Annotated in this window: 51 protein-coding genes (1 of these 51 running past the window's edge); 29 read left to right on the top strand and 22 right to left on the bottom strand. The window is 43.3% G+C overall.

The window, feature by feature from the left end; genetic code table 11:
* The 8 genes from B4Q04_RS19465 to B4Q04_RS19430 form a co-directional block, all read left to right on the top strand.
* On the top strand, positions 1-1001 hold the 3' portion of the coding sequence (locus B4Q04_RS19465) for an arylsulfatase (RefSeq protein ID WP_201723419.1). 841 nt of this gene lie to the left of the window's left edge; only the last 1001 of its 1842 coding nucleotides appear in the window; its start codon lies off the left edge, out of view; it ends in the stop codon at positions 999-1001.
* A gap of 204 nt (positions 1002-1205) precedes the next feature.
* Positions 1206-2624 carry an alpha-L-fucosidase gene (locus B4Q04_RS19460; protein WP_161496088.1) on the top strand — a complete coding sequence of 473 codons (1419 nt, stop codon included), beginning with the start codon at positions 1206-1208 and terminating at the stop codon, positions 2622-2624.
* A 287-nt stretch (positions 2625-2911) separates the two neighbouring features.
* Positions 2912-4237, top strand: coding sequence for an L-fuconate dehydratase (locus B4Q04_RS19455; protein WP_088697776.1), 1326 nt, complete (start codon positions 2912-2914; stop codon positions 4235-4237).
* Between the two features lie 7 nt (positions 4238-4244).
* The gene (locus B4Q04_RS19450; RefSeq protein WP_088697775.1) at positions 4245-5021 is read left to right on the top strand and encodes an SDR family NAD(P)-dependent oxidoreductase; all 777 of its coding nucleotides are present in this window, start codon (positions 4245-4247) and stop codon (positions 5019-5021) included.
* Between the two features lie 54 nt (positions 5022-5075).
* Complete coding sequence (locus tag B4Q04_RS19445) at positions 5076-5930, top strand: fumarylacetoacetate hydrolase family protein (protein WP_088697774.1); 855 nt, start codon at positions 5076-5078, stop codon at positions 5928-5930.
* A 7-nt stretch (positions 5931-5937) separates the two neighbouring features.
* Positions 5938-6723 carry an SDR family oxidoreductase gene (locus B4Q04_RS19440; protein WP_013994802.1) on the top strand — a complete coding sequence of 262 codons (786 nt, stop codon included), beginning with the start codon at positions 5938-5940 and terminating at the stop codon, positions 6721-6723.
* Positions 6724-6731: 8 nt separating this feature from the next.
* A complete protein-coding gene (gene fucP, locus B4Q04_RS19435) occupies positions 6732-8051 on the top strand; it encodes an L-fucose:H+ symporter permease (protein ID WP_013994803.1) in 1320 nt (439 codons plus the stop codon).
* 69 nt (positions 8052-8120) lie between these two features.
* The gene (locus B4Q04_RS19430; RefSeq protein WP_013994804.1) at positions 8121-9290 is read left to right on the top strand and encodes an alpha-hydroxy acid oxidase; all 1170 of its coding nucleotides are present in this window, start codon (positions 8121-8123) and stop codon (positions 9288-9290) included.
* Positions 9291-9307: 17 nt separating this feature from the next.
* Here the strand turns inward: B4Q04_RS19430 and B4Q04_RS19425 are convergent, their stop codons facing one another.
* The 7 genes from B4Q04_RS19425 to B4Q04_RS19395 form a co-directional block, all read right to left on the bottom strand.
* Positions 9308-9943: a hypothetical protein gene (locus B4Q04_RS19425; protein WP_013994805.1), complete on the bottom strand. Its 636-nt coding sequence runs from the start codon at positions 9941-9943 to the stop codon at positions 9308-9310.
* 149 nt (positions 9944-10092) lie between these two features.
* The gene (locus B4Q04_RS19420) at positions 10093-10524 is read right to left on the bottom strand and encodes a hypothetical protein (RefSeq protein WP_046288010.1); all 432 of its coding nucleotides are present in this window, start codon (positions 10522-10524) and stop codon (positions 10093-10095) included.
* A 68-nt stretch (positions 10525-10592) separates the two neighbouring features.
* Positions 10593-11963 carry an MBL fold metallo-hydrolase RNA specificity domain-containing protein gene (locus B4Q04_RS19415; RefSeq protein ID WP_013994807.1) on the bottom strand — a complete coding sequence of 457 codons (1371 nt, stop codon included), beginning with the start codon at positions 11961-11963 and terminating at the stop codon, positions 10593-10595.
* Between the two features lie 3 nt (positions 11964-11966).
* Positions 11967-12812 (bottom strand): ATP cone domain-containing protein, encoded by an 846-nt coding sequence (locus B4Q04_RS19410; protein WP_088697773.1) that lies wholly within the window; start codon positions 12810-12812, stop codon positions 11967-11969.
* 26 nt (positions 12813-12838) lie between these two features.
* Entirely contained in the window at positions 12839-13744 is a 906-nt protein-coding gene (locus B4Q04_RS19405) for a mechanosensitive ion channel family protein (RefSeq protein WP_088697772.1), read from the bottom strand.
* A gap of 111 nt (positions 13745-13855) precedes the next feature.
* Entirely contained in the window at positions 13856-14695 is an 840-nt protein-coding gene (locus B4Q04_RS19400) for a universal stress protein (RefSeq protein ID WP_013994811.1), read from the bottom strand.
* 64 nt (positions 14696-14759) lie between these two features.
* Positions 14760-15611 (bottom strand): universal stress protein, encoded by an 852-nt coding sequence (locus B4Q04_RS19395; RefSeq protein WP_013994812.1) that lies wholly within the window; start codon positions 15609-15611, stop codon positions 14760-14762.
* A 140-nt stretch (positions 15612-15751) separates the two neighbouring features.
* Here B4Q04_RS19395 and trxA point away from each other — a divergent pair, with 140 nt between their 5' ends.
* From trxA to upp, 3 genes are all read left to right on the top strand, one after another.
* Positions 15752-16051, top strand: coding sequence for a thioredoxin (gene trxA, locus B4Q04_RS19390; protein ID WP_013994813.1), 300 nt, complete (start codon positions 15752-15754; stop codon positions 16049-16051).
* 108 nt (positions 16052-16159) lie between these two features.
* Positions 16160-17158 carry a DUF3365 domain-containing protein gene (locus B4Q04_RS19385; RefSeq protein WP_013994814.1) on the top strand — a complete coding sequence of 333 codons (999 nt, stop codon included), beginning with the start codon at positions 16160-16162 and terminating at the stop codon, positions 17156-17158.
* A gap of 305 nt (positions 17159-17463) precedes the next feature.
* Complete coding sequence (upp, locus tag B4Q04_RS19380) at positions 17464-18117, top strand: uracil phosphoribosyltransferase (protein ID WP_013994815.1); 654 nt, start codon at positions 17464-17466, stop codon at positions 18115-18117.
* Between the two features lie 37 nt (positions 18118-18154).
* Here the strand turns inward: upp and B4Q04_RS19375 are convergent, their stop codons facing one another.
* On the bottom strand, positions 18155-20662 hold the full coding sequence (locus B4Q04_RS19375; protein ID WP_088697771.1) for a cation-translocating P-type ATPase: 2508 nt from the start codon (positions 20660-20662) through the stop codon (positions 18155-18157).
* A gap of 207 nt (positions 20663-20869) precedes the next feature.
* Between B4Q04_RS19375 and B4Q04_RS19370 the strand changes: the two genes are divergently transcribed.
* From B4Q04_RS19370 to B4Q04_RS19350, 5 genes are all read left to right on the top strand, one after another.
* Entirely contained in the window at positions 20870-21952 is a 1083-nt protein-coding gene (locus B4Q04_RS19370; protein WP_088697770.1) for an efflux RND transporter periplasmic adaptor subunit, read from the top strand.
* Complete coding sequence (locus B4Q04_RS19365; RefSeq protein WP_088697769.1) at positions 21949-23211, top strand: ABC transporter permease; 1263 nt, start codon at positions 21949-21951, stop codon at positions 23209-23211. Before B4Q04_RS19370 ends, B4Q04_RS19365 begins: the two co-directional genes overlap by 4 nt.
* 10 nt (positions 23212-23221) lie before the next feature.
* Entirely contained in the window at positions 23222-23896 is a 675-nt protein-coding gene (locus tag B4Q04_RS19360; protein ID WP_013994819.1) for an ABC transporter ATP-binding protein, read from the top strand.
* Positions 23897-24002: 106 nt separating this feature from the next.
* Positions 24003-24389 carry an STAS/SEC14 domain-containing protein gene (locus B4Q04_RS19355; RefSeq protein ID WP_013994820.1) on the top strand — a complete coding sequence of 129 codons (387 nt, stop codon included), beginning with the start codon at positions 24003-24005 and terminating at the stop codon, positions 24387-24389.
* Positions 24390-24403: 14 nt separating this feature from the next.
* Positions 24404-25378, top strand: a complete 975-nt coding sequence (locus tag B4Q04_RS19350; RefSeq protein ID WP_236631053.1) for a L,D-transpeptidase — start codon at positions 24404-24406, stop codon at positions 25376-25378.
* A gap of 16 nt (positions 25379-25394) precedes the next feature.
* On the opposite strand, the gene B4Q04_RS19345 is transcribed toward B4Q04_RS19350, so the two are convergent.
* The 7 genes from B4Q04_RS19345 to B4Q04_RS19310 form a co-directional block, all read right to left on the bottom strand.
* Positions 25395-27548, bottom strand: a complete 2154-nt coding sequence (locus B4Q04_RS19345) for a xanthine dehydrogenase family protein molybdopterin-binding subunit (RefSeq protein WP_088697768.1) — start codon at positions 27546-27548, stop codon at positions 25395-25397.
* A complete protein-coding gene (locus tag B4Q04_RS19340) occupies positions 27541-28032 on the bottom strand; it encodes a (2Fe-2S)-binding protein (protein WP_088697767.1) in 492 nt (163 codons plus the stop codon). The genes B4Q04_RS19345 and B4Q04_RS19340 overlap by 8 nt, the downstream gene beginning before the upstream one ends.
* 237 nt (positions 28033-28269) lie before the next feature.
* On the bottom strand, positions 28270-28698 hold the full coding sequence (locus B4Q04_RS19330; protein ID WP_088697765.1) for a DUF1801 domain-containing protein: 429 nt from the start codon (positions 28696-28698) through the stop codon (positions 28270-28272).
* Positions 28699-28868: 170 nt separating this feature from the next.
* Positions 28869-29384, bottom strand: a complete 516-nt coding sequence (locus tag B4Q04_RS19325) for a DUF5004 domain-containing protein (protein WP_013994826.1) — start codon at positions 29382-29384, stop codon at positions 28869-28871.
* Positions 29385-29582: 198 nt separating this feature from the next.
* Positions 29583-30461: a DUF808 domain-containing protein gene (locus tag B4Q04_RS19320; protein WP_088697764.1), complete on the bottom strand. Its 879-nt coding sequence runs from the start codon at positions 30459-30461 to the stop codon at positions 29583-29585.
* 290 nt (positions 30462-30751) lie between these two features.
* Positions 30752-31300, bottom strand: coding sequence for a YSC84-related protein (locus B4Q04_RS19315; protein ID WP_013994879.1), 549 nt, complete (start codon positions 31298-31300; stop codon positions 30752-30754).
* Between the two features lie 184 nt (positions 31301-31484).
* Complete coding sequence (locus B4Q04_RS19310; protein ID WP_088697763.1) at positions 31485-31922, bottom strand: response regulator; 438 nt, start codon at positions 31920-31922, stop codon at positions 31485-31487.
* Positions 31923-32612: 690 nt separating this feature from the next.
* Here B4Q04_RS19310 and B4Q04_RS19305 point away from each other — a divergent pair.
* The gene (locus tag B4Q04_RS19305; RefSeq protein ID WP_088697805.1) at positions 32613-33956 is read left to right on the top strand and encodes a DUF1080 domain-containing protein; all 1344 of its coding nucleotides are present in this window, start codon (positions 32613-32615) and stop codon (positions 33954-33956) included.
* A gap of 2 nt (positions 33957-33958) precedes the next feature.
* Positions 33959-35287 carry a Gfo/Idh/MocA family protein gene (locus B4Q04_RS19300; RefSeq protein ID WP_013994882.1) on the top strand — a complete coding sequence of 443 codons (1329 nt, stop codon included), beginning with the start codon at positions 33959-33961 and terminating at the stop codon, positions 35285-35287.
* A gap of 233 nt (positions 35288-35520) precedes the next feature.
* On the opposite strand, the gene B4Q04_RS19295 is transcribed toward B4Q04_RS19300, so the two are convergent.
* The 5 genes from B4Q04_RS19295 to B4Q04_RS19275 all read right to left on the bottom strand — a co-directional run bounded on the left by B4Q04_RS19295 (position 35521) and on the right by B4Q04_RS19275 (position 40419).
* Positions 35521-36588, bottom strand: a complete 1068-nt coding sequence (locus tag B4Q04_RS19295; RefSeq protein ID WP_013994884.1) for a LacI family DNA-binding transcriptional regulator — start codon at positions 36586-36588, stop codon at positions 35521-35523.
* A gap of 230 nt (positions 36589-36818) precedes the next feature.
* Positions 36819-37142, bottom strand: a complete 324-nt coding sequence (locus B4Q04_RS19290; RefSeq protein WP_088697762.1) for a hypothetical protein — start codon at positions 37140-37142, stop codon at positions 36819-36821.
* Between the two features lie 290 nt (positions 37143-37432).
* A complete protein-coding gene (locus B4Q04_RS19285; protein WP_013994886.1) occupies positions 37433-37777 on the bottom strand; it encodes a hypothetical protein in 345 nt (114 codons plus the stop codon).
* Positions 37778-37802: 25 nt separating this feature from the next.
* A complete protein-coding gene (locus B4Q04_RS19280) occupies positions 37803-39944 on the bottom strand; it encodes a catalase (protein ID WP_088697761.1) in 2142 nt (713 codons plus the stop codon).
* Positions 39945-40005: 61 nt separating this feature from the next.
* A complete protein-coding gene (locus tag B4Q04_RS19275; protein WP_088697760.1) occupies positions 40006-40419 on the bottom strand; it encodes a hypothetical protein in 414 nt (137 codons plus the stop codon).
* 304 nt (positions 40420-40723) lie between these two features.
* On the opposite strand from B4Q04_RS19275, the gene B4Q04_RS19270 reads away from it, so the two are divergent.
* The 4 genes from B4Q04_RS19270 (at position 40724) to B4Q04_RS19255 (ending at position 42697) form a co-directional block, all read left to right on the top strand.
* On the top strand, positions 40724-41128 hold the full coding sequence (locus B4Q04_RS19270; RefSeq protein ID WP_088697759.1) for a VOC family protein: 405 nt from the start codon (positions 40724-40726) through the stop codon (positions 41126-41128).
* A 34-nt stretch (positions 41129-41162) separates the two neighbouring features.
* Entirely contained in the window at positions 41163-41684 is a 522-nt protein-coding gene (locus B4Q04_RS19265; RefSeq protein WP_013994891.1) for a DUF421 domain-containing protein, read from the top strand.
* A 221-nt stretch (positions 41685-41905) separates the two neighbouring features.
* Positions 41906-42127, top strand: coding sequence for a hypothetical protein (locus tag B4Q04_RS19260; protein WP_013994892.1), 222 nt, complete (start codon positions 41906-41908; stop codon positions 42125-42127).
* Between the two features lie 120 nt (positions 42128-42247).
* Positions 42248-42697 (top strand): ferritin-like domain-containing protein, encoded by a 450-nt coding sequence (locus B4Q04_RS19255; RefSeq protein ID WP_013994893.1) that lies wholly within the window; start codon positions 42248-42250, stop codon positions 42695-42697.
* 61 nt (positions 42698-42758) lie between these two features.
* On the opposite strand, the gene B4Q04_RS19250 is transcribed toward B4Q04_RS19255, so the two are convergent.
* Entirely contained in the window at positions 42759-43607 is an 849-nt protein-coding gene (locus tag B4Q04_RS19250) for a phospholipase A (protein ID WP_013994894.1), read from the bottom strand.
* Positions 43608-43752: 145 nt separating this feature from the next.
* Positions 43753-45381 carry a hypothetical protein gene (locus tag B4Q04_RS19245; RefSeq protein ID WP_088697758.1) on the bottom strand — a complete coding sequence of 543 codons (1629 nt, stop codon included), beginning with the start codon at positions 45379-45381 and terminating at the stop codon, positions 43753-43755.
* A 496-nt stretch (positions 45382-45877) separates the two neighbouring features.
* On the opposite strand from B4Q04_RS19245, the gene B4Q04_RS19235 reads away from it, so the two are divergent.
* The 7 genes from B4Q04_RS19235 to B4Q04_RS19205 all read left to right on the top strand — a co-directional run bounded on the left by B4Q04_RS19235 (position 45878) and on the right by B4Q04_RS19205 (position 57541).
* On the top strand, positions 45878-47401 hold the full coding sequence (locus B4Q04_RS19235) for an alpha-L-fucosidase (protein ID WP_088697756.1): 1524 nt from the start codon (positions 45878-45880) through the stop codon (positions 47399-47401).
* 1016 nt (positions 47402-48417) lie between these two features.
* Positions 48418-51417 (top strand): SusC/RagA family TonB-linked outer membrane protein, encoded by a 3000-nt coding sequence (locus B4Q04_RS19230; RefSeq protein WP_236631052.1) that lies wholly within the window; start codon positions 48418-48420, stop codon positions 51415-51417.
* Between the two features lie 56 nt (positions 51418-51473).
* A complete protein-coding gene (locus B4Q04_RS19225) occupies positions 51474-53240 on the top strand; it encodes a RagB/SusD family nutrient uptake outer membrane protein (protein ID WP_088697804.1) in 1767 nt (588 codons plus the stop codon).
* A 67-nt stretch (positions 53241-53307) separates the two neighbouring features.
* Positions 53308-54918 (top strand): hypothetical protein, encoded by a 1611-nt coding sequence (locus B4Q04_RS19220; protein WP_123772401.1) that lies wholly within the window; start codon positions 53308-53310, stop codon positions 54916-54918.
* 86 nt (positions 54919-55004) lie between these two features.
* Positions 55005-56072: a family 16 glycosylhydrolase gene (locus tag B4Q04_RS19215; protein ID WP_088697754.1), complete on the top strand. Its 1068-nt coding sequence runs from the start codon at positions 55005-55007 to the stop codon at positions 56070-56072.
* Positions 56073-56340: 268 nt separating this feature from the next.
* Complete coding sequence (locus tag B4Q04_RS19210; protein WP_013994902.1) at positions 56341-57246, top strand: DnaJ C-terminal domain-containing protein; 906 nt, start codon at positions 56341-56343, stop codon at positions 57244-57246.
* A 4-nt stretch (positions 57247-57250) separates the two neighbouring features.
* The gene (locus B4Q04_RS19205; protein WP_013994903.1) at positions 57251-57541 is read left to right on the top strand and encodes a chaperone modulator CbpM; all 291 of its coding nucleotides are present in this window, start codon (positions 57251-57253) and stop codon (positions 57539-57541) included.
* Positions 57542-57671 lie beyond the last annotated feature (130 nt).

Raw genomic sequence — 57671 nt, 5'->3', positions numbered from 1 at the left:
ATATTGCCGACAACACCATTCTAATTTTTACAACGGACAATGGTACCGCTGGAGGAAATAAGGTTTTTGACGCGGGTTTAAAAGGAGGGAAGGGTAGTGAGTACGAAGGTGGACACCGGGTTCCATTACTTATCCGATGGCCCAATGGAGAACTTACCGGAGGTAAGGATATAAATAAATTGGTCGCACATTACGACCTATTGCCTACGTTCGTAGACCTTTTAGGTTTTGATTTTAATCCGGTGAAGCCCTTGGATGGTACAAGTCTAAAGCCTTTGCTCTACGATCAAGCCGAGGAATGGCCGAATAGGATTTTATATATGGATACCCAACGCTTACAGAACCTCGTAAAATACAGAAAATACTCCGTTATGGACGATAACTGGCGCCTGGTAAACGGAACCGAGCTGTATGATATGAATAAAGACCGTAGCCAGACCACAAATGTATTCGATAGGCATCCCGAAGTGGCGGAAAGATTGGCCGTGGGTTATGAAAAATGGTGGCAGTCCATTATGGATGAAAACGTCAATGAACGTTATGCCTATATTAAAGTGGGCTCGCCCGAAGAAAACCCTAGCCGCATTTCCTCACATGATATGATGACGGGTAAATTCGGACATATGTGGCATCAATACGGTGCAACGAACGCCTCGCAGGCCACGGGAAACTGGAAAATTGAATTCGTAGAAGATGGCGATTACAAAATTAGCCTGTGCCGTTTCCCAAGGGAAAGTGGCTTGGCCATCAACGAAACTTTCCCAGTGGAAAAACAGAGGGTTGAACTAGAAAGGGCTATGCCGGCAAGTACAAAGTCCGATTTTGAAGAGGCCTATATCTACCTAGCCGATTTGGAAAAGACGGCTAAAATTGAAAAGGGCCAGAAAGAAGTGTCCTTTATCGCCAAGGTTTCTGCCGGTAAATACGATATGGAAGCCCAGTTGATCGATAAAGACAAAAGGGTGCACCCGGCCTATTACGTCTATATTGAAAAGCTGTAGCCGATTGAAATTTAAAAAGCATCAATAATAACTGCAAATTTAGGCCCTTGGAACTATGGTTCTAAGGGCTTTCAATGGCATATAGGGCCGAAATACAAGGCAACAAAAATGGTTAAAAAAAAGAACTTCAAAATCGACTTCCCTATGGTAACGCTGGTAAAAGGATGCTGTTTACTTTTTCTTCTTTCGGTAAATTTAACTTTGATGGCACAAGAGGCCCCGGATCCCTATGCGGAAACGGTAGATAAAATTACGAATGAAACACTTTCTCCTATTCCTATAGATTCAGAAACGATTAATGTGCTTTCGGCAGGGAGTGCATTAAAAAGTAAAAACATGCAGCCCAAGGTATTGAATTTTATGTTCCTATGGGTAGAATCAACTGCCGTAGGGGAGCACTCCTTGTCTTGGGAAGTGCAGGCAGCTACATCGGGAGTGTATTCGGTCACTGCGGAAATATTGGGCAAATATGCTACCATAGAGCTCCTGTGTAACGGAGAAAAAAGAAATGTAAAAGTACAGTCGGAAGACTGGAGTAGGCTAGATTTAGGGAGTGTTCAACTTAAAAAAGGAAGTAACACGATCGAGTTGGCGATCCAGTCAAAAGAAACGATCAAAATTTCAGCCTTGGAGCTGACAAGGCCAAGTGTTGCACAAGGAATAATGGATGAGGCTTTATCCGTAAGGCAAGACCCCGATTGGTTTAAGGATGCCGGATACGGACTTATGTTTCAATGGACCAATAGGGCAACACCTAAAGAAGGGGATAGCATCAAGGATTGGGAGAAAAAAATAAACGATTTTGATGTGCAAGAGTTTGTCGATATGGTAGAGGAAACCGGGGCGGCGTATGTGATTTGGTCGATTACCTGGGGACAGCAGTATATTTCTGCACCCATAGCCTCTTTGGATAAATTGATTGAAGGCCGTACTACAAAACGCGATTTGCTCGGGGAAATGGCCGACCAACTTTATGCCAAAAACATTAAACTGATTTTCTATTACCACTATGGTTATGACTGCTATCATTCCACAGACCCTGAATGGTTAAACCATGCCGGAGGTTATGAAGCGGATAAAAGTCGATTGTATAAAAACGTAAACGACATTATCGCGGAAGTAGGCAATAGGTATGGTGATAAATTGAACGGATGGTTTTTTGACGGGGGGCAACGCTATTACGATTCCCGTTTTGACGGTACCCAGGAAGGCGTGCTGAGCGCGTCGTTTAAAGAAATGAGCCAAGCGGCCAGAAAGGGCAACGAAGAAAGGGTATTGACCTATAATTCTTGGATTTTACCTAGGGTAACCGAGTATCAAGATTATTATTCGGGGGAAGGACTACAACAGTTTGAAAATTTAGATGAAGGTAGCTTTGTCGATGGTAAGCACAAAGGCCTTATGGCCCACACTTGTTTTCCGCTAGAGGAAAGATGGGGGCATATAGACTTTAATACGCCCATCAAAAAATCAAAATATTCGGTGGAAGAACTTCGTGGCTATGTTAAAAATGCACAACACAATAGATACCCGCTCTCCATTAATTTAGAAATGTATGAAGATGGTTCCGTATCAAGTGAATCGTTGAAGTTGTTAAAAGAACTTCGGAAAGTAGTTCGGTAGTTCAAGTGTAAGGAAATAAGGGGGTAGAGAAAAGCGTAAATGCTTGTAGTAGCTTTTCTTTTACTGCTTTTCCAAATAAAAGTTTCCTTTTTAGTTTGAATGCGGCTTGCTCAAAAGGGTGATTTTAAAGTTTTTAGGAACCTTTCTTTAATCTACTTTTATGGTTGTTTGATGTCTTAATTGCAAGTGAAATCCATTTTTGGGCAAAAAAAGTATCACTTTAGGTAGATTATAAGGTGGTTTTCAAAAACATGAGCGTTTAATTTTGCGCTGTTAATATAGAATTTATGTCAAAGAAGATAACAATTACGGGGGTCGAAATCAAAGATGTCCGTTTTCCAACGAGTAAGTCCCTAGATGGTTCCGATGCGATGAACCCCGACCCCGATTATTCGGCCGCCTATGTTATATTGAAGACCGATTCGGAAGACGGTTTGGAGGGGCACGGTCTTACCTTTACCATCGGTAGGGGCAATGAACTGTGTGCCGCGGCCATTCAATCCTTGTCGCCCTTGGTGATCGGTAAGACCCTCGAGAGCTTTACGGCCGATATGGGTGCCTTTTGGAAAATGATTACGGGCGATAGCCAATTGAGATGGCTCGGGCCGGAAAAAGGGGTCATACATTTGGCTACCGGAGCCGTGGTCAATGCCGTATGGGATCTATACGCCAAGGCGGAAGGGAAGCCCTTGTGGAAATTGTTGGCCGACATGACTCCCGAAGAGTTGGTTCGTTGCGTTGATTTTACCTATATAACCGATGCGGTCACGCCAGAAGAGGCCTTGGCCATGCTAAAGAAAAATGAAGGAACAAAGCAAGAACGTATAGCCCGTTTGAAAGCGTCGGGTTATCCCGCCTATACTACTTCTGCAGGATGGCTGGGCTATTCCGATGATAAGATGCGTAGGCTTTGTCGGGAAGCAAAGGCAGCAGGTTTCGACCATATGAAAATCAAGGTCGGTTCGGATTTGCAAGATGATATGCGCCGTGCGGCCATCATTCGTGAAGAAATTGGGAGCGAGCTACGGTTAATGATGGATGCCAACCAAAAATGGGATGTGGACGAAGCTATCGAAAATATGGCCGAACTGAAAAAATTCGACCCATATTGGATTGAAGAACCTACAAGTCCTGATGATATTTTAGGGCATGCCAAGATAGCCAAGGCGGTAGCGCCTATTAAAGTGGCTACGGGCGAGCACTGTCAGAACAGGGTGATGTTCAAGCAATTGATGCAGGCCAATGCCATAGGAATATGCCAGATAGATAGCTGTAGGGTAGGGGGCGTCAATGAAATATTGGCCATCCTTTTCATGGCGGCTAAATTCAATATTCCGGTTTGCCCGCATGCAGGGGGAGTCGGACTCTGTGAATATGTACAGCATTTGTCAATGATCGACTATATTGCCATAAGCGGTTCCTTGGAAAATCGTATTATTGAATTTGTAGACCATTTGCACGAACATTTTTTTGATCCTGTAGTTATCAAAAATGGGGCGTATATGCCACCTAGCATGGCTGGTTATAGTATTACTATGAAACCCGGATCCTTGGCGGAGTACAGCTTTCCGAACGGGAGTTATTGGGAAAAGGAATTAAGCACAACATTATAAAATACCTATGAAATTTAGTTTAAAGGATAAATCGGCAGTGGTTACCGGTGGCGGTAGCGGTATAGGCAGGGCCATTTGCTTGGCCCTTGCCGAACAAGGTGCTATTCTTCATATTTTGGAGATGAACCAAGAAAATGCAAAGGAAACCGCAACACTTATTGAAGATATGGGCGGTATGGCCTATACCTATAGCTGCAATGTGGCGGCCCAGAAAGAGGTAGTTGCCGCATTTGAGGCCATAACGGCAGAAAGCCCCATAGATATTCTGATCAATAATGCGGGTATTGCCCATATCGGAAACTTAGAAAACTGTAAGGAAGAAGATTTGGATCGCTTGTACGATGTAAATATCAAAGGGGTGTACAATTGTATGTATGCCGGTATTGATTCATTAAAGAAGACCAAAGGGGTAATCATCAATATGGCCTCTATAGCTTCATCGGTAGGGATCAACGATAGGTTTGCCTATTCCATGACCAAGGGCGCGGTATTGACCATGACGTATTCCGTGGCCAAAGACTATTTAAATGATGGCATTAGGTGTAACTGTATTTCCCCAGGTAGGGTACACACGCCTTTTGTGGATGGATTTATTAATAAGAATTACCCCGGTCGGGAAAAGGAAATTTTTGAAAAGCTCTCTAAAACCCAGCCTATTGGTAGAATGGGGAGACCTGAGGAGGTCGCCAATTTAGCCGTATACCTTTGCTCGGAAGAGGCTTCGTTTATTACGGGAACTAATTTCCCAATAGATGGGGGATTTGTTACCTTAAACGGTTCGTAGTAAAAACGGGATCAAAACAATAAATATACAGACGTATTAAAATATAAATTACCTATGAAATTAATAAGATTTGGAAGTATAGGGGCTGAAAAACCCGGAGTGCAATTGGATAACGGTACACGCTTGGATGTTTCCGAATTCGTACCGGATTACAACGAAGATTTTTTTGGTGGCGATGGCATAGAAAAACTGGCCGAATGGTTGGAAAGAAACGAAAGAAACTGTCCCGTAATTTCTAATGATGTGCGTTTGGGATCGCCTTTGGTACGCCCTTCAAAAATCGTATGTGTGGGCTTAAATTATGCCAAGCACGCAGCGGAAAGTGGAATGGCCATACCCAAAGAACCTGTTCTTTTCTTCAAATCGACGTCGGCCATTGTAGGTCCGAACGATGATGTGATCATTCCTAAGAATAGTGAAAAAACCGACTGGGAAGTAGAATTGGCGGTTGTTATCGGAAAGAAGGCTTCCTATGTAGAGGAAAAAAATGCTTTAGACCATGTGGCCGGCTATGTACTGCACAACGATTACAGTGAGCGCGCTTTTCAAATAGAGAAAGAAGGACAATGGTGTAAAGGAAAGGGATGTGATACGTTTGCCCCCATAGGTCCGTTTATCGCAACAGCGGATGAGATCAAAAACCCCAATGACCTTGACTTATGGTTGAAGTTAAATGGTGAAACCCTTCAAGACAGCAACACCTCCGATTTTATTTTCAACGTACAGGAAGTGGTCAGTTATATCAGTCAGTATATGACCTTGTTGCCCGGGGATATTATTTCCACAGGAACGCCTTCGGGTGTAGGCCTAGGGTTTAACCCTCCTAAATACCTCAAGGAAGGCGATGTGGTAGAACTTGGTATCGAAGGATTGGGAAGCTCTAAACAACACGTAAAGGCATACAAATAGCGGGAAGATGGACTTGAACTTGAAGGATAAGGTCATAATTGTAACCGGTGGTTCAAAGGGAATCGGTCTCGCCGTTAGTCAGGTGCTATCAAAAGAAGGGGCCATTCCCTTTATCATTGGGAGAAACAAACCGAGTATCATTGCGGTGGCCGAAGAAATTGAAAAAAGTGGTGGACAAGTAGGGTTTGCCTTTGCCGAGTTAACAGATCCGGAACAATGTAAAGCGGCCGTAGGGCAGGTAGTTTCTACCTTCGGAAGAATCGACGGTCTTGTGAATAATGCAGGCGTAAATGACGGGGTCGGCTTGGAAAACGGCAATTACAAAGACTTTATGGCTTCTTTGCACAAGAATTTGGTGCATTATTACCTCATGGCGCAATATGCGCTTCCCGAGCTTAAAAAGAGCAAGGGGGCCATTGTGAACATAGGGTCTAAAACATCTTTTACCGGACAGGGAGGAACATCGGGTTATGCGGCTTCCAATGGAGGTCGAAATGCCCTTACCAGGGAATGGGCCATAGAACTCCTGCCCTACGAAATAAGGGTAAATGCCGTAATTGTGGCAGAGTGCTATACGCCCTTGTACGAAAAATGGATCGGTACATTTTCCGAACCCGAAAAGAAATTAAAGGACATTACGGATAAGATTCCACTGGGCAATCGTATGACGACAACGACGGAAATAGCCAATACGGCCGTTTTTCTATTGTCGGAACTATCGAGCCATACTACAGGACAGTTAATTTTTGTGGATGGGGGATATACACACTTGGATAGGGCAATAACAGCATAACAAACCACATGAAAAGCGAACAAAAAATACCGGTAGTAGCCAAGGAAATTCTTTTTCCTTTTTTATTGATTACGTCTTTATTTGCCCTTTGGGGTTTTGCGAATGATATTACCAATCCTATGGTAGCCGCGTTTAAAAGAATATTGGAACTGAACAATACACAGGCTTCCTGGGTACAGGCCGCTTTTTATGGAGGCTATTTTACCATGGCATTGCCCGCAGCGTATGTGGTGAAGAAATTCAGTTATAAAGTCGGTATTTTGGTGGGTCTTGCCCTATATGCGGTAGGGGCCCTTATGTTCTATCCTGCAGCGGCCATGGAGAACTATCTGTTCTTTCTTTTGGCGTTATATGTGCTGACCTTTGGACTTGCCTTTCTCGAAACTACGGCCAACCCTTATATCTTGGCCATGGGAGCGGAGGAAACCGCAACCTTGCGCTTGAACCTCGCACAGGCCTTTAACCCCTTGGGGGCACTTTCCGGTCTGTTCGTGGCCCAGTTTTTTATTCTGGGGGCCCTACAGTCGGACGATATGGCCGAAGATGGGTCCTATATTTATGAAACACTATCGGAATCGGCAAAGGCCGCCGTCAAGACTTCGGATCTAATGGTCATCAGAAACCCCTATGTAGGCTTGGGGCTCTTCGTGATTTTTATGTTCGTCGTCATTGCCATGGTTAAAATGCCGGAAGGCAAAAAGGAAAATCAAGTAGGCTTAAGGGAGTCTATTAAAAGGATTTTTAGAAAGGAACGCTTTGTGGGGGGAATGCTCACCCAAATGTTTTATGTCGGTGCCCAGATCATGTGTTGGACCTATATTTACCAGTATGCCGAAAACATTGGTATAAACAATAGGGATGCCGTAAACTACGCCTACGCCGCCTTGGTGATTTTTCTGATCAGTCGCTTTTTGTGTACCTATCTCTTAAAATTCATCAACTCGGGAAGATTGCTGATGATGCTCTCCCTTTTGGCGATTCTCTTCTGTGCGGGAACTATCTTTATACAGGGTGAAATCGGACTATATTCCTTGGTCATGGTGTCTTTTTGCATGTCTTTGATGTTCCCGACGATTTACGGAATTGCCTTGACAGGACTGGGGGACGATGCCAAATCGGCCTCTGCGTTTTTGGTGATGGCCATTGTAGGTGGGGCATTTATGCCCATGTTACAGGGACTAATATTGGACATTGGCGGATCGGGATATAGCGATGTACGTATACTGGGGGTTCCAGAGGTGAATTTCTCCTTTGTACTTCCTATGCTCTGCTTTTTTGTGGTAGCCTTTTATGGTCACAGGGCGTATAAAAAATACGATTTAGAATAGTATTTATTTTGAAATAAAATTTGGGCGGCACCTATTAAAGAGGTGCCGTTTCACATAGCACTTACTACAATGGGAAAAAAAATAGCAAAAGGCTTTGATGCGCGTTATCCTTCCATAAGCGACCTGCGAAATAGGGCGATGGAGAAGATGCCGAAATTCGCTTTTGAATACTTGGATGGCGGATGCAACGAAGATGTCAATCTCATTAAGAATACCGCAGAAATCCGTGAGGTGGAACTCTTGCCGTATTATCTCAGCAAGCACACCGAATCTGTCATGAAAACCGAAATTTTCGGTCATACCTACGATGCCCCTTTTGGTATAGCACCGGTCGGTCTGCAAGGATTGATGTGGCCCAATGCCCCTGAAATTTTGGCGAAAGCGGCATTTGAACACAACGTTCCCTTTGTGTTGAGTACGGTAAGTACCAGTAGTATTGAACGCATTTCGGAGATTACGGAAGGCCAAGCCTGGTTTCAGTTGTACCACCCTACGGAGAATTCCTTGCGGGACGATATTATCAGAAGGGCTGCCGTGGCGGAATGCCCGGTTCTCGTTATTCTCTGCGACGTGCCTACCTTTGGTTTTAGACCAAGGGACATTAGAAACGGATTGGCCATGCCTCCTAAAATGTCATTGAAAAATATACTTCAAATTATGGGTAAACCGGAATGGGCAATGAAAACCCTTATTCACGGTCAACCAAATTTTGAGACCTTAAAACCCTATATGCCCAAAGGTTTGGATTTAAAGCAATTGGGAAAATTTATGGATCAGACCTTTTCGGGACGATTGAACGAAGAGAAGATCAAGCCCATTCGCGATATGTGGAAAGGCAAGTTGGTCTTAAAGGGTGTAGCCAATGAAGCCGATGTGGAAAAAGCCTTACGTTTAGGTATCGATGGGGTCATTGTGTCCAATCACGGGGGAAGACAATTGGATGCCGGCGAATCTACCATAAAACCATTGTCTAGAATAGCGGAAAAATACGGCGACCAGCTAACGGTAATGATGGATAGCGGCATACGTTCCGGTCCCGATGTGGCCCGGGCATTGGCCAGTGGGGCCAAGTTTACCTTTATGGGACGCTCGTTCATGTACGGTGTTGGTGCTTTGGGCAACAATGGGGGTAACCACACCATATCGTTGCTTAAAACCGAATTACAACAGGTTATGGAGCAGATCTGTTGTGAGCGTGTAGAAGATTTTCCCAAGCATTTGATCAAAGGAAAGGCTTAGAAAAGAGCCTAAGATGGTTATTTTTCTTTTCTAAAGATCAAATCTTGTTCTTCCATGGCGAGAACAATAAGTTTTATGTAGTCATCTACGGTTTTTTCAATATTCGTAGGGTCGGTGACATCGATGCTGCCACGCCAGATCATTGATCGATCTTTGCCTTCACAAATACAGTAGAGGGTAGTTTCTGCGTGATAGACGTCAAATTTTTCGTAGTAGTCGTCATCGTAATAGATGTCTTGGTTCCTAAGGTAATCATCATTGAACCGCCCTTTATAGTTATCCAATTTTGCGAGGGTACGCAAAAAGCTTTCCCGGTTTTCAGACCCCGTAACTTTGGTAAATAGAATAGCGTCAAAATCTTTGTCCAAGAGGCTTTGTTCAACGTCATCAAGTTCTTTTTCCGTTTTTTTCGAGTCGGTAAACGATACATCAAAAACATCAAGGCTTCGCATGGCCTCCACATTCCGCTTGTCAAATTCTTTTTGAAGCTTGGTCTCGAAACGCTCCCTTGCGTTTTCATTTTGGGTCATCCCCACAATGAGCACCTTTTGGGCGTCGAACAAAACAATGTCGGGGTTTTTCCAATTTTCGACCAAGCTGGTCGAAGAACAGCTGACAAAAAGGACTAAGAGTAGTATCGATAGTTTTTTCATAAACGTATTTTTCTTCAATTGTCCAGCGTATGATAAGACTTGATGCCCCATATCCCACTAAAAGAATCGCACACAAGGTATAAGTTCTAGGAGTGGATAAAAATGACAATTATCAGTTCTTGAACTAAACTAAGATACATTAAATCGTTTTAAGGTTTGCGTTTTTTCAGTATCGTACCCGCATAGCTGAAGATATCGGTCTTTAAACCACCAAAACTTGTCGTGCAGAAATCGACCTCGAATTGCAGGCGTTCATGCCGTCTATAGAAAGCTATGTCAAAAGGTGCGGTGTTACATTCCAAGATTCCGCCCAACATGTTTTCGTGTTTGTAGATTTGGTCCTGAATTTTCTTCACGGCGCCTTCTATATTTTGTAGGCCACTTTTGTGGTTTTGTAGGCGATCGAACAAGATAGGGGTATCGGGTTCAAAAACGTATGAATCCAATAGATGTTCCATAAAGGCAATTTCATCTTCTAAAAATCTAAGACTCGATTTCCATTGCTGAATTTCCCTAAAGAGTTCCCCTTCTTTTTTCTGCTGTGTCCAGCGCGATGTAGAGGTTTCGGTTATTGTTGTCATAGTTTCCATATATAAGCGAATATAGGTGCGGTGGTACGCAGACACAATGACCTAGGTCATTTAGGGGACTATAAGATAATTTCTTTGGTCTCGTTCAATTTAGGAATGTGTACGCGCCAGTTGTGAACATCGCCGATCTTGACCCGAAAAGCATCGAGTGCCGTAGGTTCGCCATGAATGAGAAAGACCGTTTCGGGTATATTTTTGATATCTTCCATCCAATGGAGCAGTTCTTTTTGGTCGGCATGAGCCGACAGGCTTTCCAAGTGGCGTATTTTCGATTTTACGGGATAGTACTTTCCGAACAGTTTCAATTCGTAGGCCCCTTCTAAAAGCTGCCTTCCCCTAGTGCCCTCTGCCTGATATCCTACAAGCAAGACCGTTGTTGAGGAATGGCGCATGAGTTGTTTCAGATAGGTGAGTACCCGGCCCCCGGTAACCATGCCGCTACCCGCTATTACGATTTTAGGTCTAGGGTCGTCAATGGTCTTCCAGGTATCTGCATACGAACTTATAATATTGAAATGCTTGCACATGGACTGGTACTCCTTGCTTGAGAGTTTATGCCATTCGGGAAACCGTTCAAAAACCGATAATACATTATTGCCCATAGGGCTATCGATAAAAATAGGAATGTTAGGTATTCTGTTTTTCTTGAACAATTGCCACAAAACATACATCAGCGATTGCAAGCGCTCTACGGCAAAGGACGGAATGATAAGGTTGCCCCTTTGGTTGATGGTTTCGGTGACCAGGTCGACCAAAATTTCCTCAACATCTTCCTGCGGGTGCAATTTGTTGCCATAGGTGCTTTCAATAAAGAGGTAGTCGGCCCATTTCGGATGTTCGGGAGGGGCCAATAAGATATCGTGTTCGCGTCCTATATCCCCAGAGAAGACAAACAGCTTTCCAAAAATTTCCAACTCTATAAAGGTTGCCCCTATAATGTGTCCGTTATACTTGAACCTCAACCGTAGGTGTTCGGAAAGGGAAATCCATTGGTCTTTTTCCCCATAAGAAAAAAGGCCTATGGCTCGTTCCGCTTCCCGGATCGAGTAGAAGGGCTTGGCAGGATGGTGTTTGCTATAGCCTTCCTTATTGGCGCGTTCGGCTTCTTCCTCGTGAATTTTAGCACTATCCAAAAGAATGATTTCGGTTATGGCCAAGGTAGGAGGGGTCGCAATTATCTTTCCCTTAAATCCTTCCATAACCAATCTAGGAAGGTAGCCCGTATGGTCTAGGTGTCCGTGTGTCAAGAGTACCACATCTATTTTTGAGGCATCTATGGGCAAGGGCGCCCAGTTCAATTGCCGTAATTCCTTCAGGCCTTGGTACATACCACAGTCCACCATAACGTTGAGTTCAGGGGTTTCCAGGTAAAATTTCGATCCGGTTACGGTGCCCGAGGCACCCAAAAAGTGAATTTTTACTTTATTCATAGCCTAAGGGTTGCAGAGTTGTTCAATTTCGTTCAGTATTTTACTCTTTCTGGTTATCGATATCCCTAAATAGTCTAATAAGAACTTGTTTTTCCATAGTTCGCGACAGAGCACTACATCCCTGCTCAGCAAAAACTGCTTTTCGCTACTGCTCAATATCGTAGAAACGGTAATCGGGTAAAGGCCCAATCTATCGATACGGTCTTTGAGGCCATTGTTAAAGGGGTAGTCCCAGCTCAATAAATATAAATCGGCACAGGTTCCGTATTTGACGGCATCTAAGGTGAAGCGTGTGTTGGTCACTACCCAACCTGGGCCCAATGTCTTTGTCTCGTTGGTCTTGGTATTCCAATGGGCCTTGACATCATTGTAGCGCGAGTGTATATACAGCGGTATCTTTACATTGCAATTGCGGCCTTCTTCACCGTGAAACTTGCATTCAATAACGGTTACGGTATTATTTTTCTCGGCCACCACGTCAATTTCGTGGGTAACGCATAGGCCATCCATAACAATGCCTACCTTGGTCCGGTAGCCGGAATAGGTCAAAAGGGCACTTATAAGCCGTTCAAAGGGAAAACCGGTAGGGCCTAATTCGTAAATGGCCTTTTTTAGCTTGTACTTTGAGGCGAAAACCGATTTCCTTTTTTTTAGTAGGGCAAAGGCCCTATTGTATATCTCATTGGTAGATATGCCTTCATAAAGTTCGTCGCGTACTTGATCTACGATTTTCTCTACCAATTCATGATTGGCCCCCGTATGTTTGAGGGAGTTTCTGAGCTTGTCTATGGAAAACTTGGCCTTTGCGCCGGAGGACTTTATAATATCGAATTCCGTTTTGTTCTTCATTGCTTTTTAAAATGGATACGGTTGGTTTATGCTTGGGGTTTGACCTGGACGTTTATATCGGGAATCTTCAATAGTTGAAGGGTAGTGGAGGCCAGTACGACCTTGCCTTCGGTGGCGAATAACGACTGTTGTATACGTTCGAACAGCTGGTGTTTGGTGGCACGCCGAAGCTTATAGTCGGTAATGTACCTAAGGTTGACCTCTATCCAGTTGTCGGTAATCTTAAAGGCTAGGGTCGGTTCTAGCGTGGCATCTTCTATGTAGTAATGGGCTACCATTTCCTTCCATTTGGCCAAGGAGTTTTTGGTGTATTCGGAAAGCAACTCCGTGGCATCGGCCAATACAATTTTCTTGGCCAGGGCAATATCCGATTCGTGTGTAATTAGAATATTGAGTTCGTCCCAGACAAAGGGAAAGTCCATAGAGTAATTCTTTATAGGGCCTTTGAATACAAAGGCATTGCTGATTTTGACGATGCGTCCCGAGTAATTGTCACTGCTCACCCATTCGCCCAATTCCATTAGGGTGGTGTAAATACTGTCAATGTCAATGACATCGCCTTTTATGCCGTTGATCTCGATTCGATCGCCCGGTTTGTACACGCGAACGAAAAAGATGTAAAAGGAACCCGCTATGCTCAAAATAAGCTCTTGAAGGGTGAATGTGATTCCTGCCGTAAATAGACCGATAATAATGGTATAGTCTTCAATACTTTCTACGGTAAACGAGATTAAGACCAAGAAAAAAATAAAAAAATAGCCCACCAGTTCAACACCTTTCTGGGCCTTGTACCTTATCGTGGCATCACCGATGCGTTTTTTGAGGAGTTTCCTTAAAAGCCCAATGGCAATAATGATAAAGATGATCCATAACAACAGCTTGATCACCTTTGCGGCAAAAGGGTCTTTGAGAAAATCGAGAAGTGCGTCCATATAGGTTTGCTTATAAAGTTAACCATGCGTATTGTACATGTTCTTGTCCCTAAGGTGAAAAAGGGAGGATTGCCGTAATTTTCTCCAAAAAATCCTTCAAATTCTTGTTTTTTAACGCAGGGCCAAAATGGGAACGGTGGCGTCATAGCCTATTTCCTTGACCAAGGGTCTGGAAAATATACTCGCAAAGAAAAAATGCTTATGGTTGATAAAGGCGATCATATCGCTTTCCCTACTTTCTACAAAGGCTGTAATACCGTTAGCCACTTTCTTTTCCGAAAGGGTATGGAAACTGTGGTCTATTTGTTCGAATATATGGCTTAACAGGACTTTGTTTTTTTCTTGTTCGGCGGTCAAGATTTGTTTTTTGCTAACATGGAGTACACGAACGGCCGCCCCGTGCATCTTGGCGATTTCTATGAGGTAGCTTAATTCCTTCCGTTTAAAGTCTGACTTGTAGTCCGTTGAAAAAACGATTTCCTTGGGTGTTGAAAAGTGCGTGTCTTGGGGTATGGCCAATACCGGACATTCCGTTATCTTTTCCATGGTATTGACCGTGTTACTGCCAAAGATGACCCCTTTGGTTAATGAGGCCCCCTTGGTGCCCATGACCACCAAATCGATATCTTTTTCGGAAATCATCTGTTTTAGGGCTTCCGTCAAAAAATTAAAGGTAGATGTGGTATGGTAGATATGCTTTGGATTGTCATGGTGCAGCGCCAACATATCCAACAATCTCACAAAGTTTTCTTCAGATTTTGCCTTTGCAGCTTCGTATTCCGCGCTACCGGGTTCTGGCATGATAAGGCTGTCGGTAGTGTAGTTTTCGAGTTTAAAAACGTTTAAAAAGTAGAACTCGCAATTCAATTTTGCATAGAGATCAAGGGCGTACCGCACCGCATTGAGGGCATTTTTTGAAAAATCCGTGGGCACCAATATTCTTTTGTACATGCTGTTCTTTTTTCAAGGGTTAATAAATCTAATTGATTTTTAATGGTTTACCTATTTTTGGCGGTCAGTCTTTATAAGGAAGGATAAGAAAGGGAACATCGGTATACTTACTTATATCCTTTACCACAGGTTCGTGTATAAGGCGCTCAAAAAAACTGTGTTTATAATAGACCATGGCGAACATATCAATGCCTTTGGTCTTCAAGAAATCGTCAATGGCCACGGCCTTGTCGGAAAAGGCCCGTACCCAGTGGAAACTGTGGTCAATGTGTTTAAGGCATAGTTCGAGCATTTCTTTATGTGATTGTTGTTCTTTACTTAGCTCTTCTTCTTCGTTGATGTGCATGACCTTTATTTTGGCGTCGAAGAGCTCGGTAATGAACATGAGGGGGGTAATCGTTTTTTTGGTACATCCCCTTTTATAGTCCGTTACAAAGGCAAGGTCTTTAGGTTTTGAGAAATCCCTTTGTTTGGGAACGGTCAAAATAGGGCATTGGGTTATGGTGTCGGCCACTTGTATGGTGTTGCTGCCCAAGAAAATTTCTTTGGCCCCGGTATGGCCCTTGCTGCCCATGACGATGAGATCTATGTCGTATGGATTGAGCATCTGGTGTATGGTCTTTACCAAATTTCCTTTTTTCGATATGGTCTCGAACCGGTGCAAGGGGTTTTCATTGTCTAGGTTGATACGGTGTTTAAGGGCCGTAAGATTATCGTTGGATGCAACCTTTAATTGTTCCAGCAGTTTCTTTCCTACCAAGAATTCTGGCTTGCCCCCCTCTAAAGGGGTAAGTTGATCGTATACGTTGAGAAGGTAAAAGGTACATTCCTTTGACGCCAACAAGCGGGTAGCGTAGAAAAGCGCGCTGTAGGCATAGTTTGAAAAGTCGGTAGGCACCAGTATATTTTTTATCATTATCTTAAATTTAGAATTAATGGAATCTCGGTAGCTTTGATTACTGTATAAAACTAATCGAGAAGAATTTATAAAACCATGATATTGGTCAGTTTCGCAGAGATCTATTTTCAGTAATTTTAACCATCAAAATTTCAGGAATGAAAAGTAGTTTCAGTAAAATCGTAGAATCGGATACACCTGTACTGGTAGATTTTTATGCCGACTGGTGCGGGCCTTGTAAAATGTTGGCTCCTATTTTAAAACAAGTCAAAGACGAACTAGGGGATGCCATTAAGATCGTAAAGATCGATGTGGATAAAAATCAGCCCTTGGCGAATACCTATAACGTTCGTGGCGTACCCACCATGCTATTGTTCAAAAACGGAAAACAGGTCTGGCGACAGTCGGGGGTACTACAGAAAAACGATATTGTACAGATCGTGAAGTCGAACTCTTAATGTCGGCGGTGTTCTCGTTATAGGGAATGGAGAGGGTGTCCCGATGGGCTTCCCGAACCTTTGACCGATTCCGAAAAGCACGAAGCCTTTTATCTAAAAATCAACCGAATGAAAAAGTACTGTATTTATTTACTAGTTGTTCTCTTCTTTGCAAGTTGTAAGGACGGTCAAAAAACAAAAACGGAACCTGTTGATGATAATGGGCAAACCCAAACCGTTGAGGCCAAGGAACCACATCCGGGAAAACTCATTATGGAGAGGGAGTGCTATATGTGCCATGATCCCAAAGCGACCATGGCGAATCGGATTGCACCGCCTATGGAAGCGATCAAGAGACATTATATCGATTCGACCGTGAGCAAAGAGGAGTTTACGGAAGCCTTGATCAAATGGGTGAACGATCCGGAAACGGAAACCAAAATTCCCGCCGCCCATAAAAGGTTCGGCCCCATGCCCTATCTGCCCAACCGCGATGAGGCCGTGGCACAGATAGCCGATTATATCTATGATAACGAATTGGAACGGCCCGACGGCTTTGATGACTATTTCAAAATGGCACATAAAAAAGGTATGGGGATGGAAGAATGCCATTGTTTTGATTATCCCGACCCCGATAAAGTGTATGCCTCTATAGGGATGTCATATGCAAAAGAAGCCCAAATGCAGTTAGGGAAGAGCTTAACGAAGGCCATTCAGGAAAAGGGACCCGTAGGGGCCATAGGTTTCTGCAACCTAGAGGCCATAAAAATTACGGATAGTGTGTCTTTGATGAAAAATGCGGTCATTCAAAGGGTTTCCGATAGGCCCAGAAATCCCAAAAACAAGGCCAGTGCCCAAGAATTAGAATATATAGCCTCTTTCAAGGAAGCCTTGGCGTCGGGAGAGGAAGTATCCCCCGTGGTACATACTGAAAACGATGAAGTCTCCTTTTACGCACCGATAGTAACCAATGCCCTTTGTCTACAATGTCACGGCAAACCCAATGAGCAAGTACTGCCCGAGACTATGGCGGCACTGAAGAAATTGTACCCGAACGATAAGGCGGTCGGCTATGATGTTGACCAAGTACGTGGTATGTGGAGCATTGCGTTCTATGGTGATAAATAAGCTTCAAAAATGGAGGGGGAAAATAGATAAAGTAAACTACCTCGGGATAAGCCCGCGAGGCATTAAAAGAATACGCCTTGATTTCGAGGTAAGCCTCGGAGTATTTAATCTCGATTATCGAGTAAAATAGGTGGTTCCGCATCAAATATTTTAGATGGTTGGAAAAGGGGTGTTGTTATTGGCAACACCCTTTTTTTTGGTAAACTTTTTCGAATTTCCGATTTAGGTGTACCTTTTGAACAAATTCGGAAAGTCCGATACCTTTGTAATAAAAACATATTCATAACTCAAATCAAACGATAATTATGACGATTCATAACCTTGGCGAAAACAATTCGCTGATGAACAAATTCATTGCAGAAATCAGGGATGTTGATATCCAAAAGGATGCTATGCGGTTCAGGCGGAATATTGAGCGTATCGGGGAAGTGCTAGGTTATGAAATGAGCAAATCGTTTCGGTACGAAAGCAGTCAGGTACATACACCATTAGGAAGCAAGGAAATGAGCCTACCCACAGACCATGTGGTTTTGTGTTCCGTTTTACGGGCCGGACTTCCCTTGCACCAGGGGTTGTTAAATTATTTTGACGGGGCGGAAAATGCCTTTATTTCGGCATATCGTCACCATAGGGGAGACGAAGATGCCTTTGAGGTCATTGTCAACTATTTTGCGGCACCTTCCTTAGAAGGCAAGATATTGGTGCTGACAGACCCGATGTTGGCTACCGGGAAAACATTGGAGAATGTCTTGAAAGTATTAAAAAACCACGGCACGCCGGCACAGATACACATTGTTTCGGTCATAGGGGCGCAAGAGGGCGTGGCCCACGTTCAAAAGGTATTTCCTGAAAACACCCATCTATGGATTTCTGCCATTGACCCCGAGCTGAATGCCAGGGGCTATATTATTCCCGGCATAGGGGATGCAGGTGACCTGGCCTATGGCGAAAAACTTTAGGCTTGTTCCCTAGGGTATTCTTCCTTGTACCCACATACTAGTTTTCCTTAGCTCCTAGGCGTTTGCCCCATTTTACCACCTCATACCAGAGTACCGAAATACTACCGGCCAATAGGCAAACGAACAATTGGTCTACATTTAAGGTGCTGAATTCAAAGAAGGCGGTCAAGGGGGGCACGAAGAGTAGGCTAGTGGTCAAGGCGATCGTTATGCCGATAATCAGGGCAACTAGATTGTTCTTGTACCTCAAGGTCGTCCATAGCGAGTAATAGAAAGATCGGTTCACCAAGGTCAAAAAGATATTGGCCACGATCAGCACCATAAAGACCATGGTACGGGTAGTGTCTTCATCAAAGCTTTGCGCTACGGCATATTGGTATACCGATAGTGAAGCCAAGGTAATGATTAGACCTTGTACGATGCTTGTAATCAATTCGTTGAAATTGAAAAATGTGGTCGTAAACGGCCGGGGTCTCTTGTTCATGGTATTTTTTTCCATGGGCTCGTTTTCGTAAATAATGGAGCAGGTGGGTCCCATGATGAGTTCCAACAAAATAACATGCGATGGTGAAAATATAGAAGGGAAGCTCCACCGCAAGGCCAAGGGGATAAATACCGTTAATATGATGGGAATATGGATGGAGATAATATACTGGATCGCTTTTTTGAGGTTGGTATAGATCTTTCGTCCCATGGCAATGGCATCTACCATTTTAGAGAGGTCGTCGTCGACCAAAATCAATGAGGCCGCCTGCTTGGCGATTTCCGTGCCCTTTTTTCCCATGGCAATGCCGATGTGTGCCGCCTTGAGCGCCGGGCCGTCGTTGACCCCGTCACCTGTCATGGCCACGACTTCGTTGTTCACTTTTAGGGCATTGATAATTCTAAGCTTGGCTTCGGGAAACATTCGGCTGAACACTTGGGTGTCCGTTACCCTCTCCTGTAATTCCGCATCGGTCAACTGCATCAATTCGTCACCCGACATACATTTATCGTAACCAATAAAATCGATTTCCTTGGCAATGGCTACGGCCGTAGCGGCATTGTCTCCCGTTACCAGTTTTACGTTTATTCCGGCCGTATTGAAATCTTTGAGCACCTGTGGGATGTTTTCCTTAGGCGGATCGTAAAAGGCCACCAGTCCCTTAAATTCGAATTTAAAGTCCTGTTGGTATTGAGGAAAATCGTTTCCTTCGAATAGGGCCTGCCCTACGCCCAATAAACGAAAGCCTTGTTTGCCCAGTTCCTCTATGGTAGAATAGATGGATCGCTTTTCCTCGGCGCTGAGGTGCGAGCCTTGTATCAGGGCTTCCGGTGCGCCCTTGGCGGCAATGATCCGCTGGCCGGCCCGATTTTCGAACACATGCGTCATCATGGGGGGCTTTCCGCCTAGCGGATATTCGTGGATCATATGGTAATTGGGCCTTTCGTCCACATCCGTATGCTTTCCATAGGCTTGGTGCAAAGCGGTTTCCATGGGGTCAAAAGGTATGGGTTCACTGGCCCACATGGCTATGGTAATCAGCTCTTTTTCTTCGTTATTTAAGCTTTCCTCGAGAGAGACTACCCTTACTGCCTTCATGGAAAACAATCGGGCCAGGCTCATTTTGTTCTGGGTGAGGGTCCCGGTTTTATCGGTGCATATAACGGTAGCGCTACCCAAGGTCTCCACCGTTTTCATCTGTTTTACCACAACGCCCAATTTCATCAGTCGCCAGGCTCCCAAGGCCATAAAGGTGGTAAAGGCCACGGGAATCTCTTCAGGAAGAATACTCATGGCAAGTGTCAGGGCCTTGAGTAAACTATCGAGTACGTCACGCGAATTGAAGTAATTAATGCCCCATACCAAAAGAAACGTAAGGCCGCCCCAAAGAGCCATCTGCTTTACAAAATTTGCGATTTGCAGTTCTAAGGGCGTTTTTTCGTCTTCAATGGTGTTTAGGCTGTTGCCGATTTTTCCCAGTTGGGTGTGGTTGCCTATAGCGGTAACGACGGCAATGGCCAGACCACTGGCTACGGTGGTGCCGCTAAAAATAGTGTTATCGGTAGAAGAAACATCCTTAAACACCGAAAGCGATTCTCCGGTGAGTATGGATTCGTCTACGGAGAAGTCGTTGGAATGAACGATGGTGCCATCCGCAGGAACCATTGTGCCTTCCTCTACGATCAGGCTGTCGCCAACGACCAGCTCCTCACTGGGAATCTCCACGACCTTGCCGTTACGGATGACCTGGCAGTTGGGTTCGGTCAGGTTCTTTAGTTTTTCCAAGGCCTTCCGGCTTCTCGAATCTTGATAAAGCGAAATGGAGCCCACCAATACAATGGCGGCGACCATAAAGATACCGTCGCCAAAATTACCGCTGATAAAATAAATGGAGGAGGCCACCAAGAGCAAAAGAATCATAGGTTCTTTTAAGATACCTTTTAGGGCATCTAAAAAACCGTTTGTTTCCTTAAAAGCAAATGAATTGGCCCCGTCGGTTTTTCTTGATCGTTCTACCTGCGCGTCGGTCAGTCCATCAATACCCAAGTTTTCAACGGCCATATACGTTCTTTTTCCAAAAATAGGGGAAATAAAATATAGCGCGATTGATCTATGTCATTTTATTGGAGTAAGTTAAGGAGCAAAGGGCAGGTCACCTTCCGATGGCGATAGTAGTGCTTTTTTTAACGAAATTGTCAATAGTATGACTTATCTCATGTTCTTGGAACGGAATTTCGTTTTACTTTGGATATCTGCAATTTATAAACTATGCGTTATATATTTATATGGGTCTTGGTATTGGTACTGCAATCATGCGGTGATGATGAGGAAAAAATCCTTCCCCAAAAAGCGGAACTCACCGAATCGGTCTATGCCTCGGCTACGGTGCAGCCCGATAGTCTGTATAAGGTGTATTCGGCCGTTGGCGGAATTTTAGACCGCAATTTGGTAGAGGAGGGCGATCGTGTCAAAAAGGGAAGCCCTTTGCTGCAGATTATCAATAACACCCCCAAACTGAATACGGAAAATGCCAAGCTTACGTTACGTTTGGCCCAAGAAAACTATAACGGAAGCGCGGCCGTGCTCAAGGGCTTGGAAGACGAAATAAAAGCGGCCACCCTATCGTTTCATAACGATTCCATCAATTTCTATAGACAGAAACGCCTGTGGTCGCAAAACATAGGGTCTAAGGTTGAATTTGATAACCGTAAATTGGCCTATGAGCTTTCCCGAAACAATCTTAACCTCCTGAAAAGTAAGTACGAGCGTACCAAGAACGAACTGTTGACCCAAGTACGCCAAGCACGGAACAACTATGAGTCGGCACAGATCAATACAAAGGACTTTACGGTAACGAGCAAGATCAATGGCAAGGTCTATGAACTGATGAAAGAACCCGGTGAAATCGTAAGCACGATGGAGCCCATAGCCGCAGTAGGGAGCGATTCGGATTTTATCATCAAAATGCTGGTAGATGAAGTGGATATCGTAAAACTCAGTTTGGGCCAAAAGACCTTGGTTACCTTAGATGCATACCCTTCGGAGGTCTTCGTTGCCACGGTAGACAAAATCTATCCGCGTAAGGATGAGCGCTCACAGACCTTTACGGTAGAGGCCAGTTTTGACGACCCGCCAAAAATCCTGTATCCGGGATTGGCAGGTGAGGGCAATATTATCATCGCCCAAAAGAAAGAGGCATTGACCATTCCCAAGACCTATCTTATAAATGGCAATAGCGTACGTACCGCTAAGGGTATGGTAGAGGTGGTTACGGGATTGCAAAATTTAGATCGGGTAGAGATTGTTGAGGGAATCGGCGAAAATACCGAGCTGTTAAAACCGGAACAATGACCAATTGGAGCGTTATATTGAACATTGCCAAAACACATTTGGTAACCAAGGTAAAGTCTACGGCTACCGCAGCCCTGGGGGTTACGTTCGGTATTGGCGCCTATATTACCCTGGTCAGCTTTATGACCGGTCTGAATGTTATGTTAGATGGACTCATCTTGAACCAAACGCCGCATATTCATTTGTACAACGAGATCGAACCGAGCGAAACCCAGCCCATATCGCTTTATGACGAATTTCAAAATTCGGTAAACATTGTGCATTCGATTAAACCTAGACAAAGTCAGAAGAAGATTCATAACGCCCTGCCCATTTTAAGCTATCTCAAAAAGGATAAGGAGGTAAAAGGGGCCACGCCCCAGCTCAGGGCCCAGATTTTTTATTTGTCGGGTTCCATAGAATTGAGCGGTAACCTAGTGGGTATCGATATTATGGAGGAGACACGACTCTCCAATATGGGCGATTACATCGTTCAAGGAAGCCCTCAAGCCCTTAAGAATACCGAAAATGGCATATTGCTAGGTTCGGGCCTTGCCGAAAAAATGTCCTTGTCGGTGGGGGATAGGGTACAGGTAAGTACCGTATCGGGCGATATTTTTCCCTTGAAAATAGTAGGTTTCTACCAAAGCGGGGTGGCCGATGTAGACAACATTCAGAGTTTTGCCAACCTTAAGACCGTACAGCGGATTCTAGGCGAGGCACAGAACTATATTACCGATATCAATATTAGGCTTTTTAATATTGAAGGGGCACCGGCCATGGCAAAACGGCTGCAAAAACAGTTTGACATAAAGGCTATGGATATCAATGAGGCCAATGCCCAGTTCGAGACCGGATCCAACATTAGAAACCTGATTACCTATGCCGTATCCATTACTTTGTTGATCGTAGCGGGCTTCGGAATTTACAACATCTTGAACATGCTCATCTACGAAAAAATGAAGGATATCGCCATTCTGAAAGCCACGGGTTTTTCGGGGCGCGATGTACAGCTTATTTTTATGAGCCAGGCCATGATCATCGGGGTGGTAGGAGGTGTTCTCGGACTCCTCCTTGGCTTCGGCCTATCGCATATCATAGACAATGTAGCTTTTGAGACGGCCGCCCTGCCCACCATAAAGACCTATCCTATAAGTTTTGATATCAGCTACTATGTAGTGGGACTCACTTTTGCACTGCTTTCTACTTTTATTGCGGGTTGGCTGCCTTCCGTAAAGGCCAAACACATAGATCCGGTGCGCATTATTCGTGGAACTTAAAAGCGGAAAAATGGAATATGTTCTAGAAACGAAAAACATCAATAAGCATTTTTATAAGCCAAAGGACTTTCATGTACTTAAGGATATCTCTTTTGGGGTGAAAGTGGGCGAGTTTGCTTCCATTATGGGAAAATCCGGCTCGGGAAAATCTACCTTACTCTATATTTTATCGACCATGGATACCGACTATACAGGTGAACTCTACCTCAATCATGAACTGGTCACGGGAAGGTCGCATCAAGAACTGTCGCGTATTAGAAACAAGCATATAGGCTTTGTCTTTCAGTTCCATTACTTATTGTCGGAATTCAGTGTTTTGGAAAATGTCATGCTTCCGGCAAAGAAACTGAACGAGAAATCACATGCCGATATAAAACGCGATGCTATGCAAAAGCTAGAAATGCTTCATATCGATTATCTGGCCCAACAACGCGCTTCGCGAATATCGGGGGGTGAAAAGCAACGGGTAGCCATAGCCAGGGCCTTGATCAATAATCCCATCATTCTTATGGGGGATGAACCTACCGGAAATCTCGACAGTCAGAACTCGGATAACGTCTTTAATATATTTAAAAGGCTGAAAGAGGAAGAGGGACTTTCCCTTTTGGTGGTGACCCATGACGAGGATTTTGCCCAACGAACGGACCGTATTATCCAGATGGAAGACGGACGTATTATATCTTGAACCGCTCACTGACCCAAGTCATGATGGAGATCGACCGAAGCCTTTACTTTTGACGGATATTATAGGGCTTACCGCCTTTTATTACAACACGCTTTAAACAGGAAAAATGATTGAAAAATTAAAAACTTATGAGGGCAACTCCCTAGCTTTAGAGGTTATAGACGGATTTACCGAAACCGATGAAAAATTGGCCCTAAAGTTCTTTCAGGAAAAAATTGACGAAGGATACGACCATGTGAATGTACTGGTAAAGCTTGACGAGTTGAAAATTAGCCATAGTGAGGTAAAAGCACTTGTGGAAGATGCCAAATGGACCCTAGGGAATTACGGGCAAATAGGGAATATAGCCGTTGTGGCCAATTCGAACATCTTAAAGGCCTTAGTGTCCCTTGATGCTCTTTTCTTTGAAAGACTGCGAAAAGGTTACGAAGAGCGTTATTTTGATATTTCACAATTGGATGAAGCGCTCCAGTTTATAGCACCTAATCCATAAGACGACCCTTGCCCATGTTAGACTCGAAAAAGCGCATTTATGGTTTGGTTCCAAAGTCAATTTGGATTCTCCTTGGCGTACTTGTCCTATGCGTGGAAGGTTGCCACAACCGCGGTAGTGCTACCATGGCAACTAAGGCGGATATACATCAGGGGAAACCGATGCCCCTTCCCCATAAAAAGGCGAAGACCTATGAAGATATACACATATCGCGAAACATCAAGGTGGCCGAGTATTTTGAATATTTGGATTCTTTGGTGCAACGCTACGATTCCTTGGTGCCCTATCCCTTGTCGGAACATCTGCTGGTGCGGAACAATCCGTGGATTATAGATACTTTGGCGAATACCGATTATTACCGTATGATGGCCAGGGATTCTTTTGTGTACGATCAAAGGCAGATGATCATACTGCCCGAGGGAAGTGTACTGCACCTTCCTGACTCGGCAAAGGCCTGTCGCCTACTTGATGATTTTGCCCATACCGAGATCGATGTAAATATACCCGAGTTTAAACTGCGTATTTTTCAAGATTCCGTTTTGCTCCATACATTTCCGGTCAGGGTAGGGCAGAACCGACAACGTTATTTGAAAATGGGAGACCGTATTACCGATTTAAGAACTAAAACCGGGGAAGGAAGCATTATTAGACATGCAAAGCACCCAGACTTCTATAATCCCGTAAACGGGCATCAGTTTTATGTGACCAAACGTGATGACGGAAAGCTTACGCAGATGCCGCAAATCCCATGGATAGAGACCGAGATCAATGGAATAAGGAACGGACAGATGATACATCCGACCACGAATCCCAAGAGTTTGGGGAAGGCTTATTCCAATGGGTGCATAGGTACCCGTGAGGCCGATGCTTGGGTTATATATTATTATGCCCCCTTGGGTACCAGATTGAAAATCCGCTATGATCTGGAAACCTATTTTGAAGGTTCGGTAATATCGGTCTTAAAGGATATCTACGGGCTTGAGGAATGAGTCTGTATTTTCTTTATCAGGATAGTTTTAGGGGGAGTTGCAGCAAACGTTTCCCTGTCAAACGAAAAACGGCATTGGCCACGGCAGCGGCGATAGGCCCCAAAGGTGGTTCGCCCACGGGGCCCGGGCGGTCTCGCCCTTGTAGCAGTATTACATCTATTTCCTTAGGGGCGTGTTTCATCAAGGCCATTTCGTACGGGCCGTAAATGGTAGGTTGCAAGGAGCCGTTTTCAACGTACATCTGTTCGTGTAGGCCGGCACTGATTCCCATAATAATGGCACCTTCACATTGCGCCCTTACTTGGTCGGGATTGACGGCGATTCCGGGGTCGAGGGCACAGGTTACCTTATGCACCTTGATCTTTCCATCTTCAATCGATACCTCGGCGACTTGGGCACAGGGTGTTCCACTATCAATGGATGCGGCAAGCCCCATGGCACGACCGTTCACGGCCTGGTCAACATAACCCGCCTTTTCCGCAGCGCTTTTTATCGTTTCTTTTAATCGTATCCCGATGGGATCATCGGCTATTTGTCGCAATCGAAAATCAACCGGACCCATACCGGACCTAACCGCCATGGCATCGATAAAACTTTCAATGGCAAAGGTATTGGCCAAAAGCCCGAGACTACGCCACCAACTAGTGGCGAAAGGCAGGCTTACATGCCAATAGACCGATCTGTAATTCGGCACCTTGGTGTATTGTAAAAAACCACCGCGAATGGCTCCGATATCGGCGCCGAGGATACTGGGAACGATATTGGGCACAAGGGCCGAACGGTTGCCTACATCGCCACTTACAAAATGGTGTTCCAGTCCTTCCAAAAGGCCGTTCTTATTTAACCGTCCCTTTAAAATATGGTGTGTAGGCGGTCTGAACATATCGTGTTGAAACTCTTCCTTTCGACTAAAAAAATATTTTACGGGCTTGCCTACGGCCTTTGACATCAGGGCGGCCTGAACGGCATGGGGCGTATGTAGCCTTCTTCCGAAACCTCCCCCCAAATAAGTGGGTATCACGTTTACCTTTTCCTCGTCGAGGTTTAGGCGATCGGCCACTTCTTTTCGGGTAAGGCCGATTACTTGGGTGGAAATCATTATGGTGGCCTTTTCTCCTTCCACGGAGGCCAATACGCCGTTGGGCTCTATTTGGGCGTGTGCCCCAATAGGACTCCTAAATTCCATTTCCACGATATCTTCGCCTTTAAGGGCTTGGCCTTCTTTTTGAATTATGGTCGATTTTCCGTTGCCTACGGTCATCATGGCCACAATATCCTCGGTCTGCAGATCGCCTTGGGTTTTCCAGTTGACCGTAATGGCCTGTTTGGCATTTTCGGCCTCCGTCATAGAACGGGCCACTACGCCCACAAAATCGTCTTCTTTAATAACTTTTACCACACCGGGCATATTTTCGGCCTCTGAGGTGTCGGCACTTTCAAATGTGGCCCCGATAGTGGTGGGCCGTACAACGGCACCGTAAAGCATGCCGGGCATGGTGGCGTCCATACCAAAAATAGGTTCCCCAAAAACCTTGTCCGAAAGGTCTATGCGGGCTACGGGAGTGCCGATATATTTATAGGCCTTGAAATCTTTTAGGGGCGGGGTATCGGGAACATCCCATTCCGTTACGCCCATGGCCACTTCGGCATAGGTGAGGCTTTGTCCGTTTCCTTTTACGCTAGCGTTTTCGGTAAGGAGTTGACCGGGGTCTACCCCTAGTTTTTTAGCGGCTTCTATTTTGAGCATTTCGCGAGTGGTGGCCGCCATTTCACGTAGCGGTTGCCATAGTCCGGAAATCGATGTACTGCCTCCTGTGGCCATACCGTCGATATTGCCGGTGGCCGTGGTAGCATGAACCACTTCGATCTGTTCCATGTTCACATCGAGCTCATCGGCGGCCATTTGCGCCAGACCGGTAAAGTTGCCTTGTCCCATTTCTACTTTTGGGGAATGGAGGCGCACGGTATTCTGTTCGGTAATCTCAAACCAGAGCATGGGGTCGTTGGTGTTGCCCATATAGGCGGTATCCATACTATTGGCCAGGCCCAATACTTTTCTGCGTATGGGGTTGCGAAGAATATAGGTGCCGACAGCAAGCACTCCCAATGTGCCCAATCCTCCCCTGACGATAAATTTACGACGCGATAGCGTTTTCTTTTCCTTAGACATCGGTATCGGTTTTAGGGGTTATGGCTTGATTCAGCTCGGCCGCGCGGTGAATGGCCTTTCGCATGCGGTAATAAGTACCACAACGGCAAACGTTGATAATGTTGCGGTCGATATCTTCATCGGTCGGGTTTGGAATCTTGTTGAGCAAGGCGGCGGTGGCCATGATAAAACCAGGTTGGCAGTAGCCGCATTGGGGAACAATTTCCTCAATCCAGGCCTGCTGTACCGGATGTGGGGCCTTTGCATTGCCCAAGCCCTCTATGGTAGTGATGTTTTTGCCCTGGGCGAACTTGGCGGGATAGGAACAAGAACGTACCGCTTCGCCCTCAACATGTAGGGTGCAAGCACCACAGGCCGCTTTTCCGCAGCCGAATTTGGTGCCTTTTAAACCGATAATATCCCGTATTACCCACAAGAGAGGGGTATTTTCATCGGTAAGGTCAACAGAACGTTCTTCATTGTTGAGCTTGAATTCTAGGGTCATAACTTTTGTTTTGTTTAAGGCCGCTTTAATGGGGCATACTTTTCCTCTCTTGAACCGTTTGGCAGGGCATAAGATGATTTGGGGTTTCTTTTTTGCCGTGCTGTTGCCCGGTAGGGATACGGTTCTTAAATATAGGGCTCCAAAGGCGAGTTATCAAAAAAATAAAACATTCTTATTGGAAAATGTTACGGAAAATAGCTTAAAGCACCATTTGTGCTGCCGGAAGTACGTTTGAGGCTATATGCCTAGGGTTGGCAATTTCTTTACCTTGTGATAGGTCAGTGCCGCCGTGATGCAATGGGTCAATATTTCGGTTGGGAGTTCGGCATCCAATTTAAAAACCAGGGCGCGTTTGCCCTCATAGTCCAGCGACTCGTTAAAGATTGCCTTAAAGGTTTCTACCAATCTGCTGGTACATTTAAAATAAAGGGCATATTGATCGGGCGATTTGGCTTTCCAATCCATGCGTAGCGTGCTGCCAATGGAGGTAAGGTAGCTCGGCTCGCCCCATTTTAGGGTTTCTTCCAAATGGGTGATGCCCTCAATGCCTTTGGCCGTGTCGATTACTAATTGCCGTAAGGCTAGCATTTGGGGTCTTACCGAACTTGGGTAGGCGTTAAAAACAGCGGCTACTTCGGGGGTGGTCTTGAGTTGGAAGTCTGTCATAGATTGAACCTTTGGCCCCTAAATTACAATTTACAAAGCTAAAGCCTTCATTTTTGTGTGAAAATCAGAGATCTAACTTGGGTGTAAATAAGGTGTAAAACAAATTTGCCGACCAAGGGATTTCCTTGATCGGCAAAAACCTCGTTGGCACAGTTGAGGAGTATTTTGGTTTATTGGGCCGTGTAGGTAAAGGTGACTTTAGCCTGAACGACCTTGCCGTCTATGTCTTGTATGTTGAAGGTGTCGGTAAATGAAAATTCCGATGCGTCATCTTTAATGTTCAGTGAAATGTTCTGAACGATACAGGCTCCGACTAGGCTCAGTACTTCGCCGGTAAGTTTCCAGGTACCACTTAGAGTAGCCTTGTTGTCGCAATCTTCGGCGACATGACTCTGCTTGTAGGTGTAGGAGCGGTCACTGCCAAAGGTATAAGAGGCGTCTTTTTGGCAATCTTCGTACTGGGCAAAGAGGTCTTTTATGGGGTTGTCTTCTTCGTCATCGGTCAGGTCTACTTCCGTATCGGCCATCATACCGGTAAGAACCCAGTCCCCTTGCATTTTTTCCTCACTTGCGGCCAAGGCTCCCGTATAGTCTTCGGGGCATTCAATATCGTTGTCAGAGTTACATGCGGTAAACAGTGTGGTGACGACCGAAGCGGTAAGCGCAAAAAATAGGTTTCTTTTCATAAAATATAGATTATTGGTTCGTTAGCTAGATACTTGAAAAGTAAAAAGGTTGCGAGCTAGGATTGTTAAAAATGGAGAATACGATGGCGATCGACATACAATATCGGCTAGGGAGGCTAGGGTATCATTGCCTTTTGAAAAGACAAAATCCCACCGCTGAAGAAATGAAAAGCAAAGACCGGCAAGGCTTGGGCCGTCTTATTTTCGTTTAAAGAGGCTTATGACCTTACTTACCAGTTTAACGACGACCAAGACCACAAAACCTACGCCGAGGCCTACCAAGAATTCTTTGATAATGCTTGGAAGCTGGGGAAGGAGGTCGTGAAAGAAATGAATGTTATGGGCAAAAATACCTCCAGCGACCAACAAGAGTGCAATAGTACCGATTACCGATAAACTCTTGATGACCCATGGCAGGGCATTGACCAATAACCTACCGACGTAGTCGGAGAAACTATCGTCCCTTTCGTTAAGGTTGATGAGTCGTAGTCCGAATTCATCCATACGAACGATCAAGGCTACTATACCGTAAACCCCGATGGTAGCGATCAAGGCAATTAAGGATACTACGGGAATCTGTATGGAAAGTGGTTCTTCGGCAACCGAGCCCAAGGCAATGATCACAATTTCTACCGAAAGTATAAAATCGGTAACAATGGCCGCCTTTACCCTTTCCTTTTCCAAGGCCAATATGTCGGCTTCGGTAAGGTTCAGCATAGAGGCCTCGTGTTCTTCGTGGCGGTGTGGAACAAAGATTTCGTAGATTTTTTCGGCACCCTCATAGGCAAGGTAGAGTCCCCCTAAGACCAAGGCAACGATTATGGCCGATGGCAGGAATGCACTTAATAGGAAGGCGATAGGCAGAATAATAAGCTTGTTCAGCAAAGAACCTTTGGAGATAGCCCAGAGTACGGGTATTTCGCGACTTGACATAAAGCCGGAGGCCTTTTCGGCGTTTACCGCCAAATCATCACCTAGAATACCGGCCGTTTTCTTGGCCGTAATTTTACTCATGGCGGCAACATCGTCCATAAGTGTAGCAATATCATCTAGTAAGGCGAAAAATCCGGAAGCCATAATTCAAGGGTACTTTTAATTAATGATTCTGTTTTATTCTATTGACCGGTTTCTAGATTCTAGGATAAGGGCCCAAATCGGGAATGGGTGAATTAGGCTTCCTAAAATCTTAAAGTCCAAAAATCTTAAAATCCATCCAATAATCAATACTATTCTTATAGTATATATAAAATATTTTAGAATTGATGTTGATTTTTAATGTGTTCAAAATCTTGAAAGGGGCTATTTTTTTGCTGTGCTTATATAAAAAAAGCCGGTCATAACGACCGGCTTTAATTTACCTTCTAAAATTAATCTTTGTCGAGCAGCTCCATGTCGGTATACTCAAACTTTTGTCCCCCAACGGAAAGATCGGCCATCAATCCCTTTTTTGGCTTGGCGAATACCACTACACCGTCGTCATAATTGGCATTGGCAGCAACACCTTTTTTTAGGGCTACCGCTGTGGCCTGGGCAGAAAGTTCGTATTCCCCTCGTTTAAATTCGTTTAAGGCATCCGCTGTTTCGAAGAATATAACTTCGGTCAACGCTTGTCCTCCAGCTTGAAGACCTACATCTAGTTTCTTTAGGTCGGCCATACCTACAGCTTTGCCCTTCTCATAAAGTACACCGTTACCAGATGCCCCTCCAATGATAAGTCCGCCTTCACCGACATTGGGAAATACAACGTATCCCGATGCATTTTTAAAGAACTGATCGAGTCCGTACTTGTCAGATTGTAATTTAATTTTCGCTTTCTCGGCATCGGATATAACTCTTTGGTCATCTTTGTCTTGGGCAAAGGAAACAAAGCTTATGCATACGAGTACCATGGTTAAAATCGATTTTTTCATTTTCATATCACTATGTTTAAATTTAACTTCATTTAAAAATCAACTTGCATTGATTTCGATACAAAATTACCGGTCGATATCAACCCATATTAGCGCTATGCATTGAAATTATGATGCAAAAAAAGAAGGTCGTCCCTTAAGAAATAAAGCGCTTTGGTTGTAATAAAAAAAGAAAAACTCTAGGGGGGGATTAGACCAATATAACGAAGGGAGTGTTCCCTTCTTCGGTAGTAGAGGTACTAGCCATTGACTCAAGGCTTTTGTGGAGCATGATTTTTAGGTCTTCGAACGAGGTTGGTTTTTGAATATATTGATTGGCACCATCCGTTTGTAGTTGGTTTACCTCTCTGTCACGGTGGAATGTAGAATATACGATCACTTTAATGGCATCGAACCTTTGAAAGTTTCTGATATCGGTCAAACATTCAAAGCCGTTCATCAAGGGCATGTTCAGGTCAAGATAGATAGCGTCGGGCAAGGGTTTGGCGGAGAAAAGATCGTCCATAAGGTCAACGCCATTGTCGAATTGGGTCACCGTGGTGGGGATGTCGATTTCACTAAGGGCCTCTACGAACAACTCTCTATCATCATTGTCATCATCGGCCAAATATAGGTTTAGGTTTTTCATAAATAGCGAATAAGGTGTATATCTTTAATAAGGATGCATATTAGTGTCTTGCTTAGGCTCGGTCTAGAGGTGATCGAAATCAACTTGTTGAACTGTGTAGCACCTTAAGCATATCTCATTTTAAAAAATTAAAGGGGGATTTTACGCTGCAAAATATGGCCCTTTGGCTGTATAAGGGGAGGGGATTGCGATAAATATTGACTCAATACGTTCTCGGGTCAATATGTCGTCTCTATATGATGCGTTCGCCCGGCTGAGTCAAGATGGCGTAAGATTGTGGGATCTTAATCGCTAAAAAATAATATCGTATTCGCAGCCGATATTTCGTGTTCGGCCACGGTTGGTTTTTGTGTGCGCACACAATTATTGTAAAATCCCTAGGTTTTTTCAAAATAGAAAATTACATTCGTAGATTCATGATCCTTTTGTGTCTTTGGTTTTAATGAAGGAAGATGCTATGGAATCCGCTGGAATCTTACGACATCATAAGGGATGATCGTTCGAAAAATAGCTTGTAGAGTATAGGATAACGATATAAAAGGGTAGGGGCGAGGTCCTAGGTTTAAAAGAAAGCAAGGCCCTTATCGAAAACGTAAAATTATAAATTCAAACCATTTAGAAATTATAGAAATGAAGTACTTAAACCTTAGCAAGTTAAAATCCATCCGTTATGGCAGTGTCTTTTTATTTATGGCATCCGGTCTATTATTGAGTTGTGAACCTGAAAAGGAAGCCATACCATACATCGATCTTTTTGATGGAGAAACCTTAACGGGATGGACGCAAAAAGGGGGAGAAGCTATTTATGGGGTCAGGGACAATGCCATTGTCGGGACCACGGTCAAAAATACTCCGAATTCTTTTATGACCACCGATAAAATGTACGATGATTTCATTTTGGAATTGGATTTTAAAGTAGATCCTTCAATGAATTCGGGTATTCAGATCCGAAGCAATAGTTTTCCGTATTATATGAACGGAAGGATACATGGGTACCAAGTTGAGATCGACCCATCTGATCGGGCATGGAGTGCCGGTATTTACGACGAGGCGCGAAGAGGGTGGTTACATCCGCTGGCCGACGATAACGTAAAGGCCAAACAAGCCTTTAAGCAAAACGATTGGAACCATTATCGTATTGAAGCGATCGGTGATACCCTAAAGACCTGGATCAACGGCGTGCCGGCGGCTCATCTTATCGATAGCCAGACTGACAGTGGGTTTATCGGCCTACAGGTACATTCTATACATAAAGACCAAAAAGCGGGAACCGAGATTGCGTGGAAGAACATCAAGATCCTTACCGAAGATCTACAGAAATATGCAAAGGAGAGTCCTCTTCCCGCCGTTAATATGGCCAACAAATTGACCAAGAACGAAAAGGATCAAGGTTGGGAATTGCTCTGGGACGGAGAAACGACCAATGGTTGGAGAGGTGCTAAATTGGAAACTTTCCCGACAAAAGGCTGGGAAATCAAAGATGGTATCTTAACGGTATTGTCCTCCGGTGGGGAAGAGTCCGCTGCAGGGGGTGATATTGTCACTACCAAAAATTACGGTGATTTTGAGATTATGGTCGATTTTAAATTGACCGAGGGCGCCAATAGTGGTATAAAATACTATGTGGATACCAACATCAACAAGGGAGAAGGTTCTTCCATTGGTTTGGAATATCAAATCTTGGACGATGACAAACATCCTGATGCCAAAAAGGGAAACCACGAAGGAAGCCGTACCGTTTCTTCGCTTTATGACCTAATCAAAGCGGATCCCAAAAAACCGATCAAACCTATTGGTGAGTGGAATACTGCCCGAATCGTTTCTAAAGACAACCATGTGGAGCACTACTTGAACGGGGCAAAGGTATTGGAGTATGAAAGAAAAAGTGAAGCCTATAGAAAATTGGTATCTGAAAGCAAATACGTAAAATGGCCTAATTTCGGTGAACTCGATAGCGGTCAGATCTTATTGCAAGACCATGGTGACAGGGTTAGCTTCAAGAACATCAAAATAAAAACGCCTAAAAACCAATAGTAATGACCAGTAGACGAAACTTTATAAAGAAAACGGCAACCGGTTCAGTGGCATTGACTTTTGGCGGACTAGTATTGCCTTCTATGGCCAATGCGAACATCCTTGGAGCCAATGACCATATCAACTGTGCCATTATCGGGGTTCGAAGTAGGGCCAAGGCCCATGTGATGGCCATTCACCAGCAGAAGAACGCTAAAATTGTATACAGCTGCGACGTTGATGATACCATATTGGAAGAACACAATAAATGGTGCCAGAAAAATATTGGATATATTCCTAAAATAGAAAAGGACTTTAGGAAGGTCTTGGAAGATAAAGATGTAGATGCCGTTTTCATCGCTACACCCGAGCATTGGCACGCACCAATGGCCATTATGGCCTTACAGGCGGGCAAGCATGTCTATGTAGAAAAACCTTGTAGCCACAACCCTTACGAAAACGATTTATTGGTAAGGGCCCATAAAAAGTACGGTAAAAAGGTACAAATGGGAAATCAACAACGATCGGCCCGTACCTCGATTATGGGAATAGAGGATATTAGGAATGGCGTAATCGGCGAAGTGTATAAAGGTGAGGCTTATTACAGCAGTAACCGCGGTTCAATTGGTAAGGGCAACGTTATAGACGTTCCCGACACCTTAGATTGGGAAATGTGGCAAGGGCCCGCCCCTAGGGAAAAATATAGGGATAACGTACACCCTTATAACTGGCATTGGTTCAAAACCTGGGGAACGGGTGAAGTACATAACAATGGTACCCATGAAATCGACATCTGCCGATGGGCCTTGGGCGTAGACCTTCCGGAAAGCGTTACTTCTTTTGGCGGGAAATATGCCTATGACGATGATTGGCAGTTTGTTGACAACCAGCAGGTGACCTATAAATATCCCGATAACAAGTTTATTACTTGGACCGGGCATAGTCGCGGGAAGATAATGCCCAAACAACCAGGCCGTGGCGCTACCATTTACGGAAGCAAAGGCATCATTCAACTAGACCGTAATTTCTATAAGTTGTACGACCTTGACGGTAATCTGCTTAAGGAGGAAAAAGAAGGGGCGACCAGTGCCACGACCAATACCATGGGACAGGGGCAGTTAGATGTAAATCATGTTGGTAACTTCTTTGAGGCCATTAGAACCGATAAGTCTCTACATTCAGATATAAGTGATGCCAGTATCTCTACAATGCTCTGCCATTTAGGGAATATGGCCCAAGATGCTGGGGAAACCTTAAAAATTGACCAGGCCACTGGAAAAATATTGAACAATGAAAAAGCTATGGCCCATTGGAAGCGTGAATACGCCGAAGGTTGGGAGCCTAAGTTATAATATGTGGAAGCCTAGTGGTTTCCTCAACAGTTGATTTTAAATTTTGTGTTAGTTTTTAAAGTCCGTATGATTCGTTCATACGGACTTTTTTATGGAAATGCTGTCAAAGAAGTAGCGGATACGGCAATGGGTTACGCCATAGGGCCTAGGGCCAATAGGGCGCGTGAAAGGATGCCCTTGGCTACAACGGGATTTTGGTGTTTCTCCCGGAATAAAAGAAATCGGCCTACCGGCTAAACGCTATATTCAATGGCCGAAGCAACATTGAAGGAGTCGACATTTTCCTTGGTGACAATGTTCATGGGGGAACGATATTCCGGCTTTGGGGTTTTGTTCAGGAGCAAGTATTCAAATAGAATTTTTACGCCCATATACCCCTGTTCAAAGGGATGCTGGTCAATGGCGAAATCTATGGTACCCTTTCTGATATAGTCAAGGTTTTTCTGGTGTACGTCAAAACCAACGGTACGTATGTTCTGTAAATTTTCGCTTTGTAAAAAATCCGCTACCGTAAACAGGGCGCTCGAAGGAACAAATATGCCCGTGATATGGTCGGGTTTTGAAAATTCTTCGGTCAAGGCCCTGTAAACCTCTTTAGGGGCAAAGCTCTCTACGAATATCTTATGTATCGGTTTCTCGTTTTTGTTCGTTTCAAAAAAGTTCATAAAACCTTTGATACGCGTTTCGATCGCCAAGTGACTATCGACGTTTTTCTTTGACGTTAGTATGGCAATAGACTCCTTAGGGGCGGTAATGATATTCATCATCTTCCCACATAGATAACCACTTTTAAAGGAATCTTGACCGATATACGATAGCTTATCGCCGGTTTCCAAATCAATGTTTATCAAAACAAAGGGAATGTCGTTGGCCTTTAACTTTTCTACAAATGCTAGGGAGGTATTATAAAAAAAGGGGGCAAAGACAACACCGTTCGGCTTGAGTTTGAGTATTTGTTCAAGTGCCCGTTCGTACGATTTTAGGTCGTACTGGTCAAAATAGTACCTATGGGTGATAACTCCGTATTTCTGGATTTCCTTGGCGGCGGATTTGAGACCTTTGTTCGGCCCGCTCCAAAATTGGTTTTTAGAGGCCGGGGTCGGAATTAAAGTGGCAATGGTATATTTTTTCTTGAAAGCCAAGGTACTGGCAAGGATGTTTCTTTCAAAATCGTACTTGTCAAGTAGTTTCTGTATGCGTTCCTTGGTTTTTGGCGATACCCCAGGGCGATTATGAATAACCCTATCCACTGTTCCTGTAGAGACTTTGGCCTCTTCGGCAATATCTTTTATCGTTTTCAATAGAATAAATTAAAAGGTCTGGTAGTTGAGTTCAATCCACTGGTTTAGCCAATTGTTCTTGAATGGATTGAGTTTCAAATGTACGTATAAATCTAGTTTTATAAAACTGCTACGGGGCTTTTGTGTTCGCACACGAAATTAAGGTCCCATTGTAGCTGCGAGTGTATCGGACATTGGAAATTATGCATAGGACAAAGGATAGGGGAAGGGGCAACAGGATAAGTGGCCCTTTAAGAGTCGGACAATTGCTTGTTGGCCTCTTGTAAATTTTGGATGTCCTTAGAGAGAAACACGATTCTTTCACTTACTTTCTTTCTATTCCGGGTTAGCATAGGGGTCAGGTGGTTCAGTCGGGCTTTTAAGTTTATGAGTTTGATATTAAACTCGCGAACATCCTCAAATTTACTGGATGGGTATTTGGGAAAGTTCCCTTCAAAGGTTTTCTGAAGTTCGAAAGTCCGCCTTTTTAACTGGTTTAATCGGGCTTTCAGCGCGTTGGTGTCGGCTAGTATTTTTATTACATTTCGTTTTTTTGCTATACGTGGCGCTTTCATATATAATTTTTTATAAAAGTAATGCGGTCTATTTTTTAGGAAGAATGCTATAACTAAAAATCTTATCCCGAAGCATCGGGTCGGAACAAGGCTGGTGGCTAAGGTAAAAAACTTTTGAATGCTTTTGTTACGAGGCATGTTTCAGTGATAAGAGTACTTTCCTTTCTGTTTTTAACACTTATCATGGGCCGTGGGGTATTTGTACCAAAGTTTTTATAAAGACAACTTTCAAATGGGAAGACCCCGGAAAATTGAGTTTCAGGGGTCTTTACCATATAGTTTAAATCGTATTATTGCGCATCGGGCGGGAATATATCTTTGTCTTTGATATTCTGTTCTGGAATGGTCTCCAAAAATGCATAGAGGTCTGTATTTGCACTGGGGCCATAACCGGTCAATAAGGTCCCTTTTCCACCATCGCTAGTTTCCAAGACATATAGTAAAGACATATCTGAGGGGTTACTCATTCCTTCATAGCGATGCTCTTTCACAATTGTTATATCCTTTGCGGCATATGTTTTATCTGATTTGGTACTCCTTAGTTTTTCGTTTATAAAGCGATACGAGTCGGTATACCCTAATTTTTCATAGCGTTTTATGTAATCGGTCTCGTGTTTTGCATATTCTGTACTCATAATATTTTTCTTTTAGATGTTCAACTTAAGCGGGTATGTTTTCCGCTTTTTTCCTTCTTTTCCAATTGCGGTGTTGGGCAATCGCTTTTATAAAACCTTCCGGATTTTCATTGATAAAAATGGCCTCATCCTCATGTATATCGATTATGGCCGTGTGTTTTAGAAAATCTTCGGCTTCACCACTTACCGAAATGGCTTTACAGTACTTGTAACTTTCGTTTACGAATTTGGTGAATTTGGCCTGTGCCCTTAAGGCGGCAATAGAGGGCTCTCCGCCAGGGATGTAAAGGGCATCGAACAGTACACTTTCCGTGGTCATGATTGCGGCATCGACCTGATGTTCCATGCCTTCATCGCATGTAACCGTACCCCCATGTGGAGCGATTAACTTTACCATAGCGCCTTCTTTTTCAAGGGCATCTTTTACAATTTTGAATTCGCTCATACGAAAGCCGTCACCTACCAGAACCGCGACCTGTCTTGTTGCAATCGAGTCGAAGGTGGTATGGGCCTGGCTCAGTTTAGGCGACTCATCTAGGTAGATTTTCTTCTCCGTGGGTTGCTGCAACTCAACATCGGCATCGGCACCTATGGCTTGATTGATCGGTTTCTCAATGGAAGAAGGGACTTTCATACCTAAGTTCTTAGCTACTTTTTCCGCCAGACTCGAATCGATTTGATCGATCAGGTATAGCATTCGCCCTTTGATATGCTCGATCTCGCATTTGCCCAATTCAAAGGAGTATGCACTTATTACATGTTCTTTTTCCCAATCGCTAAGGCTTCTGTAGAATAAGGCGGGTTGAGAGAAATGGTCGTTGAAACTTTCGCTACGCGTTCTTATTTTTTTAGCGTCAATACGCTCTTGGTATGATTCAAAACCGCCTTCTGCAACTGTGGAGAGGTAGGGGCATCCGCCACCTATGGAATTCGGAAAATAGGCCGTACGCCCTTTTGGGATTTCGGTCTGCATATGCCCGTCGCGCTGATTGTTTCGAACTTCGGCAATGGGTTTGTTGATAGGAATTTGATGGAAATTGTGTGTTCCTAATCGAGAGAGCTGTGTATCTCGGTAGGAAAACAACCTACCTTGTAACAGGGGATCGTTCGTAAAATCTATACCGGGAACTATATTGCCCGGCAAGAAGGCGACCTGTTCCGTTTCCGCAAAGAAATTTTCAGGGTTGCGGTTCAGTACCATTTTCCCGATTATCTTAACGGGTACCATTTCTTCGGGAATAAGTTTGGTAGGGTCCAAGAGGTCAAAATCGAACTTATGTTCATCTTCTTCGGCCACTATTTGTAGTCCCAATTCCCATTCGGGATAGTGCCCTGCTTCTATGGCTTCCCATAGGTCTCTCCTGTGAAAATCGGAATCGGCCCCACTGATTTTTACAGCTTCGTCCCAAGTTACCGAGTGTACCCCTAGTTTTGGTTTCCAGTGAAATTTAACGAAATGCGCTCTTCCTTCCGCATTGATCAATCTGAAGGTATGTATACCGAAGCCTTCCATCATACGTAAACTACGTGGAATGGCGCGGTCGCTCATCACCCATATTTGGTTGTGTAAAGTTTCTGGTGTAAGCGAAACAAAATCATAGAACGTGTCGTGTGCCGATGCCGCTTGTGGGATTTCGTTATTGGGTTCGGGTTTAACCGAATGAATGAGGTCGGGGAACTTCATGGCGTCTTGAATAAAGAAAATGGGCATATTGTTGCCGACCAAATCCCAAGTGCCTTCCTCTGTATAAAATTTAACGGCAAAGCCGCGTACATCCCTAGCTAAATCGGTTGAGCCTTTTGAGCCAGCAACGGTAGAAAAACGTGCGAAAACCGGCGTTTTTCGCGAAGTATCGGTAAAAATACCTGCCTTGGAGTATTCCTCTATGCTATCGTATAATTCAAAATAGCCATGGGCTCCACTCCCCCGGGCATGAACAATTCGCTCTGGAATACGCTCGTGGTCGAAATTGTGGATCTTTTCCCGAAGAAGAAAATCTTCTAAAAGGGTAGCTCCCCTTGGGCCCGATTTCAATGAATTATTGGTATCGTTTATTTTTAAACCTTGTTTTGTGGTCAAAGGTTGGTTTGAATAATCGACCCTGTGCTTTTCAAGCTGCTCGTCTTTACGGGTCGATACTGTTTCGTGTGTTTCTTCAGATTTCATATAAGTTCTTTTTAGTAGTGGATTATAGGGGAATGCTTTGATGTTGGGCTAAGGGCTTCCATCAATCTTGTGATAGGATTTTAAAATGCTTTAGCGTAAATAGGTTTACCTCTAGCTTTACGGCCTGTTCAATAAATAGGGCGATCAGTTCTTCGGAAAGGTTTGAAAGCATCATATATTGACAAATTTCGAAGGCCGTTTGGTCGAGCGATGCTATGTTCAAATGATAGAGGGGCTTAGTAATCAGGTAATCCTTCCCGTATAAATTCTTGTGCCAAGCCAGTAATCCACCTACATCGGTAGGTTGGTTCTTTCTTATGACCATTTGCCATATATCCATTATAAAATCGGAACGTTCAAGTGCGCATCGCTCCATAAACGTGCGTATAAGTGGATTTTTGGTGCTGACGGCCCTTTCGGTATACCGTACCTCACCGATAGCATAAACTTGCAAAAGACATTCAAGACCCTCCATAATTCAATAAGCTTTGTTTGTACCGTTATAAAATTATCGGTGCGGGGAGAATATCTTTGGCTGTAAAAAAAACATTATTAGTGCAATTGCCCATGATGCTCGAATGGCCTGTTCGTTTGGAACGGGCATGCTTGGATTTTTGTGGAAAGGGTACGGTTTCGAAGCCCCTATGGCCCTTATATATTAATACGGTAGCAGGGTAGGGCGATATCGTACACATCTTTTGTGTTAAGGATAAGTGCGATGTAATCGATCATACTGGGAGACTCCAAGTAAATTGGTCTAAACTTTAAAACGCAATAAAATGAAGACACAAGCATACTTAGCCTTTGACGGCAATTGTCAGGAAGCCCTTAATTTTTATGCCGATTCCCTTGGGGCCGAAATCAAGAATAGGCAGACCTACGCCGATAAGAAAATAGATGTGCCCGCATCGTATCGCGACCGGTTACAACATGCCGAACTAAAAGGAAAGGGAGTACATTTTATGGCCTATGATGCCGCACCCGACACGCCACTAACGGAAGGCACCAAAATACACTTGAGTATTGATTTGAACGATAAAAAAGAAGCCGAGGAACTGTACGGGAAGCTTTCCGCGGGAGGACGTATACACAACGAACTAAGGGAACGTGAATGGAATGCCCTTTATGGACGTTTCACGGATCGTTACGGTATCAATTGGATGATCAATTGTGACTTGAACTAAAAAAAAATATTGAATCAGTTAAATAAAGAATATTATGGAGGAGTGGTTTGAATTTTCATGGAATGCCTTGTTCGCAATCGGTCTGTCGGCTGTCGGTATTTATGCGGCCGTAATCATTATGACCCGTATTTGCGGGAAGCGTAGTTTCTCAAAAATGTCGAGTTTCGATTTTGCCATGACCGTAGCCGTGGGTTCCATAATTGCAACTACCATTCTTTCAAAATCGGTAAGCCTGGCTGATGGGGTTGTAGGTATAGTGGCCGTATACCTTTTACAAATGGGGGCGGCCTTCGCCAGAAGGAACGACATGGTGAAAAAAATGATGGACAATACTCCCTTATTGCTCATGGACGGAGCGATTATTTTAGAGGAAAACCTAAGGAAAGGCCGTGTGGCAAAGTCCGATTTGCGGGCTAAATTGAGAGAGGCCAATATAACCGAGCTATCGGAGGTTAAAGCAGTAGTATTTGAAACCACTGGCGATATTTCGGTACTCCACAAAGAACATCGACGCCCGATAGAGGATTTTCTACTTGAAGACGTTCAGCGTTCCTAGGGTTGTTAGAATTACAACCAAAATAAGAATAAAAGGGTACGCTTGCTTTAGCGTACCCTTTTTTATGGATACGCAATCAAGTCCAAACTCCATTGTAAAGGGTTCATTTCAATTTTGGTCACCAGCTATATTTGTCAGAGGTTTCAACGGTTATGCACCTTGATAGGGCGTAGGCCCTTTTGGGAAAAGTAAATTCGAAGTTGAATTAAAAAAGAAGAAAGATGAACGATTTTAGTTATAAGTACACCATTATTTCCAAGAATTCGGGTAAAACCTTTTTTAGGGAGATTATGGATTTAAGTAAAATAGGGGTCTTGCTTAAAGATGGGTTTTTTGAATATATCGCCATCGAGGCCCAAATGAAACGTTTGGGCGAATGCAAGCTGGAAAATGAAGATTATATCTGTATAGTAAAGCTGACCCGTGGCAAAATAGTGGCTTAGCAGCAGTGTTTTTTTTACGGCCATATATAATGTTTATGAGTTGATCGGCATCAACTATAATGTATAGATTATCGATATGCCAAACGGTAGGCATTAGAGTTACCGCTAAAAAATGAATATATGAATAGTGATATAAAAGAGATCGAAGAAAGTATAAATGATATTATACAAAAGAATGAAGACGCGATAAAGGGATATGATCAGGCTGTGGAAAACTCCAAAGAAATCGGACTCAAAAGCTACTTCCAAAATAAGGCGATCGAAAGGCGAAATTTTCTTTTGGAGTTAAAGGCGGCAACCCCTGCATTGCAAACGAGGGAAGAGGTAGAAGGTAGCGTTACCGGAGCCTTGCATAGAACATGGATGGACATAAAGACTTTCTTTTCGGGCGACAATGATAAGGCCATGTTGGAAGAGGCCATTCGAGGAGACAAAGCGGCCATAGATGAATACAACGAGGTGTTGACGGATACCCACCTGCCCCTTAAGGCGGCGGCAGTAATCAGAAAACAAAGAGATTGGTTGCTAGATGACTTGAAGACCATAAAAACCTTGGAAGACGTAAGGTAAATACATATTGAAACCTTGTAATGGAACAGCCCCTGACCAGGGGCTGTTTTATGTAAAATGGTCAAGGTCTTTTACGGTTTCTTTTTAAGATGTCGAACTCATTGGTCTTTATAACATAACCGATACGTAGCATGCTATGGTATTGTTCGTAGTCGATAAGGTTTTCGGTATGTCCGCTGAACCATTCAAGCATTATGTATTGGTTGGAGCTATGTTTGAAAGGCCTGTATTGTAGGCGGCTTCGTATCATACCTTTAAAGTCGTTGCTTAGCCCCTTTCTGAGCTTTACTTCAAATATAAGCCTGTCGCGTATAAAGTCGTGTGAAAGGGTTACTTCCCCTAGGCCCACATAATCGATAAGATCGGGGTTTCCCGATTGATAACCGTAGGGTAACCAAGCTTTAACCTGGAGCATGGTCTTTTGTGATAACAAGGTAGTGTATTCAAGGCTCAAACGGTTCCAGCTTCTAGAAAAGATACTATCACGTCCGTTTGATTCATGTTCGAACACCAAACTGGCCAAGCCCTTAATTCTGTCGTCTGAATCGTAAAAGGCCTTCCCAACGCCTATGGTAGGGTTAAAGTTGATTTCTTTGAACGGGTATGAATCTTTATAGATATCCCAAAATGCTTTTTGGCTATAGGTCAAATAGAGGTACGTCTCCCAAGGCAACATACTTCTGGTAATGATCTGTTTAAAACTGATTTGGTACTTGGCATTGGCGGTTGAACTGTTAATAGGTTTGTTCGAGGGTATACCGGTAATAAAATAATTGTCTTTATGTATCGAGAACCTCGGTATGTTTTGCATGGTATCGCGCACTTCTTGTCGGGTAAGGGCTTGTGCGTTTAGGTCGGAAATAAGGAACAGTAGCCCCATTAATATCCATATCGAGCTTTTGGCTTTCATAAGGGTGTTTTTTGTCGGGATAAAATAGATTCGCAAATTAACCCTTCGGAGCTACCATAGCCCTTGTGATACGATAAAATATTGGTTCAATAAAAAATGGGCGATGCTTCTTCCTTATAGGAAAGGTATAAATTCCAAACGCAGTTTATAGTGAAGCAATGAGCTCTTCAAGGTTATCGCTGCGTTGTAGTCCCATTTTCTTACGTAAACGATGTCTTGTGGTATGTATCGATTTTGTGGAGATTCCCAATAGTCGGGCCATATCCTTGCTGCTTAGGTTCAGTTTGATCAGGGCACAGATTTTTTGGTCGGTTTGGCTTAGGTTGGGGTAGGTGCTGTTGAGCTTTTCGTAAAAGTCTTTGTTGACATCGGTAAACCTAAGCTTGAATTCTTCCCAGTTGTTGGCATTACCCGCTGAAATCGATTTCAAGACCCTGTTGATTTCAGAGATTTTTACACTGCCGTCCTCTCCTTGTAATTCATTTTTGAGCTTTTTCAAAAATTCCTCTTTTTCAACCAGTTGAAGTGTAGAAGCCGCCAATTCTTTGTTCTTGGTTTCCAAGAGTTCGTTTGCTTTCTGCATTTCAAGGGCCTTGGTTTTTTCTAACAATCGTTTTTCGGCCCTGTGTTTTGAACGTATGTGCTTTACATAGACGAACCCAATGATTATCACGAATATGAGGGAACTGGCCAATATAATACGTTGAAGCATCAAGATTTTGTCTTGTTGCTCCAATGTTTCCATACGTTGTTGTCTAATGATTTCTTGTTGACGTTCTTTTTCGAGTCTATATTCATTTTTGATTTCCATTAAGGAAATATTGTTTTTGCTCCTGCCATCGAAAAATTTACCGGTAAGTGCTTTTGCCTTGTTTAGATGGGTGTAGCCATCCTTGTAATTTCCCATAAGTCTATAGATTTCCGCCAATTTTTCATGAATGTATGGGGTGAAATCCATATGGCTTTTGTATTGGTCGGAAATGGCAATAGCCTTTTTGTAATAGTCCGTTGCTTTTTTTAATTGTCCGGTATTCTTATAAATAACCGCCCAATAGGCATATACCAGAACAAGGTATGAAGGGGCATTTTCTTGAAACCACGGTTCAATTTCTATTAATATTCTTTCGGCTTCATCATACTTCTTATCCTCTCGAAGCACATAAGCTTCTTCAAACTTTATATAGGGCAGGGCCACCTCGTTTTGTTTATCGGAATAGTAGATATAACAACTATCAAGATATTTTTTTGCCAATTCAGGTTCGTTAAGTCCTCGATAAGTATAGACAAAGGTATAGTAGTTGTTCAAAAGATATTCCTCCTTCATTTTCCCCTTTTCAACGAGACCTTTGATGATATCACGTGATAACCGTAAATATTTTATGGCCTCATCCTTCCTTTTGCTAAAGCTATACATAGCGCCGAGCCTACGGTAAATATGCGACTTCACTACTTCGTTATCGTTCGTGTCGGCTATACTAAGGGCTTTCCAGGCGGTCTCATATGATTTGGAATAATTACCGCGATGGCCGTATTCTTCGGTAAGTTTGATCAGGGTGTAAAGGGCCTTTGTAGATTCGCCCGCTTTCAGAAAGGTATCGATTTCGTTTTCTATGGCCACAATGGCACTGTCTTTTTCAATGTCATCAGACGTATTTGTTCGGGGTATAGGTGTGCTTTTAGGAATGGAGGAGTCTTGGCCCCAAAGCGAAAAATTAATGAGCAGTGATAAAACAACAAGACCATGAGTAGGGCTAAGTCTTTTTGATAATAACATTCAGTTCTATAATTTGTTAATACTTTCTTATATCAATCGTATCGAAAGCTAGGGCTTTTAATCGTAAAATAAGCAATTCCTAAATAATGGACGATTATTGGATAGTGTAAGATCAAGTCTAATTAATTTCTTTCATTTATCAAAATTACCGATGCTTTCGCTTCCAACAAGAGCTTATTGTTATGCATTCCAATCCTGTGACAATGTCGCCTGTATGGTGATTTTCAGTATAACAATGTTACTCTCTTATCTTAAATTTCTATTTTAGAAGGTAAATTTTTTGGAGGATTGAAATCTGTGATGAGATTAAGGGGAAATTGGAGAATGGAGATAAAATTTGACCAGAATTTACCGGTAAAATACACTATACATAAACTCAACAGGCCGGTATAGATGCCCTTATTTTTTAGTATTGGAGGTAAAAAGCCGTAATTTTCGGTTACCAATATTTCCCTCTTTTGGAGGGAAGCGTAAGCTTGATACAAATTTTAGGAAAATGAGAAGGATTTACTTTGTTTTGATAGTGCTACTCGCCGGAAATTGGGGCAGCGCACAAGAGAAAAAATATGAAGCCGATTGGCAATCCCTAAAGGAGTATAAAACCCCGGATTGGTTTCGCGATGCGAAGTTCGGTATTTATTGTCATTGGGGGCCGTATTCGGTTCCCGAGTATGAAAATGAATGGTATTCACATTGGATGTATACTTCACCGAACAATCCCGAACACAAACAGGGAAAACGATTTTACGAGCACCATATAAAAACCTATGGCCCTTTAAATGAGTTTGGTTATAAAGATTTTATACCCATGTTCAAGGCCGAAAAGTTCGACCCAGAGGAATGGGCCGATCTTTTCGAAAAGGCCGGCGCCAAATTTGCAGGGCCGGTATCGGAACACGCTGACGGCTTTGCTATGTGGAATAGTAAGCTCACACCTTGGAATGCTAAAAATATGGGGCCGAAGCGCGATATAATGGGAGAGCTCGCCCGGGAAATCAGAAAACGCGACATGAAATTTATTGCCACCTACCACCGTCAGTGGCTCTTCGGTTGGTTTCCTACATGGGACGAATCGACCGATGCCTCCGACCCACAATATGCCGATCTGTACGGCCCGAAGTTAAAAAAGGGCGATTTTCAATATCCATATAGTACCAAAGAGATTGACGAAGGAATAAAACGATACTATCCCGTTGGGGATAAAAAATTCAACGAAGAATGGTTGGCACGGCTCAAAGAGATCATTGATAATTATAATCCTGATTTGGTATGGTTCGATAATAAGATGGATGTTATTGACGAAGCTTATAGAAAGGAGTTTCTGGCCTATTATTACAATCATGCCCTAAAGAACGACCAAGAGGTAGTAGCTACCTATAAATTTTATGATTTTGCCAAGGGCACGGCCGTTTTAGACGTAGAACGCGCGCGGATGAGCGAAATGAAGAGTTTCCCATGGTTGACCGATGATTCTATTGATTGGAAGGCTTGGAGCCATATCAGCAATCCCGATTATAAATCGGCCAATCGAATTATAGACTTTTTGGTAGATGTGGTAAGTAAAAATGGTTGTCTTCTATTGAATATTACCCCTAAGGCGAATGGTGAAATTCCCGCTCCGGTACAAGAGCGCTTGTTGGAAATAGGGGAGTGGCTAAAACAAAATGGGGAGGCCATCTATAGTACACGCCCTTGGCATGTATATGGTGAAGGATCCACCCGCGTGATAGAAGGGCATTTAAGTGAACGAAAGAACCCTGATAATACGGCAGATGATATCCGGTTTACGGTAAAAGGCAATACGCTATATGCCATACAACTAGATTGGCCGAGTTCCGGTGAGACGGTCATTAGAACATTGGGGAAGAACAGCAAACAGCTTGAGAAGAAAATCAAATCCATTGAACTGCTTGGGGCTTCCGACAAACTGAAGTTTAATAGAAAACCAGACGGTTTATATATCTACTTACCAAAGAAGCCTGTTGGGAAACATGCCTTTGTTTTTAAGCTAACTTTCTAAAATTAAAACGTATTCATTGTTTTATTAGCTGTGGCAACCAGCTTTTCAAGAATCGATGAAAAGAAATTGCTGCAGGATCCATGCGTCTCCATTTTGAGTTCTGATCCTTCCGTTTAGATCATATGTTATACTCAAAACCATTTGTTCTATTCAAGCTACAAGGGCCTCGGTATTCCATTTTTTAGGGCTATGGAACGAGAAAAAAAGCATGTTTGACTAGAAGGTTAAAAATGGGTAAAAAGACGGTGTACACGGGTATAGTCGTGTGTCGAGTCATTTATTTTTGTACGTATTTACCCCTCTTTTTTGTGGTGTGGCCCCCTCTATTTTAACATTTTAAAAATCGGGCATTTTGTCAAGTTGTAGTTTCTTTTAACACTTACGGAAAGCAAAGTAAAATAGGGGGTTGCAGCGGTGTAGTAGACAAATAAATGGGTTTTGTCAAGTTTTTGTCAAGCGCAATTTTTAGGAGTAAATTAACAATATCTCTACTTTGGACATCAATTAAAGGGTATATGAAAATTAAAGGTACTCTTAATTGATAATTCAATAAATAAACTTCACTCATTTTAAACCAACTCGTATTATGAAAAGTAAAAATCACTTTCCTTCTAACCATGCCCCACCAAATCTATTTGGTGTTCCCCTACGTGTATTCAAAAAAAATCACAACGGACATAATGTTGATTTCATTTTTGTATAGGCGTACAATAGCAGAATCTTACGCCTCGAAAGCAAATTAAAGATTACAATAGATCAAGACTGTCCATAAACTAGAATGATAGCTCAACATATTCATCTATAAATAAGTATTGGTCGCTAATTTTTTATCAAGGAGACCGTTTCGGTCAGGCTTGGATAGAGGCTTCAGGAGTAAGATTCCCCCAATTTTTTATTTCACTATGTCCATTTAAAATTTAACAAGAAACTATATGAATTTCAAACACATTTTTCATTTCGAATCCCACATTTTTCGCATGGGGTTGTTCTTGGTCTTTTGTCTAAGTACAGCGGCCGTGCAATCTCAAACTGTAAGTGGAACGGTATCGGCCGATGATGCGCCCTTACCTGGAGTTAGTGTTGTGGTCAAAGGGACCAACAATGGAGTTGTAACCGATTTTGACGGTCTTTATTCAATAAAGGCGGAATCTAGTGACGTCTTGGTCTTTAGTTATATCGGTTTTAAGACCAAAGAGGTAGCTATAAAAGGGAATAAAACCCTAAACGTTATTTTACAGGAAGACGTATCTGAACTTGATGAAGTCGTGGTAGTAGGATACGGTGCCCAAAAGAAAAAGGAATTGACCGGTGCGGTGGCACAGGTGAAATCTGAAGAGCTTATGAAAACCTCTACCTCAGATATCGGTGCCGCACTTCAAGGCCAGATAGCCGGGGTAAACGTAACGGCAAGTTCAGGGTCTCCGGGAGCGGAAGCTAACGTTCAGATTAGGGGGCTTACCTCGATCAATGGTGCTAACCGACCGCTTTATGTGGTAGATGGAATTCCTTTTGAAGGCGATCCAAGGTTGAGTATAAACGAAATAGAGACCATTGATGTTTTGAAAGATGCGGCATCTGCAGCGATTTATGGAACTCGTGGCGCTGCGGGGGTTATTCTGATTACCACTAAGAAGGGTAAGGAAGGTCAAATGAAAATTGCCGTAGACAGTTATTACGGTCTACAGAATATTACTTCTGGAACCCCGCTATTGAACGTGGAGGATAAATTGTATGCCACATTTGTTCAATCTGCCGCCTTGAGCGATAGAAGGTATGGTAACACATGGACCACCATAGAGCAGAGTCCGCATTTCCTTACCAATAATACTAATTTGATGGACGTGGTAGAGAACGATATGGCACCGATTCAAAACCATAGTCTTAGACTTTCAGGCGGTAAAGACGGACTCACCTATAACGTAACAGGAAACTATTTTGATCAAGAGGGTGTAGTAATTAAGTCTGGATATGAAAGATTCAATGTAAGGGCCAATACCCAATTTAAAAAAGGTAGATGGGATATTAGCACGGCTATCTCATTTAGGGTAGAAGATAGGGAGTATGAGCCATGGGGCCTTTTGAGAAATGCCATTGGGTACAATGCGTATCAGCCTATTCTAGATCCGAGTACCAGTGTATTGGAAAATGCCGGTGATGGAACAGGTGCTACCAATCTCTCTTATCTAGGCTATCAGTTTTTGCAAGAAGACAATCAAGAAAACCAGTACTTTGATGGAAATTTAAGTGTTACCTATAATATTACCGATGATCTTAAATTTACAACGAGGGTGGCATCAAGCTATGACAATGGTACAAGAATAACCATCAATCCTAAGTTTATTGCTTATCGAGACGATGGATCCGAGGTTTCTACCCAACGTTCAAAAGTTAGAAACTTGAGTTTGTTGGCGAAGAAGTCTACTTTGGAGAGTATTATAAACTACAACAAAAGTTTTGGCGATCATAACATAAACTTTACGGGCGTATATTCTTCCGAAAAATATACCTATTCCCAATTTTTTGCGGAAAAGAGCGATTTGGCTTCCAATGATATTACGGTGCTCAACGGAGCAACGGCCGACCCCAATGTGGGATCGGGTAATAATCCATGGACGCAGAATAGGGAAAGTACATTGATCGGTATGTTGGCACGACTTCAGTACAACTACAAGGGAAAATACCTTTTAAACGCATTTGTTAGAAGGGATGGGTCTTCTAAATTCAAAGAAGAACCTTGGGGAGTTTTTCCTTCTGTATCCGCGGGATGGAACGTGTCGGATGAAGGGTTCTGGGATCCCATAAAAAATACGGTCTCTTCTTTTAAATTAAGAGGAAGTAGGGGAACCGCAGGTAACCAAGGTATCGCCGATTATACCTATACGCCTACCATTACTCTAGATAATGATTATGTCTTTGGGGCCGATAAAAATGAGAACCTGGTTCTGGGAGCTATCCAAACGGGCTTTGCAAATCCTTTGGTAAGTTGGGAAACTTCGGTTTCATTGAATGGAGGTTTTGATTTGGGCTTTTTTGATAACAAATTGACCTTTTCGGGAGATTTCTATGAAACAAAAAAGGAAGATATGTTGTTTCCTGTATTGCTACCACCAACAGCAGGAGGTGGGGCAAACGCCGAGGTGACCTTGAATGTTGGGGATATGACCAACAAAGGGGTGGAGTTTGCCATGAACTATCGCCACTCCGGTAAATTTTCTTGGAATGCGGGACTTACCTATACCAAGAATGACAATGTCATCACCAAAATGAGTGGTAGTAACAAAATCATTTATTTTGATGATAGTAGTATCTCCGGACACGATAACGATCAAGATCTAATCTCTGCCTTGGCAGAAGGGTACGAAGGTGGAGCCTTCTTTTTGGTAGAGACCGATGGGACCATTAAAAATGAAGAAGAACTAGTGGAATACCAGAAAATCGTCCCCGATGCCAAACTGGGTGATTTAAAATATGTTGATTTTGATAATAATGGAACCATTGATATCAATGACCGACAGTATATGGGAAGCGGTACTCCTGAATTTGAAATGGGCTTTAATTTTTCGGCCTATTACAAATCACTTGATTTCTCCATGCAATGGTACGGATCCTTTGGGGCCGAAATTATAAATGGAAATAAAGCATTGGCTTATAAACTCGGAAACCACCAAGATTTAGTGTATCAATGGACACCTCAGAACAACACCTCCGATATTCCTGTTAACAGAAATGCTACCCATAACAACTACAGGGGGCAGACCGATTATTGGTTAGATGATGGCACTTTCGTAAGGCTACGTAATATTTCCTTGGGTTACACTATTCCTAGGGATTACACGGAAAAATTGGGGATTACAAAGTTCAGGGTTTATGTAGCCGCCCAGAATCCGCTTACGTTTACCAAATATGACGGATACGATCCAGAGGTCGGTAATAATGGACTTAGTACGAGAGGTATTGATAAGGGAACCTATCCTGTAAGCTCTCAAATACGAACCGGACTTCAAATCGAATTTTAATATAATTTGATATGAAGATGAGCTATTCCGATAAAAAAAATGAAAAAATAAGAGTTATGAAAACAACGATAACAAAACGGTTATTTGCCATAATAATACCTGTGCTGGCATTTGTGGGCTGTTCTGACGATTTTCTTGAACAGACCAATCCTAATCAAATTTCTACGGAAACCTTTTGGAAAGACAATAAAGACCTTGAACAAGGTCTAATTGGAACCTACAAAGGTTTTGCAAATGCTAACAACATAAATTTGGTAGGTGAACTTGCTAGAACCGATTTGGCTTGGGCAAGTGGGTATCAGCGTCCCAACAATACAAATGAGTATTATTTACAGATATTTAACGACGCTTCTTCCGTACCCAATAATAAGTGGAGTGCAAACTATACCACTATATTCAGGGCCAACCAAGTTATTGAGGCGGCGGCAAAAATAGGCGAAACCTACACTACCGAAAAGGAGAAAGAAGAAGGGCTTATAATTCTTGCACAAGCCCGGTTTATAAGAGGATACATTTACTTTAATCTTTATAACACATTTAATAAAGGGGCGGTACCTATTTTTGATTTCGTACCTGTCAAAGAAAGTGAGTTTTATCAGCCCATTGCATCGGCCGAGGAAGTAAAGAAATTCTACATGGAAGATCTTAAGTTCGCTTCCGAAAACCTTCCTGTTAGTTGGGAAGATAAGGAAAAAGGCCGTGTAACCGCAGGTGCCGCCGTGGCCGTTATGGGGCAATCGTATCTCTATGAAGGCGATTACGAAACCGCATCGACTTATTTTAAGAGTGTAATCGATGATTATGGGTATTCATTAACGCCCAATATTGGTAGCAATTTTACCACTATGGACGAGTTCAACGAAGAGTCTATACTTGAAGTTGGTTATTCCTTGGATTTTAAGAACGAATTAGGCGCTTGGGATGGAAGGGATGTAGCCAATCCGGCTTACGTTAGACAGTTTACGGGAGGTGATGGTACTTGGCGAGGAGCGATTCCGGCAAACTGGCTTATTTTGAAATATCGTGATGAGCCCTTGGATTTTTCCGATTCTAGAAACAAGGTCGTCGATGAAGAGGGGAACGAAAGTTTTAGAAAGTTTAGTTTAAGAACATCGTGGTCCGTTGCTTTGGTAGACGATGAAGATATGGGGTATTACTTAAGGGAAAAAACAGGGCAAGGTTCTATTTTTAACGTTCGGATGACCGCTTTTTGGAGAAAACACACGAATTGGGATATTACTCGATCAGAAGAAGAATTATCGCCTGGAAAGGTCAGGTCTGGCGTTAACGAACGTTTGATCCGTTTGGCCGAAATCTACCTTCAGTACGCCGAGTGTCAAATTAAATTGGGTAATGTAGATGAAGCCTTGGTCTATATCAATAGGGTAAGGAGAAGGTCTGGTGTTCAGTTATTGGGACTTAATGGCACAGGCGAGTTTCCGGCGAACGATCACGATAATAAAAGCTATGATGCCCAAAGCTTGATGGAACATCTTATGTATACCGAATTGCCTTTGGAACTATCTGCTGAGGGAGATGGAAACAGAAATATCGACTTGAGAAGATGGGGGGTTAAAGCCGAACGTTTTAAAGAATTGGCACAAAGACGTTATACGGCTGATCATTATACGCTTTTGGATGAAGAAGGTAAAGAGGTAACCAGATGGGCTTCTATATTAAAGGAACTTCCTGCAGGTGATCCAGACATAGACGAAAATTGGAACGAGTTTCAAGAAGCAGCCAATAACTATAACGATGATCTTCATGCCTATTGGCCACTGCCAAATTCTGAAATCATATCCAACCCTCAATTAAATGACTAATATTTTAGAAGATGTTCGGGTTAGATTATTGAAAATGTCTAAAAACAAGCAATTAAAATATCATAATATGAAATACGCAATAAGAATATTAGCGGTCTTGGCCATCCTGTTCGTGGGCTGTGACGATAACGAATATGAGGCGCCCTTCCCCTTTTCCGATATAGGGTTTTATACCAGTAAAGGTACTGTCGATAACCTTCAGGTTAATATAGATGAATACCTGTCTTTTACCGATCTCTCCCAAGGTGCAGTGTCGCACAAATGGACAATAGAAGCTTCGGATGCCTTTTTGGAGGGGCCAATCGATAGACAGGATACAATTTTAGAGAAATTTATCATTGAACCAAGAACAACAACCTCGTATGAAAAGACCGTACACGTACTTTTTCAGTCCTCGGGTACGAAAAAGGTAAGGCTACACAATACGTTTAATGAAATGGTTGTCTTTAAGGGGAATCGTGGAGATGTAGATTATGAAATGCCTGCGAAAAAAGAGGGCGATGTATACGTTATAGATACTACCTTTTTAGTGAAGGTTTATCCGAGATTGGTTCCTAAGATTAAAGTTAGAAATGACGATGTCGTAGTAAACCACGAAGCTACCGATACGGTATATATAGAGGCCGGTAGTAGCTTAGAGTTTACCGACTTGACCACCATAGGTGAACCTACGGGCCGCACATGGTCTGTACGTAAGGCTTTAAAGCCAGGGGATGAAGTGGCGGAAAATCCGGTTTTGAACAGTAGTGGTGATTCTATCGCAAATATAACCTTTAATTCCTTGGGAAGCTTTAGGGTAAGCATGAACTCGTCGCGCTCAGGGCAAAATTTACCGGGTGCTTTTGCAAGTTACCAAATGACCGCACCTGTAAAGGTTATACCCTCTTCTAAACCTTTTGAACTGACCGGAGCGATTCGGGAATTGGAAGATGAAACCATACAAGTACCCTATAATGGAGAATTCACACCCTTTGGTGGTCAAGAAGAGTTCTTTACGGTAATGGTGAACGGAGAGGCTTTTGAGGTTGCCTCGGTTACCGTTAACGAAGATGATGCCACAAAAATGGATATTAAATTGGCGGCACCTATTTACCGACCTGATGTAATTACAGTTTCTTATTCCGGAGGTACCATCGAGTCTACCGATACACGAGAGGCCTTGCCATTTACCGATGAACCTGTAATTATGAGTACCGTGAACCTAGTGCCCGAGGCAATATCAGGTTTGGAGACCGGTGCGGATAGCTGGGGTACATTTTGGAGTAATAAGGGAACTGTGGAGTATTCAACTGAGCAGGCTTCAACTGGTAATTATAGCCTGAAACTCCAAATTGAACCGGGTCAAGATAATGCAGAGGCTAGTGCTATGTTTGAAAACCCAATCATTTTTGAAGAAGGAAAATCGTATATAGTTTCTTATGATATGTACGTGAAACCAGGTGTGGTAGGTTCAGCTGATGCGGAGATGGGCTTATTCCTACTCCAGAACTGGAATTTCCAAGTACGGACTCTTTTTGAGCATCCTGAAGGCGTTTGGGTAACAATCACAAATGAATATGTCAATACTTCGTCTTTATCACAATTCTATCTTAGAATTCTTACTAATGCTGACAAAACTACGGCTGCAACCGTGTATTACGATAACTTCTCTATCATTGAAAAAGAAGAGAGGCCATAACAATTGTTGAGTGTTTGAGATAGAGGGAGAATTGAAATATTCTCCCTTTTTATCCTTTTTTCATTTTAAACAAATTACGTATAAACATGTATTTAATATATCTTAGGTTGGTCTTTTGCTGTGCCCTTTTGTTGGGGTGTGGCGACAATTCAAAATTTGATAGTGCAACGGATTTGCCGGTTGAACAAGAACAAGAACAAGAACAGGAAACGGAACAAGAGGGAGAACCCGAAGAAAGTTCGGAGCAAGACCTTGTCGAGGAGGTCGACTGGAAGGATATTCCCGTACCCGCCGATGCAGGACCGAATATGAAGTGGGAGTTTCAAGAGATTTCCGATAATTTTGAATATGAGGCCCCTGCGGATAATAAGGGGAGTGAATTTCTCGAAAAGTGGGACGATTTTTATCACAATGCCTGGGCAGGCCCAGGGCTGACCGAATGGATACGGGACAGGTCCTATGTAGCCGATGGCGAGCTAAAGATGTGGGCGACAAGAAAACCGGGCTCCGATAAAATAAACATGGGGTGCATTACTTCTAAGACCCGAGTGGTCTATCCTGTTTATATTGAAGCAAGGGCAAAGGTCATGAACTCTACCTTGGCTTCGGATGTTTGGCTCTTAAGTGCCGATGACACCCAAGAGATAGATATTCTAGAGGCATATGGGGCCGATTATTCCGAAAGTGCCGGAAAGGATCATTCCTATTTTTCTAAAAAGGTACACATAAGCCATCACGTCTTTATTCGAGACCCATTTCAAGATTATCAACCAAAGGATGCCGGTTCTTGGTTCGAAGACGGCACCGTCTGGAACAAAGAGTTCCATAGGTTTGGTGTGTATTGGAGGGATCCATGGCATCTAGAATATTACATAGACGGTGTTCTGGTGAGGACCGTTTCGGGAAAGGACATTATCGACCCCAAACACTTTACGAATACAACGGATCCCGGTAATACGGAAATCGATACCCGCACCGGTCTCAATAAAGAAATGGATATTATTATCAATACAGAAGACCAAACTTGGCGGTCTTCTCCGGCCTCGGGTTTACAGTCTAATACCTATACGCCAACGGACAATGAATTGAGCAATATAGAAAACAATACGTTCAGGGTCGATTGGATCAGGATCTATAAACCTGTAGAGAAATAAGAAAGTCCTTCTTTTGCTTTGGTCGCGCCCGTGAGCTTATGATTCGGCGCTGTCTAAATAGTTTTATAAAACCATAGGTAGTTCCCCCTTTGTTCAAACTACTTGCCTATGGTTTTTTTTATGTTTTATTCCAGAAAGATGACCGGGGTCATATGATGTTATTTATCTTTTTCTTCCCATAAAAACATTACCGAAAAGGCTTGACCTAGCGGTGATTTTTAGTTAATTTCATGCTGAGATTTACGTCTTCGTTTAAATAAACATCAAGATGGAGTATATAGATTATTACAAGGTTTTGGGCGTACCCAAGAATGCCACTGAAAAGGAAATTAAAAAAGCATACAGAAAACTGGCAAGAAAGTACCATCCTGATGTAAACCCCAACGATGCGGCTGCCGAGAAAAAATTCAAGGAGGCCAACGAGGCCAATGAGGTTTTGGGCGATCCTGAAAAGCGAAAGAAATACGACCAGTACGGAAAAGACTGGATGCATGCCGAAGAATTTGAGAAAGCCAAGGCCCAACAACGGGGCTCCCGGGCAAGTTCAGGGCAGGGCCAAGATTTTGGTGGTGGCGATTTTTCCGATTTCTTCGAGTCTATGTTCGGTGGGGGCGGATTTTCCCAAGGAGGCTTTTCCTCTCGGGGAGGACAACAGGTACGGTACAGGGGGCAAGACCTGAACGCCGAACTCCGGTTAAATTTGCATGATGCCTATAAGACCCAAAAGCAGACCCTGACCGTAAATGGAAAGAACATAAGAATCACCATTCCTGCCGGAATCGAAAACGGCCAGACCATTAAAATTGCGGGGCACGGCGGTCCGGGCCGTAATGGCGGACCCAAAGGAGATCTTTATCTCACCTTTATCATCGATAACAATACCCCGTTCAAAAGAGACGGAAACCATTTGTACAAGAACGTTGACCTAGATCTGTATACCGCCATCTTAGGGGGTGAAATTACGGTCGATACTTTCGATGGAAAGGCAAAACTCAAGGTCAAACCTGAAACCCAAAGTGGTACTACCGTAAAATTAAAGGGCAAAGGTTTTCCTATCTATAAAAAGGAAGGTCAGTTCGGAGATTTGTTCATTACATACAATGTGAAGACCCCTACCGGTCTTTCCGATCAAGAAAAGGAACTGTTCAAAAAATTGGCATCCCTTAAAAACTAAGATTATGCAGCAAGAAGAATATGTATCGGTTACCGAATTCTGTAACGGCCATAGTATTTCTACAACGGTCATTAGTCAGTTGAACGAATTTGGACTTGTAAGGGTCATACAGCGTAGTGATAGCTTGTACATTCCTATGGAAGAGCTTCCCAAGGCCGAAAAAATACTGAGGTTGCACACCGATTTGAATATTAACCTTGAAGGAGTAGAAGTCATTACACGGCTGCTCGAACGTATCGAACGAACCGAAGAAGAGCTCACAAGGCTTAAGAACAAATTGAGCCTTTACGAGTAAGGCCGTCAGACTGTCTCAATACTTAAAGATAGCTTTACCTCGCAAGGTTCGATATTCCTTATCTTTAAGTATGGAGTATCAACAGAAACAATCCCGTACCCAGCTTACCCTCTACACCACTTGTCTGGAC

The organism is Zobellia sp. OII3, from assembly GCF_002211465.1.
GTDB lineage: Bacteria > Bacteroidota > Bacteroidia > Flavobacteriales > Flavobacteriaceae > Zobellia > Zobellia galactanivorans.
Note: the sequence above shows the minus strand (reverse complement) of the source record. Positions and strands in the feature narration are given on the sequence as shown.

Coding starts and splice junctions, on each gene's coding strand:
- B4Q04_RS19460 (WP_161496088.1), top strand. CDS start 1,206: ATGGCACAAGAGGCCCCGGATCCCTATGCGGAAACGGTAGATAAAATT.
- B4Q04_RS19455 (WP_088697776.1), top strand. CDS start 2,912: ATGTCAAAGAAGATAACAATTACGGGGGTCGAAATCAAAGATGTCCGT.
- B4Q04_RS19450 (WP_088697775.1), top strand. CDS start 4,245: ATGAAATTTAGTTTAAAGGATAAATCGGCAGTGGTTACCGGTGGCGGT.
- B4Q04_RS19445 (WP_088697774.1), top strand. CDS start 5,076: ATGAAATTAATAAGATTTGGAAGTATAGGGGCTGAAAAACCCGGAGTG.
- B4Q04_RS19440 (WP_013994802.1), top strand. CDS start 5,938: ATGGACTTGAACTTGAAGGATAAGGTCATAATTGTAACCGGTGGTTCA.
- fucP (WP_013994803.1), top strand. CDS start 6,732: ATGAAAAGCGAACAAAAAATACCGGTAGTAGCCAAGGAAATTCTTTTT.
- B4Q04_RS19430 (WP_013994804.1), top strand. CDS start 8,121: ATGGGAAAAAAAATAGCAAAAGGCTTTGATGCGCGTTATCCTTCCATA.
- B4Q04_RS19425 (WP_013994805.1), bottom strand. CDS start 9,943: ATGAAAAAACTATCGATACTACTCTTAGTCCTTTTTGTCAGCTGTTCT.
- B4Q04_RS19420 (WP_046288010.1), bottom strand. CDS start 10,524: ATGACAACAATAACCGAAACCTCTACATCGCGCTGGACACAGCAGAAA.
- B4Q04_RS19415 (WP_013994807.1), bottom strand. CDS start 11,963: ATGAATAAAGTAAAAATTCACTTTTTGGGTGCCTCGGGCACCGTAACC.
- B4Q04_RS19410 (WP_088697773.1), bottom strand. CDS start 12,812: ATGAAGAACAAAACGGAATTCGATATTATAAAGTCCTCCGGCGCAAAG.
- B4Q04_RS19405 (WP_088697772.1), bottom strand. CDS start 13,744: ATGGACGCACTTCTCGATTTTCTCAAAGACCCTTTTGCCGCAAAGGTG.
- B4Q04_RS19400 (WP_013994811.1), bottom strand. CDS start 14,695: ATGTACAAAAGAATATTGGTGCCCACGGATTTTTCAAAAAATGCCCTC.
- B4Q04_RS19395 (WP_013994812.1), bottom strand. CDS start 15,611: ATGATAAAAAATATACTGGTGCCTACCGACTTTTCAAACTATGCCTAC.
- trxA (WP_013994813.1), top strand. CDS start 15,752: ATGAAAAGTAGTTTCAGTAAAATCGTAGAATCGGATACACCTGTACTG.
- B4Q04_RS19385 (WP_013994814.1), top strand. CDS start 16,160: ATGAAAAAGTACTGTATTTATTTACTAGTTGTTCTCTTCTTTGCAAGT.
- upp (WP_013994815.1), top strand. CDS start 17,464: ATGACGATTCATAACCTTGGCGAAAACAATTCGCTGATGAACAAATTC.
- B4Q04_RS19375 (WP_088697771.1), bottom strand. CDS start 20,662: ATGGCCGTTGAAAACTTGGGTATTGATGGACTGACCGACGCGCAGGTA.
- B4Q04_RS19370 (WP_088697770.1), top strand. CDS start 20,870: ATGCGTTATATATTTATATGGGTCTTGGTATTGGTACTGCAATCATGC.
- B4Q04_RS19365 (WP_088697769.1), top strand. CDS start 21,949: ATGACCAATTGGAGCGTTATATTGAACATTGCCAAAACACATTTGGTA.
- B4Q04_RS19360 (WP_013994819.1), top strand. CDS start 23,222: ATGGAATATGTTCTAGAAACGAAAAACATCAATAAGCATTTTTATAAG.
- B4Q04_RS19355 (WP_013994820.1), top strand. CDS start 24,003: ATGATTGAAAAATTAAAAACTTATGAGGGCAACTCCCTAGCTTTAGAG.
- B4Q04_RS19350 (WP_236631053.1), top strand. CDS start 24,404: ATGTTAGACTCGAAAAAGCGCATTTATGGTTTGGTTCCAAAGTCAATT.
- B4Q04_RS19345 (WP_088697768.1), bottom strand. CDS start 27,548: ATGTCTAAGGAAAAGAAAACGCTATCGCGTCGTAAATTTATCGTCAGG.
- B4Q04_RS19340 (WP_088697767.1), bottom strand. CDS start 28,032: ATGACCCTAGAATTCAAGCTCAACAATGAAGAACGTTCTGTTGACCTT.
- B4Q04_RS19330 (WP_088697765.1), bottom strand. CDS start 28,698: ATGACAGACTTCCAACTCAAGACCACCCCCGAAGTAGCCGCTGTTTTT.
- B4Q04_RS19325 (WP_013994826.1), bottom strand. CDS start 29,384: ATGAAAAGAAACCTATTTTTTGCGCTTACCGCTTCGGTCGTCACCACA.
- B4Q04_RS19320 (WP_088697764.1), bottom strand. CDS start 30,461: ATGGCTTCCGGATTTTTCGCCTTACTAGATGATATTGCTACACTTATG.
- B4Q04_RS19315 (WP_013994879.1), bottom strand. CDS start 31,300: ATGAAAATGAAAAAATCGATTTTAACCATGGTACTCGTATGCATAAGC.
- B4Q04_RS19310 (WP_088697763.1), bottom strand. CDS start 31,922: ATGAAAAACCTAAACCTATATTTGGCCGATGATGACAATGATGATAGA.
- B4Q04_RS19305 (WP_088697805.1), top strand. CDS start 32,613: ATGGCATCCGGTCTATTATTGAGTTGTGAACCTGAAAAGGAAGCCATA.
- B4Q04_RS19300 (WP_013994882.1), top strand. CDS start 33,959: ATGACCAGTAGACGAAACTTTATAAAGAAAACGGCAACCGGTTCAGTG.
- B4Q04_RS19290 (WP_088697762.1), bottom strand. CDS start 37,142: ATGAAAGCGCCACGTATAGCAAAAAAACGAAATGTAATAAAAATACTA.
- B4Q04_RS19285 (WP_013994886.1), bottom strand. CDS start 37,777: ATGAGTACAGAATATGCAAAACACGAGACCGATTACATAAAACGCTAT.
- B4Q04_RS19280 (WP_088697761.1), bottom strand. CDS start 39,944: ATGAAATCTGAAGAAACACACGAAACAGTATCGACCCGTAAAGACGAG.
- B4Q04_RS19275 (WP_088697760.1), bottom strand. CDS start 40,419: ATGGAGGGTCTTGAATGTCTTTTGCAAGTTTATGCTATCGGTGAGGTA.
- B4Q04_RS19270 (WP_088697759.1), top strand. CDS start 40,724: ATGAAGACACAAGCATACTTAGCCTTTGACGGCAATTGTCAGGAAGCC.
- B4Q04_RS19265 (WP_013994891.1), top strand. CDS start 41,163: ATGGAGGAGTGGTTTGAATTTTCATGGAATGCCTTGTTCGCAATCGGT.
- B4Q04_RS19260 (WP_013994892.1), top strand. CDS start 41,906: ATGAACGATTTTAGTTATAAGTACACCATTATTTCCAAGAATTCGGGT.
- B4Q04_RS19255 (WP_013994893.1), top strand. CDS start 42,248: ATGAATAGTGATATAAAAGAGATCGAAGAAAGTATAAATGATATTATA.
- B4Q04_RS19250 (WP_013994894.1), bottom strand. CDS start 43,607: ATGAAAGCCAAAAGCTCGATATGGATATTAATGGGGCTACTGTTCCTT.
- B4Q04_RS19245 (WP_088697758.1), bottom strand. CDS start 45,381: ATGTTATTATCAAAAAGACTTAGCCCTACTCATGGTCTTGTTGTTTTA.
- B4Q04_RS19235 (WP_088697756.1), top strand. CDS start 45,878: ATGAGAAGGATTTACTTTGTTTTGATAGTGCTACTCGCCGGAAATTGG.
- B4Q04_RS19225 (WP_088697804.1), top strand. CDS start 51,474: ATGAAAACAACGATAACAAAACGGTTATTTGCCATAATAATACCTGTG.
- B4Q04_RS19220 (WP_123772401.1), top strand. CDS start 53,308: ATGAAATACGCAATAAGAATATTAGCGGTCTTGGCCATCCTGTTCGTG.
- B4Q04_RS19215 (WP_088697754.1), top strand. CDS start 55,005: ATGTATTTAATATATCTTAGGTTGGTCTTTTGCTGTGCCCTTTTGTTG.
- B4Q04_RS19210 (WP_013994902.1), top strand. CDS start 56,341: ATGGAGTATATAGATTATTACAAGGTTTTGGGCGTACCCAAGAATGCC.
- B4Q04_RS19205 (WP_013994903.1), top strand. CDS start 57,251: ATGCAGCAAGAAGAATATGTATCGGTTACCGAATTCTGTAACGGCCAT.